General features: G+C 63.4%; 54 protein-coding genes (2 of these 54 cut by a window edge). 29 read left to right on the top strand and 25 right to left on the bottom strand.

Annotated features, from left to right (window positions below):
- From NKH36_RS02440 to NKH36_RS02395, 10 genes are all read left to right on the top strand, one after another.
- Positions 1 to 687 carry the 3' portion of an SDR family NAD(P)-dependent oxidoreductase gene (locus tag NKH36_RS02440; RefSeq protein ID WP_352958544.1) on the top strand. 87 nt of this gene lie to the left of the window's left edge, so 687 of the gene's 774 nt are visible here — the last part of the coding sequence; the start codon falls outside the window, past its left edge; its stop codon occupies positions 685 to 687.
- Positions 681 to 1,151, top strand: coding sequence for a MarR family winged helix-turn-helix transcriptional regulator (locus NKH36_RS02435; RefSeq protein ID WP_352958546.1), 471 nt, complete (start codon positions 681 to 683; stop codon positions 1,149 to 1,151). The genes NKH36_RS02440 and NKH36_RS02435 overlap by 7 nt, the downstream gene beginning before the upstream one ends.
- Positions 1,148 to 1,960 carry an enoyl-CoA hydratase family protein gene (locus tag NKH36_RS02430; RefSeq protein WP_352958548.1) on the top strand — a complete coding sequence of 271 codons (813 nt, stop codon included), beginning with the start codon at positions 1,148 to 1,150 and terminating at the stop codon, positions 1,958 to 1,960. Before NKH36_RS02435 ends, NKH36_RS02430 begins: the two co-directional genes overlap by 4 nt.
- A 239-nt stretch (positions 1,961 to 2,199) precedes the next feature.
- Positions 2,200 to 3,348 (top strand): acyl-CoA dehydrogenase family protein, encoded by a 1,149-nt coding sequence (locus NKH36_RS02425; RefSeq protein ID WP_352959824.1) that lies wholly within the window; start codon positions 2,200 to 2,202, stop codon positions 3,346 to 3,348.
- An 85-nt stretch (positions 3,349 to 3,433) separates the two neighbouring features.
- The gene (locus tag NKH36_RS02420) at positions 3,434 to 3,829 is read left to right on the top strand and encodes a RidA family protein (RefSeq protein WP_352958551.1); all 396 of its coding nucleotides are present in this window, start codon (positions 3,434 to 3,436) and stop codon (positions 3,827 to 3,829) included.
- 229 nt (positions 3,830 to 4,058) lie between these two features.
- Complete coding sequence (locus tag NKH36_RS02415; protein ID WP_352958552.1) at positions 4,059 to 4,787, top strand: GntR family transcriptional regulator; 729 nt, start codon at positions 4,059 to 4,061, stop codon at positions 4,785 to 4,787.
- A 604-nt stretch (positions 4,788 to 5,391) separates the two neighbouring features.
- Positions 5,392 to 6,099 carry an aminotransferase class V-fold PLP-dependent enzyme gene (locus NKH36_RS02410; protein ID WP_352958554.1) on the top strand — a complete coding sequence of 236 codons (708 nt, stop codon included), beginning with the start codon at positions 5,392 to 5,394 and terminating at the stop codon, positions 6,097 to 6,099.
- Between the two features lie 99 nt (positions 6,100 to 6,198).
- The gene (locus tag NKH36_RS02405; RefSeq protein ID WP_352958555.1) at positions 6,199 to 6,996 is read left to right on the top strand and encodes an ABC transporter substrate-binding protein; all 798 of its coding nucleotides are present in this window, start codon (positions 6,199 to 6,201) and stop codon (positions 6,994 to 6,996) included.
- A gap of 192 nt (positions 6,997 to 7,188) precedes the next feature.
- On the top strand, positions 7,189 to 7,863 hold the full coding sequence (locus NKH36_RS02400; RefSeq protein ID WP_352958556.1) for an amino acid ABC transporter permease: 675 nt from the start codon (positions 7,189 to 7,191) through the stop codon (positions 7,861 to 7,863).
- Positions 7,864 to 7,929: 66 nt separating this feature from the next.
- Complete coding sequence (locus tag NKH36_RS02395; RefSeq protein ID WP_352958557.1) at positions 7,930 to 9,210, top strand: cysteine desulfurase-like protein; 1,281 nt, start codon at positions 7,930 to 7,932, stop codon at positions 9,208 to 9,210.
- Between the two features lie 42 nt (positions 9,211 to 9,252).
- Here NKH36_RS02395 and NKH36_RS02390 read toward each other — a convergent pair whose 3' ends face one another.
- The 5 genes from NKH36_RS02390 to NKH36_RS02370 are packed head-to-tail and all read right to left on the bottom strand — an operon-like array spanning position 9,253 to position 14,523.
- Positions 9,253 to 10,083, bottom strand: a complete 831-nt coding sequence (locus tag NKH36_RS02390; protein ID WP_352958558.1) for a dipeptide ABC transporter ATP-binding protein — start codon at positions 10,081 to 10,083, stop codon at positions 9,253 to 9,255.
- Positions 10,080 to 10,943, bottom strand: coding sequence for an ABC transporter ATP-binding protein (locus NKH36_RS02385; RefSeq protein WP_352958616.1), 864 nt, complete (start codon positions 10,941 to 10,943; stop codon positions 10,080 to 10,082). The genes NKH36_RS02390 and NKH36_RS02385 overlap by 4 nt, the downstream gene beginning before the upstream one ends.
- A 2-nt stretch (positions 10,944 to 10,945) precedes the next feature.
- On the bottom strand, positions 10,946 to 11,863 hold the full coding sequence (locus tag NKH36_RS02380; RefSeq protein ID WP_123146464.1) for an ABC transporter permease subunit: 918 nt from the start codon (positions 11,861 to 11,863) through the stop codon (positions 10,946 to 10,948).
- A gap of 1 nt (position 11,864) precedes the next feature.
- Positions 11,865 to 12,872, bottom strand: a complete 1,008-nt coding sequence (locus NKH36_RS02375; protein ID WP_352958559.1) for an ABC transporter permease subunit — start codon at positions 12,870 to 12,872, stop codon at positions 11,865 to 11,867.
- Between the two features lie 58 nt (positions 12,873 to 12,930).
- Positions 12,931 to 14,523: an ABC transporter substrate-binding protein gene (locus NKH36_RS02370; protein ID WP_352958560.1), complete on the bottom strand. Its 1,593-nt coding sequence runs from the start codon at positions 14,521 to 14,523 to the stop codon at positions 12,931 to 12,933.
- A 125-nt stretch (positions 14,524 to 14,648) separates the two neighbouring features.
- On the opposite strand from NKH36_RS02370, the gene NKH36_RS02365 reads away from it, so the two are divergent.
- From NKH36_RS02365 to NKH36_RS02355, 3 genes are all read left to right on the top strand, one after another.
- On the top strand, positions 14,649 to 14,843 hold the full coding sequence (locus tag NKH36_RS02365; protein WP_352958561.1) for a hypothetical protein: 195 nt from the start codon (positions 14,649 to 14,651) through the stop codon (positions 14,841 to 14,843).
- 108 nt (positions 14,844 to 14,951) lie between these two features.
- Complete coding sequence (locus NKH36_RS02360) at positions 14,952 to 16,814, top strand: long-chain fatty acid--CoA ligase (RefSeq protein ID WP_352958562.1); 1,863 nt, start codon at positions 14,952 to 14,954, stop codon at positions 16,812 to 16,814.
- Positions 16,815 to 16,822: 8 nt separating this feature from the next.
- A complete protein-coding gene (locus NKH36_RS02355) occupies positions 16,823 to 17,590 on the top strand; it encodes a class I SAM-dependent methyltransferase (RefSeq protein ID WP_502911943.1) in 768 nt (255 codons plus the stop codon).
- Here the strand turns inward: NKH36_RS02355 and NKH36_RS02350 are convergent.
- Positions 17,574 to 18,296, bottom strand: a complete 723-nt coding sequence (locus tag NKH36_RS02350) for an HAD family hydrolase (RefSeq protein ID WP_352958563.1) — start codon at positions 18,294 to 18,296, stop codon at positions 17,574 to 17,576. The two genes, NKH36_RS02355 and NKH36_RS02350, sit on opposite strands and share 17 nt — an antisense overlap.
- Before the next feature lie 5 nt (positions 18,297 to 18,301).
- Positions 18,302 to 19,945: a glucose-6-phosphate isomerase gene (gene pgi, locus NKH36_RS02345; RefSeq protein ID WP_352958565.1), complete on the bottom strand. Its 1,644-nt coding sequence runs from the start codon at positions 19,943 to 19,945 to the stop codon at positions 18,302 to 18,304.
- A gap of 314 nt (positions 19,946 to 20,259) precedes the next feature.
- Here pgi and pdxR point away from each other — a divergent pair, with 314 nt between their 5' ends.
- Positions 20,260 to 21,753 (top strand): MocR-like pyridoxine biosynthesis transcription factor PdxR, encoded by a 1,494-nt coding sequence (pdxR, locus tag NKH36_RS02340; protein ID WP_352958566.1) that lies wholly within the window; start codon positions 20,260 to 20,262, stop codon positions 21,751 to 21,753.
- 180 nt (positions 21,754 to 21,933) lie between these two features.
- Complete coding sequence (locus NKH36_RS02335) at positions 21,934 to 23,523, top strand: trimethylamine methyltransferase family protein (RefSeq protein WP_352958567.1); 1,590 nt, start codon at positions 21,934 to 21,936, stop codon at positions 23,521 to 23,523.
- A 21-nt stretch (positions 23,524 to 23,544) separates the two neighbouring features.
- Here NKH36_RS02335 and NKH36_RS02330 read toward each other — a convergent pair whose 3' ends face one another.
- From NKH36_RS02330 to NKH36_RS02320, 3 genes are read right to left on the bottom strand one after another with little or no spacing between them, the layout of a single operon-like run.
- Positions 23,545 to 23,943 (bottom strand): hypothetical protein, encoded by a 399-nt coding sequence (locus NKH36_RS02330; RefSeq protein ID WP_352959823.1) that lies wholly within the window; start codon positions 23,941 to 23,943, stop codon positions 23,545 to 23,547.
- A gap of 55 nt (positions 23,944 to 23,998) precedes the next feature.
- The gene (chrA, locus tag NKH36_RS02325) at positions 23,999 to 25,393 is read right to left on the bottom strand and encodes a chromate efflux transporter (RefSeq protein ID WP_352958569.1); all 1,395 of its coding nucleotides are present in this window, start codon (positions 25,391 to 25,393) and stop codon (positions 23,999 to 24,001) included.
- Positions 25,390 to 26,208 (bottom strand): chromate resistance protein ChrB domain-containing protein, encoded by an 819-nt coding sequence (locus NKH36_RS02320; RefSeq protein ID WP_352958618.1) that lies wholly within the window; start codon positions 26,206 to 26,208, stop codon positions 25,390 to 25,392. Before NKH36_RS02320 ends, chrA begins: the two co-directional genes overlap by 4 nt.
- A 187-nt stretch (positions 26,209 to 26,395) precedes the next feature.
- On the opposite strand from NKH36_RS02320, the gene NKH36_RS02315 reads away from it, so the two are divergent.
- A complete protein-coding gene (locus NKH36_RS02315; RefSeq protein WP_352958570.1) occupies positions 26,396 to 26,815 on the top strand; it encodes a GFA family protein in 420 nt (139 codons plus the stop codon).
- 184 nt (positions 26,816 to 26,999) lie between these two features.
- On the opposite strand, the gene NKH36_RS02310 is transcribed toward NKH36_RS02315, so the two are convergent.
- Positions 27,000 to 28,805: an IlvD/Edd family dehydratase gene (locus tag NKH36_RS02310; protein WP_027151628.1), complete on the bottom strand. Its 1,806-nt coding sequence runs from the start codon at positions 28,803 to 28,805 to the stop codon at positions 27,000 to 27,002.
- Positions 28,806 to 28,962: 157 nt separating this feature from the next.
- Here NKH36_RS02310 and NKH36_RS02305 point away from each other — a divergent pair, with 157 nt between their 5' ends.
- Entirely contained in the window at positions 28,963 to 29,424 is a 462-nt protein-coding gene (locus tag NKH36_RS02305) for an SRPBCC family protein (RefSeq protein ID WP_091592917.1), read from the top strand.
- Positions 29,425 to 29,565: 141 nt separating this feature from the next.
- Here NKH36_RS02305 and NKH36_RS02300 read toward each other — a convergent pair whose 3' ends face one another.
- Complete coding sequence (locus NKH36_RS02300) at positions 29,566 to 30,759, bottom strand: Mrp/NBP35 family ATP-binding protein (RefSeq protein WP_352959822.1); 1,194 nt, start codon at positions 30,757 to 30,759, stop codon at positions 29,566 to 29,568.
- 239 nt (positions 30,760 to 30,998) lie between these two features.
- On the opposite strand from NKH36_RS02300, the gene NKH36_RS02295 reads away from it, so the two are divergent.
- Entirely contained in the window at positions 30,999 to 31,376 is a 378-nt protein-coding gene (locus NKH36_RS02295; protein WP_352958572.1) for a VOC family protein, read from the top strand.
- Positions 31,377 to 31,417: 41 nt separating this feature from the next.
- Here NKH36_RS02295 and NKH36_RS02290 read toward each other — a convergent pair whose 3' ends face one another.
- Positions 31,418 to 32,422, bottom strand: a complete 1,005-nt coding sequence (locus NKH36_RS02290) for an inorganic phosphate transporter (protein ID WP_352958573.1) — start codon at positions 32,420 to 32,422, stop codon at positions 31,418 to 31,420.
- A 3-nt stretch (positions 32,423 to 32,425) separates the two neighbouring features.
- The gene (locus NKH36_RS02285) at positions 32,426 to 33,067 is read right to left on the bottom strand and encodes a DUF47 family protein (RefSeq protein ID WP_352955901.1); all 642 of its coding nucleotides are present in this window, start codon (positions 33,065 to 33,067) and stop codon (positions 32,426 to 32,428) included.
- 165 nt (positions 33,068 to 33,232) lie between these two features.
- Between NKH36_RS02285 and NKH36_RS02280 the strand changes: the two genes are divergently transcribed.
- The 8 genes from NKH36_RS02280 to NKH36_RS02245 all read left to right on the top strand — a co-directional run bounded on the left by NKH36_RS02280 (position 33,233) and on the right by NKH36_RS02245 (position 41,026).
- The gene (locus NKH36_RS02280; RefSeq protein WP_352958575.1) at positions 33,233 to 34,132 is read left to right on the top strand and encodes a LysR family transcriptional regulator; all 900 of its coding nucleotides are present in this window, start codon (positions 33,233 to 33,235) and stop codon (positions 34,130 to 34,132) included.
- A gap of 134 nt (positions 34,133 to 34,266) precedes the next feature.
- A complete protein-coding gene (locus NKH36_RS02275) occupies positions 34,267 to 34,746 on the top strand; it encodes a formate dehydrogenase subunit gamma (protein WP_352958576.1) in 480 nt (159 codons plus the stop codon).
- Positions 34,743 to 36,302: a formate dehydrogenase beta subunit gene (locus tag NKH36_RS02270; RefSeq protein WP_352959821.1), complete on the top strand. Its 1,560-nt coding sequence runs from the start codon at positions 34,743 to 34,745 to the stop codon at positions 36,300 to 36,302. Before NKH36_RS02275 ends, NKH36_RS02270 begins: the two co-directional genes overlap by 4 nt.
- Before the next feature lie 10 nt (positions 36,303 to 36,312).
- A complete protein-coding gene (gene fdhF / locus NKH36_RS02265) occupies positions 36,313 to 39,189 on the top strand; it encodes a formate dehydrogenase subunit alpha (RefSeq protein WP_352958579.1) in 2,877 nt (958 codons plus the stop codon).
- Between the two features lie 3 nt (positions 39,190 to 39,192).
- Positions 39,193 to 40,023: a formate dehydrogenase accessory sulfurtransferase FdhD gene (gene fdhD, locus NKH36_RS02260; protein WP_352958580.1), complete on the top strand. Its 831-nt coding sequence runs from the start codon at positions 39,193 to 39,195 to the stop codon at positions 40,021 to 40,023.
- A complete protein-coding gene (locus tag NKH36_RS02255) occupies positions 40,013 to 40,360 on the top strand; it encodes a formate dehydrogenase subunit delta (RefSeq protein ID WP_352958581.1) in 348 nt (115 codons plus the stop codon). Before fdhD ends, NKH36_RS02255 begins: the two co-directional genes overlap by 11 nt.
- A gap of 105 nt (positions 40,361 to 40,465) precedes the next feature.
- Positions 40,466 to 40,606 carry a hypothetical protein gene (locus tag NKH36_RS02250; protein WP_352958582.1) on the top strand — a complete coding sequence of 47 codons (141 nt, stop codon included), beginning with the start codon at positions 40,466 to 40,468 and terminating at the stop codon, positions 40,604 to 40,606.
- 258 nt (positions 40,607 to 40,864) lie between these two features.
- The gene (locus NKH36_RS02245) at positions 40,865 to 41,026 is read left to right on the top strand and encodes a hypothetical protein (protein ID WP_352958583.1); all 162 of its coding nucleotides are present in this window, start codon (positions 40,865 to 40,867) and stop codon (positions 41,024 to 41,026) included.
- Positions 41,027 to 41,179: 153 nt separating this feature from the next.
- On the opposite strand, the gene NKH36_RS02240 is transcribed toward NKH36_RS02245, so the two are convergent.
- The 7 genes from NKH36_RS02240 to NKH36_RS02210 all read right to left on the bottom strand — a co-directional run bounded on the left by NKH36_RS02240 (position 41,180) and on the right by NKH36_RS02210 (position 48,890).
- On the bottom strand, positions 41,180 to 42,607 hold the full coding sequence (locus NKH36_RS02240) for a gamma-aminobutyraldehyde dehydrogenase (protein WP_352959820.1): 1,428 nt from the start codon (positions 42,605 to 42,607) through the stop codon (positions 41,180 to 41,182).
- A gap of 29 nt (positions 42,608 to 42,636) precedes the next feature.
- Complete coding sequence (locus tag NKH36_RS02235) at positions 42,637 to 43,452, bottom strand: ABC transporter permease (RefSeq protein ID WP_352958585.1); 816 nt, start codon at positions 43,450 to 43,452, stop codon at positions 42,637 to 42,639.
- Positions 43,442 to 44,398, bottom strand: coding sequence for an ABC transporter permease (locus NKH36_RS02230; protein WP_352958587.1), 957 nt, complete (start codon positions 44,396 to 44,398; stop codon positions 43,442 to 43,444). The genes NKH36_RS02235 and NKH36_RS02230 overlap by 11 nt, the downstream gene beginning before the upstream one ends.
- Positions 44,399 to 44,645: 247 nt before the next feature.
- A complete protein-coding gene (locus NKH36_RS02225; RefSeq protein WP_352958589.1) occupies positions 44,646 to 45,644 on the bottom strand; it encodes an ABC transporter ATP-binding protein in 999 nt (332 codons plus the stop codon).
- A 148-nt stretch (positions 45,645 to 45,792) separates the two neighbouring features.
- Entirely contained in the window at positions 45,793 to 46,944 is a 1,152-nt protein-coding gene (locus tag NKH36_RS02220) for an ABC transporter substrate-binding protein (protein WP_352958590.1), read from the bottom strand.
- Positions 46,945 to 47,120: 176 nt separating this feature from the next.
- On the bottom strand, positions 47,121 to 48,047 hold the full coding sequence (locus tag NKH36_RS02215; RefSeq protein ID WP_352959819.1) for a LysR family transcriptional regulator: 927 nt from the start codon (positions 48,045 to 48,047) through the stop codon (positions 47,121 to 47,123).
- Between the two features lie 66 nt (positions 48,048 to 48,113).
- Positions 48,114 to 48,890, bottom strand: a complete 777-nt coding sequence (locus NKH36_RS02210; RefSeq protein ID WP_352958593.1) for a DeoR/GlpR family DNA-binding transcription regulator — start codon at positions 48,888 to 48,890, stop codon at positions 48,114 to 48,116.
- 436 nt (positions 48,891 to 49,326) lie between these two features.
- Here NKH36_RS02210 and NKH36_RS02205 point away from each other — a divergent pair, with 436 nt between their 5' ends.
- Complete coding sequence (locus tag NKH36_RS02205; protein ID WP_352958595.1) at positions 49,327 to 50,211, top strand: phosphotransferase; 885 nt, start codon at positions 49,327 to 49,329, stop codon at positions 50,209 to 50,211.
- Complete coding sequence (locus NKH36_RS02200) at positions 50,208 to 52,661, top strand: GcvT family protein (RefSeq protein WP_352958596.1); 2,454 nt, start codon at positions 50,208 to 50,210, stop codon at positions 52,659 to 52,661. Before NKH36_RS02205 ends, NKH36_RS02200 begins: the two co-directional genes overlap by 4 nt.
- 1 nt (position 52,662) lies before the next feature.
- Here the strand turns inward: NKH36_RS02200 and NKH36_RS02195 are convergent, their stop codons facing one another.
- Complete coding sequence (locus NKH36_RS02195; protein ID WP_352958598.1) at positions 52,663 to 53,295, bottom strand: class I SAM-dependent DNA methyltransferase; 633 nt, start codon at positions 53,293 to 53,295, stop codon at positions 52,663 to 52,665.
- A gap of 158 nt (positions 53,296 to 53,453) precedes the next feature.
- Here NKH36_RS02195 and NKH36_RS02190 point away from each other — a divergent pair, with 158 nt between their 5' ends.
- On the top strand, positions 53,454 to 54,350 hold the full coding sequence (locus tag NKH36_RS02190; RefSeq protein ID WP_352958599.1) for a phosphotransferase: 897 nt from the start codon (positions 53,454 to 53,456) through the stop codon (positions 54,348 to 54,350).
- A gap of 42 nt (positions 54,351 to 54,392) precedes the next feature.
- Here NKH36_RS02190 and NKH36_RS02185 read toward each other — a convergent pair whose 3' ends face one another.
- The 3 genes from NKH36_RS02185 to NKH36_RS02175 all read right to left on the bottom strand — a co-directional run.
- The gene (locus tag NKH36_RS02185) at positions 54,393 to 55,313 is read right to left on the bottom strand and encodes a DMT family transporter (RefSeq protein ID WP_352958600.1); all 921 of its coding nucleotides are present in this window, start codon (positions 55,311 to 55,313) and stop codon (positions 54,393 to 54,395) included.
- Positions 55,314 to 55,486: 173 nt separating this feature from the next.
- Positions 55,487 to 55,741 carry a hypothetical protein gene (locus NKH36_RS02180; protein ID WP_352958601.1) on the bottom strand — a complete coding sequence of 85 codons (255 nt, stop codon included), beginning with the start codon at positions 55,739 to 55,741 and terminating at the stop codon, positions 55,487 to 55,489.
- A 119-nt stretch (positions 55,742 to 55,860) separates the two neighbouring features.
- Positions 55,861 to 56,942: the 3' portion of an amidohydrolase family protein gene (locus NKH36_RS02175; protein WP_352958603.1), read on the bottom strand. 205 nt of this gene lie beyond the right edge of the window; 1,082 of the gene's 1,287 nt are visible here — the last part of the coding sequence; its start codon lies beyond the right edge, outside the window; its stop codon occupies positions 55,861 to 55,863.

Raw genomic sequence — 56,942 nt, 5'->3', positions numbered from 1 at the left:
GCCGGCGCCGGCCTCGATGTGACCATCTGCGGCCGGCGCGAGGCGGCGCTTGCCGGGGTCGCCAGCGAAAGCGACCGCATTTTCGGCATCGCCGCCGACGTCAGCGACGAGGCGGCGATGGCGTCGCTGTACAGACAAACCGAGGCGGCGCGCGGACCGATCGATATCGTGGTTGCCAATGCCGGCATGTCCAGCAGCGCCCCGGCACAGCGGACCTCGCTCGCGGACTGGCAGCGCACGCTCGACGTCAACCTGACCGGCGCGTTCCTGACGGTGAAACCGGCGCTGGCCGGCATGATCACCCGAAAGACAGGCCGTATCATATTCGTCGCTTCGACCGCAGGCCTGAAGGGCTATCCTTATGTCGCCGCTTACGTGGCGGCCAAGCATGGCGTCGTCGGCCTGATGCGAGCGCTGGCGGTCGAGACCGCCAAATCCGGCGTGACGGTCAACGCCGTCTGCCCTGGCTTCGTCGAAACCGACATGCTCGAGGAATCCATCCAGCGTATCGTCGAAAAGACCGGTCGCACGGTTGAAGAAGCAAGGACGAGTCTTGCCTCGACCAACCCGCAAGGTCGCTTCATCCAGCCGGAAGAAGTCGCAGCCGCGGTGCTGTGGCTGTGCGGCGATGCTGCCCAATCGATCACCGGGCAGACAATCTCGATCTCGGGAGGCGAGACATGGTAGCCGGTCCCCTGCCCGCGCCGTCCGGACCCGGCAAGGACCGCCTGCGCCTATGGGTGCGGCTGCTGCGCGCCTCGCGCAGCATCGAGGCCGAATTGCGCGAGCGCCTGCGGCGGGAGTTCAACACGACGCTGCCGCGCTTCGACGTGATGGCGGCACTCTACCGCGCGCCGGAAGGCATGCTGATGAGCGACCTGTCGCGCTTCCTGCTGGTGTCCAATGGCAATGTGACCGGGATCGTCGACCGGCTGGTTTCGGAAGGGCTGGTTACCCGCGCCCGGCGCAATGGCGACCGCCGGACCTCGATGGTGCGGCTGACGGAGGAAGGTTCGAAGGCTTTCGCCGTGATCGCCGCCGCACATGAGAGCTGGATCGGCGAGCTGCTGGGCAATGTGAGCGAGGACGAGGCGCGCCGGCTGACCGGCATGCTGGACTCCTTCCGCAGCAACTGGGAGGGACGGGAATGACAAAAATGGCCGGCCGCAAGCCGAAGCATTTCCTCTGGCAGGTCGAAGGCAAGATCGCAACAATCCGGCTCGACCGGCCGGAGCGCAAGAACCCGCTGACCTTCGAAAGCTACGCCGAGCTGCGCGATACTTTTCGCGACCTCGTCTATGCCGAAGATGTCGATGCGGTGGTGTTCCTGCCCAATGGCGGCAATCTCTGCTCCGGCGGCGATGTTCACGACATTATCGGCCCGCTGGTGAAGATGGACATGAAGGAGTTGCTCGCCTTCACCCGCATGACCGGCGATCTCGTCAAAGCGATGCTGAACTGCGGCAAGCCGATCATTGCGGCGGTCGACGGCGTGGCGGTGGGTGCCGGCGCCATTATCGCCATGGCCTCCGACATCCGTATCGCGACGCCTGAAGCCAAAACGGCATTCCTGTTCACCCGCGTTGGCCTTGCCGGCTGCGACATGGGTGCCTGCGCGATCCTGCCGCGCGTCGTCGGCCAGGGCCGCGCCGCAGAACTGCTTTACACCGGCCGCACGATGAGCGCTGCGGAAGGCGAGCGCTGGGGGTTCTACAACCGGCTGGTCGATGCCGCAGACCTTGAGGTCGACGCGCTCGACCTGGCCGCGCGCATCGTCTCCGGCCCGACCTTCGCCCACGGCATCACCAAGACGCAGTTGAACCAGGAGTGGTCGATGGGCCTCGACCAGGCGATCGAGGCGGAAGCGCAGGCGCAGGCGATCTGCATGCAGACCGGCGATTTCAAGCGGGCGTACGAGGCTTTTGTGGCCAAGCAGAAGCCGGTGTTCGAGGGCAATTGAGATGGAAGGTTCGGCTGAGTTCATAAGAACGGACACGTTGGCGGGACAGCGGCCCCCTCTGTCCTGCCGGACATCTCCCCCACTTGGGGGGAGATTGGCAGTTCCATTGCCTCGCCTCTTTTTGCAACGCTGGAAATTGGCGAAAGCGCCCGTGACAGCCAATCTCCCCCCCTGTGGGGGAGATGTCCGGCAGGACAGAGGGGGGCGCCGTGGAGCGCAGTTCGAGACGAGGCATTCCCATGCCTGACCGGTCCTTCCTCAACTGGCCGTTCTTCGAGGACCGACACCGCGCACTCGCCGAACAACTGGACGCATGGTGCGCGAAGAACCTGCCGGTCGCTCACCACGAGGTCGACGCCGCATGCCGCGAGTTGGTTGCGAAGCTCGGCCAAGACGGCTGGCTGAAATCAACGGCGCTCGACACGGACAACCCCGAACCGCTCGACGTGCGCACGCTATGCCTGACGCGCGAGACGCTGGCCCGGCATGACGGGCTGGCTGATTTCGCCTTCGCCATGCAAGGGCTCGGCACCGGCGCGCTCAGCCTGTTCGGCAGGCCCGACCAGCAGCGCTGGCTGGCGAAGACACGCGCCGGCGAAGCGATTTCCGCCTTTGCGCTATCGGAGCCGCGCTCCGGATCGGACGTTGCCAATATGGAGATGACGGCGACGCGTGACGGCGATGACTACGTGCTGGCAGGTGAAAAGACCTGGATCTCCAATGGCGGCATCGCCGATGTCTACGTCGTTTTCGCCCGCACCGGCGGGGCGCCCGGCGCCAAGGGGCTTTCCGCGTTCATAGTGCCTGCAGACACCAAGGGCCTGACGATCGCCGAACGGCTGGAGGTGATCGCGCCGCATCCGCTGGCACGCCTGTCCTTCGACGATGCCCGTGTTCCGGCCTCGGCATTGATCGGCAAGCCAGGCGACGGTTTCCGCATCGCCATGTCGGTGCTCGACGTGTTCCGCTCGACCGTCGGTGCGGCGGCGCTCGGCTTTGCCCGGCGTGCTCTAGACGAAAGCATCAAAAGAGTGGCCGAACGCCAACTGTTCGGCGCGCCGATGGCCGAGCTGCAGATGGTGCAGGGTCACATCTCCGACATGGCGCTGGATGTCGATGCCGCCGCTCTGCTGGTTTACCGCGCCGCCTGGACCAAGGACATGGGCGCGGCCCGTGTCACCCGCGAAGCGGCGATGGCCAAGCTGTTCGCCACCGACAAGGCGCAGGAGGTCATCGACAAGGCCGTGCAGCTGCATGGCGGCGACGGCGTCCGCAAGGGCCATATCGTCGAAAGCCTGTATCGCGAGATCCGCGCGTTGCGCATCTACGAGGGCGCGTCCGACGTGCAGAAAGTGGTCATCGCCAGGCAAGTGATGGGAACAGCCTGAGGCCGAGCTGGCGACGAAAATTGCAGATTGGACCAGTTTCGAATTTTGAACATTGCGACCGGATTTGAGTATCGGGAGGCTTGATATGCACACCATCCTTCAGCCGGAAGGCTGGGCGAAACCTGTTGGGTACGCCAATGGCGTCGCCGCGCGCGGGCAACTGATCTTCATCGGCGGCCAGGTCGGCTGGACCGGGCAAGGCCAATTCGAAACCGATGATTTTGTCGGCCAGGTGCGGCAGACGCTTGCCAACATCATCGCCGTGCTCGCCGAGGCCGGCGCCAAGCCTGAGCATATCACCTCGATGACCTGGTACTTTACCGACAAGGCCGAGTATCTGGCGAACCTCAGGGGTATTGGGGAGGCCTATCGCGAGGTCATTGGACGACATTTTCCGGCCATGGCCGCTGTGCAGGTGATGGCGCTGGTCGAGGATCGCGCCAAAGTGGAAATCCAGGCGACAGCGGTGATCCCGGACTGAGGCTCGGCTCTTCTCCGGCCTCGCCCAAGTCACGCAAGCCTGTCGCAATCGGCGCCGTTCCTCACCCTCTCCCGTAAACGACGCAATGGCGTCTGACTTCGATCAGACGTCATTGCCTCGGCGTTGTCGGCCGAGTGACTTGGCTCCCCGCAGCTTTTGTGATCAGATGATCACGCCTGCTTCGGTTGGCGATGACCGCATATAGCTTCTGTCGGAGGGAAACGAAACCGTGGCTCTGGGATTTGAACCTGTATTGGGACGTGTAACCGTCCAGGATGGTGTCTACCAGCAGCTTCGGCATGCCCTGATGGTCGGCAGCTTCGATCCGGCACAGGTGCTGACCATTGCCTCGCTGGCCGAAGCTTTCGGTACCTCGAACATGCCGGTGCGCGAGGCCTTGCGGCGCCTCGCCGCCGAGAACGCGCTGGAGATATCGCAGAACGGCTCGGCCTGCGTGCCGGTCGTCACCCGCGCGCGGCTCGACGACCTCTGCCGGGCGCGTGTCGCCGTCGAAGGGCTGGCGGCAGAACTAGGGGTGCCGCGCCTGACCGCTCCCGACATAGCCACTTTGCAACAGATCACCGCCGACCAGCAGGCGATCGGGCGCAACGGCAGCATCTACGAGCTGATCGCCAAGAACCAGCAGTTCCATTTCACAATCTACCGCGCCTCCGGCTCCGACGTGCTGTTCCAGCTGATCGAGACGCTGTGGCTGCGCTTCGGCCCCTATATGCGGCTGTTGTCAAACCATGTCGCGCCTTTGATGCGCGCCGGCACGATGGAGCCGTCCGGGCGGCACACCGCGATCATCGCAGCGCTGAGGGACCGCGATTTCCCCCGCGCCCGCGAAGAGGTGGTTGCCGACATCAGGACGACGCAGGAGACCCTGCGCGTGATCTGCCCCGACGTGCCGGAGCCCAGGCCGGTCGAGTTCGCTGGATTCGGCAAAGCCTCCTGAAGCTCCGTTGCGGCTCGAACGCCAAATCGACGGCGGAATGTGCCGATCCGCGCCCGCTCGGGGCCGGAAAAAATCGTCCCGATTTTTGCTATTGAACCGCATTTCTTCGCGGGCAGCGATTGATCCAGATTTCGTTCTGTGATCACGTGATCACAGGGAGCAAAAGCGCTAGTGTCTGGTTATTTTCTCTACCATTCGATCGGAACGTTTCCCGGCAAGGCGGGGCGCATGGCTGCCGCCCTGTCGGAATTCTCGGGCATGTGGTCGGCAGAAGACGATGGCCAGTGGCCGGCCGCCCTTGCCGCGCGGCAGCGCTTCATCGATGCCTGGGACACCCTGATCGATGCCCCACAAGGCACACTGACCACCGCCGAGAACGTCACGTCAGCGCTTTACAGTTTGATCGGCGCCCTGCCGTCCGAGCGTCTGGTGGGAAAGCGCCTGCTGCTCGCGGGCGATTGTTTTCCGAGCCTGCACTTTCTGCTTGCCGGTCTAGCCGAGCGCTTCGACTTCGTGCTCGATACGGTGCCGCTGCGGCCGGACGAGAGCTGGGTGCGCGACGAGGATTTCAATCGCCCGCTGGCAGGACGATGTCGGCCTGGCTTTGCTGACCTTCGTCACCTCGACGGCCTCGCACCGTTGCGACGTGGCGCGGCTTGCCGCGCATGGCCGGGAGATGGGCAGCATCGTCGGTGTCGACATCACGCAAGGGGTCGGCGTGACGCCCTTCTCGATTGCGAAGACGCCGGTCGATTTCGTCGTCTCGACCTCGCTGAAATGGCTCTGCGGTACTTCGGGCGCCGGCATCCTGCAGGTGGCTCCCGATCTCCTGGCAACATGCCGGCCCGAGCTTCGCGGCTGGTTCAGCCAGCCGAACCCGTTCTCCTGGGATCTGGATAGCTTCGCCTATGCAAGTGACGCCCGACGTTTCGACCATGGCACGCCGGCCATCCTGGCCAGCGTCGCATCGCTGCCCGGCCTCGAATGGGTCGCCGACACAAGCGTCGGGTCTATCCGCGCACAAAACGCCGGCATGACCGAGCGCATCGTAGGCTGCGCGCTGGACAATGGCTGGGCCGTCCGTACGCCGCTCGATCCAGACCAGCGCGGCGGCAGCGTCATGCTGACCTTGCCGCAAGGCGTCGACCCGGTGAAAACAGTGTCGACGCTGCGCAATGAGCGACTTTACTGCGACGCGCGCGGCGCGACGCTCAGGCTGTCTCCCGGCATGGTCACCACGGACGACGCGGTCGACGCACTGCTGGAGCGTCTGCAACAGTTGATCGGCTCGCGGCAACGCCGCGCGTCCTGACTTCAGGCGCCGCCTCGCCTGCAGTGCCCGAAATACGGCGCTGAAAAGGGACGGAAGTGAAAAGCGCCACAGGGAGTGGCCGAACCAGAGGGAACGAAAATGAGCTTCACTCGCCGTAATCTGCTTCTTCTCGCTGCCGCCATCGGCATCGCCGCCGGCCCAGTCACCGCCTATGCCCAGGAGACGCTGAATGTCGGCGCCTATCCGACCAATCCGCCTTTCGAATACAAGAACGAAAGCGGCACCTTCGAAGGTTTTGAAGTCGACATCGTCAACGAGGCTGCCAAGCGTCTCGGCATGACCACGGAAATCGCCGACCTCGGATTTCAGGCCCTGTTCGCCGCCACGACGTCGAAGCGCATCGACGTTGCCATCTCGTCGATCACGATCACCCCTGAGCGCTTGAAGTCGCAGTCGTTCACGCAGCCCTACTACGATTCCGACATGGGCATCGCCGCCAAGGCTGACAGCCCGATCAAGTCCGAGGCCGACCTCAATGGCAAGATCATCGGCGTGCTGTCCGGCTCGACCGGGGAGGCCTGGACCAAGCAGCACCAGGAGGCCGGCGGGTTCAGCGAGGTGAAGGGCTACGACACGCAGCAGAACCTGCTGCTCGATCTCAGCGCCGGTCGCGTCGACGCCGCGGTCAGCGACATTCCCGGCCTGGAATACTCTTTCACCAGGATGAAAGATCTCGCCGTAAAAGAGCGTATCAAGACCGGCGAGCAGTACGGCCTGATGATGGCCAAGGACCACCCGCTGCTCGGCAAACTGAACGACGCGCTGACGGCGATGAAGAAGGACGGCACGCTGGCCGCGATCCACAAGAAGTGGTTCGGCAGCGACGCACCCGCCGATTCTTCGACCGTCAAGGAAATGCCGATGCCGAAGGCCTGAGCGGCAGCTGCCGAAATCGTGCCGGCTTTCCACGCCGGCACAATTTCACGGGCAGCGCTGCGCGCCTCTTGAACGCGCTGGACGCGGTGGCCCCTTTGCCTTTCACGCATGATCCGCTCCGACGACCGATTTCGGGGTTTCGGCAGCATGCTTTAGCGTCGCGGGACGCCAAACCTTTCGGGAACGCTCCCCATGTCGCTGATCGAGACCTTCTTCAACGCCGATGTCATGATCTCCAGCCTGCCGGCGTTGCTGCGCGGCTTTCTCAACACGCTGCTGCTCGGGCTCTTGAGCATCGGCATCGGTATTCCCGTCGGCCTGGCGATCAGCCTGATACGGCTCTACGCGCCGAAGCCGCTGCGGCTGCTGGCGGTCGGCTATATCGATATTTTCCGGGCGATGCCGGTGCTGGTCGTGCTGATCCTGATCTACTACGCGCTGCCGTTCCTCGGCATACGCCTGTCGTCCTGGACCTCCGCGGTGACGGCATTCGCCATCATCATGGCGGCTTATTCGGCCGAGGTGTTCCGCTCCGGCATAGAAAGCATTCCGCGCGGCCAGTTCGAGGCGGCGCAGACACTCGGCCTGCCGTTTTTACTGACCTTGCGCAAGGTGGTGCTGCCGCAGGCGATCCGCGTGGTCATTCCGCCGATGACCAGCAACTGCGTTTCGATGTTCAAGGATACTTCGCTCGCCTCCACCGTGGCGCTGCCCGAATTGCTGAAGGAAGCGACCAACGCGCAGTCGCTCTACGCCAACCCCTCGCCGCTGATCGGCGCGGCGCTGGTCTATCTCCTCTTTCTCTGGCCGATGGTCCGCCTCGTCAGCCTGCTCGAACGTCGGTTCAAAACCGAAAAGACCCGTTGACGTCGCCAGTTTCTCCATCTGTCAATTTCGCTTTTCCATCTGTCAGGCACTTCGCAGGAGACCATCTTGAACAAGCATCAGACCCCTAGTGCGAGCGACGTATCCGCAGCCTTCCCGGTCGACACGATCCGCACCATGTTTCCGGCCTTGCAGCAGGCCGGCGACTTCATCTTCATGGACAATGCCGCCGGCGCGCAGATCCCGCAAAGCGTGCTCGACGCGGTAACCAACCATCTGGTCGCGCATAATGTGCAGCGCGGCGGCCGCTATAGCCGCAGCGTCGCCGTCGACCAGGCGATCGCCGATGCGCGCGAAAGCGTGGCGCTGCTGATCAATGCCTATAGTCCTGCGGAAATCTGCTTCGGCATGAACGCCACCTCGTTCATCCGCCTCGTCAGCCTCGGCATCGGCCAGATGCTTGGAGAACGCGACGAGATCGTCATCACCGACATGGACCATGACGCCAACATCGCCACCTGGCTGGCACTTGCGCCCGCCGGTGCGAAATTCAAATGGTGGCGGATGCGCGACGACGGCAATCTCCATGTCGACGACCTTCGCCCGCTGGTCTCCGACCGCACCCGCCTCGTCGCGTGCACGGTGACCGCGCATTCGATCGGCTCGATCGTCGATGTCGCCGCAGTGGCTGACATCGCGCATGCGGCCGGCGCCGAAGTGTTCCTCGACTGCGTGCATTACGGGCCGCACGGGCTGATCGACGTGCAGGCCTGGGATTGCGACTATCTGGTCTGCTCCGGCTACAAGAATTTTTCGCCGCATATGGGCTTCCTATGGGGCCGCTTCGAGACGCTGAAGCGGCTGCCGACCTTCCGCGAGGACTTCATTCCCGACGAGCCGCCCTACAAGGTCGAGGCCGGCACCTTCATCTACGAGAACGTCTCCGGCATGGATGCCGCGGTGCGCTATCTCGAATCGATCGGCCGCAACTTCTTGGCCGAGAACAACCGGTCGCGGCGCGACAACCTCGTCGCCGGCATGAACGCAATCCGCGACTATGAGATGGTGCTGGCGCGCGAGATGCTCGCCGTGCTCAAGGCGTGCGGCGCGACGATCTATGGCGTCGCAGACGAGGCCCGCCTCGACGAGCGCGTGCCCACCTTCTGCTTCAACATCGGCACGCTGTCGCCGCAAATGATCGTCGAGGCGATGGCCGAGATGCAGATCGGCATCCGCGACGGCCATATGTACGCGCCGCGGCTGATGAAGCGCCTCAACCTCAGCATGGACAGCGGCGCCATTCGCGCCTCGCTGGTGCACTACAACACCATCGACGAAGTCCGGCGCTTCGGTGAAGCACTGCGTGCCATCATCGCCCGGCTGCATTGATCGGCGTCGAAATACGCTTGCCTGGGTGCTGCGGTCGCGGCCTCAGGCGGCCTTCTTCTTCGCCAGCCTCGCCTTGATGCTGGCGACGTCGGCGCGCGGCGTCGCCGCAAACAGTGTCTTGGTATAGCTATGCTTGGGATCGGCAAAGACCTCGTCGCGCGAGCCGTATTCGACGGCCTCACCGTAATACATGACCATCACGTCGTCGGCGATGTAGCGCACCACCGAAAGGTCGTGGCTGATGAAGACATAGGTCAGCTTGAACTCGTCCTGGAGGTCGGCGAGCAGATTGAGCACCTGCGCCTGCACCGACAGATCAAGGGCCGAGACCGGTTCGTCAAGCACCAAAAGGCTCGGATTGAGCATCAGCGCGCGGGCAATGGCGATGCGCTGGCGCTGGCCGCCCGAGAACATGTGCGGGTAACGGTTGTAATGCTCCGGTCCGAGGCCGACCTTCTTCAGCATCTTCATGGCGAGATCGCGCCGTTCGTCGGCCGGCGTGTCGGTGTTGATGAGCAGCGGCTCGCCGAGCACGTCGCCGATCTTCTGGCGCGGATTGAGCGAACCGTAGGGGTTCTGGAAGACGATCTGCACCTTGCGGCGCATCTCCTTCGTCAGCGCATCCTTGGCGATGTCGACCTTGTTGCCGTCGATGAAGAGCTCGCCTGCCGTCGCGGGATCGATCAGGGTGATGATGCGGGCGAGCGTTGACTTGCCGCAGCCGCTTTCGCCGACGATGGCCAGCGTCTTGCCTTTGTCGACACTGAACGAGACGCCCTTGACCGCGTGCACCGTGCGCGAGGGACGAAACAGGCCGCCGCCGACATGATAGTCGCGTACGATGTTCTTGCCTTCGAGAACCGTCACACTCATGGCGCGGCTCCCGTTGCCGCGGCGGACGGCGCCGGTTCGAACAGCATGTCGGAAATGGTCGGCAGCCGGTCGCCGACGGCGTTTTCCGGCAGCGCCGACAGCAGCGCGCGCGTGTAGTTGCTCTTCGGCTGCTCGAACAGCGACAGAACGTCGGCCTCTTCCATCTTGCGGCCCTTGTACTGGACGATGACGCGGTCCGCTGTCTCGGCCACGACGCCCATATTGTGGGTGATCATGATCAGGCCCATGCCGTACTTGGCCTGGAGGCCAACCAAAAGGTCAAGGATCTGCTTCTGGATGGTGACGTCGAGCGCGGTGGTCGGCTCATCGGCGATCAGCAGCTTCGGATTGCAGGCGATGGCGATGGCGATCATGACGCGCTGGCACTGGCCGCCCGACATCTGGTGCGGGAACGAGTTCAGCCGCTCTTCCGGTTCGGCAATGCCGACGAGCTTCATCAGTTCGATGGCGCGGGCCCGGCGCTGGGCGCGATCCATGCCCATGTGGAAGCGCAGCACCTCCTCGATCTGGAAGCCGGCGGTGAAGCATGGATTGAGACTGGCGATCGGCTCCTGGAAGATCATCGAGATGTCTTTGCCGACGATCTTGCGGCGCTCAGTCGGGCTGAGTTCAAGCAGGTCGATGCCGTCGAAGGCCATACGGTCGGCCTTCACCGTCGCCGTGTTCGGCAACAGCCCCATCACCGCCAGCATCGCCACCGATTTACCGGAGCCGGATTCGCCGACGATCGCCAGCACCTCGCGGGGCTCGATCGACAGGTCGATGCCTTGCACGGCCATGAACGGTCCGGCGGCGGTATCGAAGGACACGGTGAGGTTCTTGATCTCGAGAAGAGGCATGGTCACGACCTCTTCAGCTTGGGGTCGAAGGCATCGCGCAGGCCATCGCCGATCAGGTTGATGGCAAGCACAGTGATCAGGATGGCAAGGCCGGGGAAGGTCACCACCCATGGCGCGCGCAGGATGAATTCGCGCGCCGTGGCCAGCATCGTGCCCCATTCCGGCGTTGGCGGCTGCGCGCCGACGCCAAGGAAGCCGAGGGCTGCGGCCTCGAGAATGGCGTTGGAGAAGGACAGCGTCGCCTGCACGATCAGCGGCGCCATGCAGTTCGGCAAGATCGTCTTCACCATCAGCCTGAGATGACTGGCACCGGCCACCTTGGCGGAGATCACATATTCGCGGTTCTTTTCGGCCATCACAGCCGCGCGGGTGAGCCGCGCGAAATGCGGCTGCAGCACCAGCGCAATCGCCAGCATGGCGTTGAACAGTCCGGGTCCGAGGATCGCCACCAGAACCAGGGCAAGGAGCAGCGACGGGAAGGCCAGGATGACGTCCATGATGCGCATGATCAGCGTATCGACCCAGCCGCGGAAATAGCCGGCGAGCACGCCGAGGATGATGCCGCTGGTCAGCGAGAAAACGACGACGACCAGACCGATGAACAGAGAGAACCGCGCGCCGAAAATCAGCCGCGAAAGCATGTCGCGGCCGACGGCGTCGGTGCCGAGCAGGAACATCGATCTGCCGCCCTCCTGCCAGGCCGGCGGCGTCAGCAGCGCATCGCGAAACTGTTCGTCAGGCGAATGCGGCGCGACCAGCGGCGCGAAAATCGCCACCAGCACCAGGGCCGAGAACACGACCAGGCCGATGACAGCGCCGGTGTTCATCGAGTAGTAATGCCAGAACTCGGTGAAGGCGCGTTGCCGGCCGCCGGGCGGAATGGAGGCGGCGGTGGCTTCTGCCGTGGTTTGGTCGGTCATCTCACTGCACCCGGATACGTGGGTTGATGACGGCGTAGAGCACGTCGACGATCAGGTTCACCGCCATGACGATTAGTGCGATTATCAGCAAGCCGCTCTGGACGACCACATAGTCGCGCTTGGCGATCGCGTCGATCATCCACTTGCCGATACCGGGCCAGGAAAAGATCGTTTCGGTTAGAATGGCGCCCGCCATCAGCGTGCCGACTTGGAGGCCGATGGTGGTAACGACCGGGATTAGCGCATTGCGAAAAGCGTGGAGCCCAATGACACGGCGGGGCGCCAGGCCCTTGGCGCGGGCGGTGCGGACATAGTCCTCGCCCAGCACCTCCAGCATCGCCGACCGCGTCTGGCGCGCTATGACGGCGAGTGGAATCGTCGCCAGCACGATCGCCGGCAGGACCAGATGACTGGCGGCGGACCTGAAAGCGCCGCTCTTGCCGGAGATCAGGCTGTCGATCAGCATGAACCCCGTCGTCGGCTTGAAGAAATACTGAAGGCCGATGCGGCCGGAAACCGGCGTCCAGCCGAGATAGCCGGAGAAGAAGATGATGAGCAGCAGCCCCCACCAGAAGATCGGCATCGAATAGCCGGTCAGCGCCACACCCATCGTGGCCTGGTCGAACCATGATCCGCGCTTGACCGCGGCGAAAATGCCGGCGGGAATGCCGATGAGTACGGCGATGAGCAGCGCGATCGTCGCCAGTTCCAGCGTCGCTGGAAACAGCGCCTGGAATTCACCGAGCACAGGCCGCTTGGTGGCGATCGATATGCCGAAGTCGCCGGTCAGGACCCTGCCGATATACTCCAGATATTGGACGACATAAGGCCTGTTATAGCCAAACCGCTCGACAAGCTCGGCGTAACGTTCCGGGCTGACGCCGCGCTCGCCGGCCAAGGCCATGATCGGGTCGCCCGGCAGAAGCCGTACGAAAGCGAACGCCGCCAGCGATATGCCGAACACGGTCGGGATGATCAAGGCGAGCTTGTGGAGGAGGTAGCGGAGCATCTTACTTCATAGAACGGCGGCGCCGGAAGTCCAGCGCCGCCGTTCTATTTCTCAGGAGTTATTCGGTGACGTCGACGCCGTCAAACCGATGAATGCCGAGCGGATCCATGACGAAGCCCGAAACCTTCTTGTTCATCGGCATGAAGACCTTGGAATGGGCGATGGTCAGCCACGGGGCCTCACGCTTGAACACGACCTGAGCTTCCTCGTAGATCTTGGTGCGCTCGGCGACGTCGGTGGTTGCCTTGCCCTTCTGCAGCAGAGCCTCGAACTCCTGGTTGCACCAGATCGCATAGTTGGACTGGCCGATGGCATCGCAGCCGAGCAGGAACAGGAAGTTGTCCGGATCGCCATTGTCGCCGGTCCAGCCGAGCTGGAAGGCGCCGTCACGATCCTTCTGCTTGCCGCGTTCGCGATACTCGGTCCATTCGTAGCTGACGATCTCGGCCTTCACGCCGATCTTGGCATAGTCGGCCTGGATCAGTTCCGCGACTCTTTTGGCGTTCGGATTGTACGGGCGGCTGACCGGCATTGCCCAGATCTTCATCGAGAGATCCGTGACGCCGGCATCAGTTAGCATCTTTTTGGCCGCGTCGGGATCGTACGGATCGTCCTTGATGTCCTTGTTATAGGACCACATCGTCGGCGGGATCGGATTTATGGCCGCCTGGCCAGCGCCTTGATAGACCGCATCGAGAATGGCCTGCTTGTTGACGGCCATGTTGAGGGCCTTGCGGACCTCGACTTTGTCGAACGGCGGCTGCGTCGTGTTGTAGGCCATGTAGCCGATGTTCAGGCCTTCCTGCTCGTCAACCTTGAGGTTTGGGTCAGCCTGCAGGCCGGCGATGTCGGCTGGCGCCGGGTACGACATGATATCGCACTCGCCTGCCTTCAGCTTCTGCGCGCGCACGGCCGGATCGGTCGTGATGGCGAAGATCAGATCGTCGATCTTCTGGCGGCCGCCATAGTAGCCGTCCCATGCCGCATAGCGGATGACCGCATCGACCTGGTAGTCGACGAATTGGAACGGTCCCGTGCCGATCGGCTTTTGGGTGAATTGCTGCCTGGTGCCAGCCTTGTCGAGCTGATCGGCATATTCCTTGGAGACGATCGAGGCGAAATCCATGCCGAGGTCCGGCAGGAAAGCGACTTCAGGCTTGTTCAGCACGAATTTCACCGTCAGGTCGTCGACCTTGACGATTTCCTTGAGAAGATCCGGGAAGCCCATGCCGGCAAAATATTCCCAGCCGGTGCCTGCCAGATAGTCGAACCACGGGTTTTCCTTCTTCCACTGGCGTTCGAAGGAGAAGATCACGTCGTCGGCGTTGAGATCGCGGGTCGGCGTGAAATAGTCGGTGGTCTGGAACTTCACGCCCGGCCGAAGCTTGAACGTGTATTCGAGACCATCGTCGGAAACCGTCCAGTTCTCTGCGAGGCCGGGGGTGATGGTGGTCTTGCCGTGTTCGAACTCGACCAGGCGCGAATAGATGGTGCGCGACGACGCGTCGAAATCGTTGCCACCGCTCCACGGCGACGGGTCGAAGCCGGCCGGCGACGCCTCCGAGCAGTAGACCAGCTGTTTCGCATTGGCCATGCCGCCGAGGACGCTTGCGGCCAGCAACGCGGCCGCAAAAGTCAGTTTCTTTTTCATGGAGGACTCCCTGATGTTCTTCCAAGCCCCTCTATCAGGCTCGCGAAGCGCGCATATAAGCACCGTTTTTCCGGCTTTGGAACACCCCGTTTGCCTACCCCACGGGAAGCAGAATTTAATTCTGCATGACTGCCAAAAAAGGGAAGGAAATGTCAATTTCTGCCGATCACGGTATTATTGCCGACTGCATTTTTTTATTGATCTTCAACCCGACGTTGGTGAGGAACCGCGACCATCGGCTTGTCATTGGCGCGGAAGATTTCTTTCCCGTCTTGCCGCAGGGGCAGACTTGCACGGCTGCCGATAGTCGCAATACATAGATGGCAGGCTGGATTTCCTGAATGCCGCAGCAGCGGAGGACGTCTCTTATCATTCGGAGGCAACGCGGCAGGCAAGCAGAGACAAAAGAACAACCGAGGGAGGGACAGGTGGCAAAAGCACCAAGGACAACGGCCCCAGCGAAAGCGAAGGCCAAAACTGCCGCAAAACCGGCCAGCTCCGACAAGCCAAAGGCGCCGACGGCCAAAGCCGTTGCTAAGCCGAAAGCGGCACCGACATCGGCTACATCGGCGTCGAAGCCGGGTCCGGCCAGGAGATTGCCGAAAGCGGTTGGCGCCGGATCGCCTGAAAAGCCTTGGCTCAAGAGCTACCCGAAGGTCGTTCCTGCCGAGATCGGCGCCCTGCCCTTCGGCTCCATCGGGGATTTGCTCGCCGACGTCTGCAACCAGTATGCCAGCCGGCCCGCCTTCACCTGCATGGGCAAGACCATCACCTATGCGGAAGTCGAGCGGCAATCGGCCGCCTTCGGCGCTTATCTGCAGTCCACGGGACTGCCGAAAGGCGCACGCGTCGCGCTGATGATGCCGAACGTGCTGCAATATCCGGTGGCGATGATGGCAGTGCTGCGTGCCGGCTATGTCGTGGTCAACATCAACCCGCTCTACACGCCGCGCGAGCTGGAACATCAGCTCAAGGATTCCGGTGCGCAAGCCATCGTCATTCTCGAGAACTTCGCCAACACCTTGCAAGCGGTGATCGCCAGGACGGCGGTCAAGCATGTCGTGGTCGCGGCGATGGGCGACATGCTTGGCGGCCTGAAAGGAACGATCGTCAATCTCGTCGTGCGCCGCGTGAAGAAGATGGTGCCGGCCTGGTCGCTGCCGGGCCATGTCAAGTTCAACGCCGCGTTGAAAACAGGCACCGGCATGAATTTCAAGCCGGTGAAGGTCGCTGCCGACGATGTCGCCTTCCTGCAATATACCGGCGGCACCACCGGCATCTCGAAGGGCGCGGTGCTGCTGCACAGCAATGTGCTGGCCAACGTGGCGCAGAACGCGCTGTGGATCGAGGATGCCTTCACGGTCAAGCCGAAGCCGGCGCATCTCAACTTCATCTGCGCGCTGCCGCTCTATCATATCTTCGCGCTGACGGTGAACGCACTGATGGGCATGCAGTTGGGCGGCCAGAACATACTCATTCCCAATCCGCGCGACATTCCCGGCTTCGTCAAACAACTCGGCAAATACCCGATCCACATCTTTCCCGGCCTCAACACGCTGTTCAACGCGCTGCTCAACAATGAGGATTTCCGCAAGCTGGACTTCAAGCCGCTGATCCTGACGCTGGGTGGCGGCATGGCGGTGCAGAAGGGTGTCGCCGAACGCTGGAAGGCGTTGACCGGCTGCCCGGTCACCGAGGGTTACGGGCTTTCGGAAACCTCGCCGGTGGCCACCGCCAACACATTCAGCAATGGCACCTTCACCGGCACGATCGGCCTGCCGCTGCCCTCGACCGAGATTGCCATCCGCGACGACGACGGCAACGATTTGCCGCTCGGCGAAGTCGGCGAGATCTGCATACGAGGACCGCAAGTGATGGCCGGCTACTGGAACCGGCCGGACGAGACCGCCAAGGTGATGACCAAGGACGGTTTCTTCAAGTCGGGCGACATGGGCTTCATGGACGAGCGCGGCTACACCAAGATCGTCGATCGCAAGAAGGACATGATCCTTGTGTCCGGCTTCAACGTCTATCCGAACGAACTTGAGGAAGTCGTGGCCCTGCATCCGGGCGTGCTCGAAGTGGCGGCGATCGGTGTGCCGGACGAGCATTCAGGCGAAGTGCCGAAGCTATTCGTCGTCAAGAAGGACCCATTGCTGACCGCTGAGGTGCTGACTGTTTATTGCCGCGAGAACCTGACCGGCTACAAGCGGCCAAAATACATCGAGTTTCGGACCGAACTGCCGAAGACGCCGGTGGGCAAGATCCTGCGGCGGGCGTTACGGGGATAGGTATAATTTTGGGCGATTGCCTTACTGTCGATGACACGGCGGACACGCTTTCCCGTCCCGATCCGCTGATATTCATCAAGGCGAACATGCGTATCGCCCCTGTTCCCACGCTTCCCGAAATCCGGCTTTATGCTGCCCATCCAGCGAGCGGTCTGTGGCGGCTCACCCATCCACAAGGACGAGCAGCCGAGCCGGAAGAAGGAGAAACCGAAGCTGACGGGGACGGGCCCGAGCCGCAGCCACCTTACTGGGCCTATGCCTGGGCCGGCGGCGCGGTGCTTGCCCGCTATATTCTCGATCGGCCGGCGACCGTGGCCGGGCTTCGCGTGCTCGACCTCGGCGCCGGCTCGGGCCTCGTCGGCATCGCCGCGGCAAAGGCCGGAGCCAGCGCAGTGATCGCGTCCGAGATCGACCGCAACGGCGTCGCCGCGCTCGGTCTCAATGCGGCGGCGAACGGCGTCGCAATCACGGTCGTCGGCAAGGACATCACCGCTGGTTCGCCGCCGCCGGTGGATGTCGTGGTGGCCGGCGACTTGTTTTACGGGCAAGATCTCGCCGACCGGGTCATCCCCTTCCTCGATCGCTGCCTGGCCGCCGGCATCAATGTGCTGATCGGCGACCCAGGCCGGGCCTACCTGCCCCGCTCGCGGCTTCGCCTGCTGGCCGAATACCAGGTGCCGGATGTCGGGGAAGCAAAAGACGCGGCGACGACGCCGAGCGGCGTCTTCTCGTTCGAGCCGGAGCAGGCTGAGGGCGAGTTCAGATCGTCTCCTTGACCCTTGCCGAAAGAAAGTCGGGCAGATCGGCAACCGAATCCAGAATGACATCGGCGATCTGCGACAGCGATTCCCGCGTGCCGGTGCCGGAGAGCACGCCGATCGCCAGACCGCAGCCGCCGGCCCGCGCCATCTCCAGATCGTGGCGATTGTCGCCGACCACGGCGATCGCGGCCGGCCTCAGGCCGGTCAGGTCCGAGAAGGCAAGGATCGTATCCGGCGCCGGTTTCGGATTGGCCACCGCGTCGTAACCATAGGCGGCGTCGAACAGTTGCGCGACGCCCAGCGTTAGCAATGTCTTTTCCGCGCCAGTGGTCGAATCGTTGGTGGCAACGCCGAGCCGGTAGGATTTCCTGTGAAGAACGCCAAGCGTCTCGACGATGCCCGGCAGCGCCACCGCCATCGCCGAACCCTGTACCGACGTGATCTCGTTGAAGCGAGCGACGGCAAGCATCTGGTCTTCATCCGACAAGCGCGGAAACCAAAGCTCGACGACATCCATGTTGGTACCGGAGGCAAAGATGGAATCGGGCTTGAAGCGTTTGGCGGCGGAATCGTAGCCCGCCGCGGCAAGCAGCCTGTCGGCCTTCCAGCGGTCGCCCTCCGATGCATCCATCGCCATGAAATCGGCAACGCCGAGCCAGGTGGCGTTGAAGTCGACAAGCGTGCCGTCCTTGTCGAACAATATTCCTTTGATCTCGGCCAAGCCGCTTACTCCGATCCGCGCAATCGGTGGATGTGTCCCACCAGTCCGGCGGTCGAAGCGTCCTGCTTTGCGGCATTCTCCTTGCCCTCCACGACAGGCAGCAGGCCGGTCGCCAGTTCCTTGCCGAGCTCGACGCCCCACTGGTCAAAGGAATTGATGTTGAAGAGAGTACCTTCGACGAAGACGCGGTGCTCATAAAGCGCGATCAGCCGTCCGAACGTATGCGGATCGAGTTGTCTGTAGAGGATCGTCACCGAGGGCCGGTTGCCGGAGAAGACGCGGTGCGGGGCGATCCTGTCGATTTCGGCGGGCGCCATGCCCTTTGCCAGCATCTGCGCGCGCGCTTCCTCCAGCGTGCGGCCCTTCATGAAGGCCTCCGACTGGGCCAGGCAGTTGGCGAGCAACAGATCGTGGTGATGCTTGAGATCCGGCTCATGGCCGATGGCCGCTGCGAGGAATTCGACCGGGATGAAATCGGTGCCCTGGTGCAGCAGCTGGAAGAAGGCATGCTGGCCGTTGGTGCCGGGCTCGCCCCAGACCAGCGGGCCCGTCGGCGTCGTCACAGCGCAGCCGTCGAGGGTGACACTCTTGCCGTTCGATTCCATGTCGAGCTGCTGCAGATAGGCCGGCAGCCTGGACAGGCGTTGGTCGTAGGGAATGACGGCGCGGGCGGGGTATTGGCAGATCACCCGATGCCACCAGCCGATCAGCCCCATCAGCGCCGGCAGGTTCCTGGCCAGCGGCGCCGTCTGGAAATGTTCGTCCATCGCATGCGCGCCATCGAGAAAGGCGCGAAAATTCTTCGGGCCGACGGCAATCATCACCGGCAGGCCGATCGCGCCCCAGACGGAGTAGCGTCCGCCGACCCAGTCCCAGAAGCCGAAAACGCGATCGGACGCGATGCCAAACTTGGCCACCAGGTCGAGCGCCGTTGAGACGGCGGCGAAATGCTTGCCGACCGCTTCCTTGCCGAGCGCCTTTTGCACCCATTCGCGCGCCGTCTCGGCGTTGGTCATCGTCTCGATCGTGGTGAAGGTCTTGGAGGCGACGATGAACAGGGTGGTTTCGGCGGAAAGGCCCTTGAGCGTGTCGTGGATATGAGCGCCGTCGATGTTGGACACGTAGTGCGTGCGCGGCCCGTCGTGATAGGGCGCCAGCGCCAGCGTCGCCATGGCCGGGCCAAGGTCGGACCCGCCGATGCCGATGTTGACGACGTCGGTGATCTTCTTGCCGGTGGCGCCGGCCGCCTTGCCGGAGCGCACGGCATCGGCAAAGGCGCCCATCGCGTCGAGCACGGCGACAACCTCCGCCTTCACATCCTGACCGTCGAGCACGATGCCCTTGCCGTTCAGGTTGCGCAGCGCGGTGTGCAGCACGGCGCGGCCTTCGGTGACGTTGATCTTCTTGCCTGAGAACATCGCGGCGCGCCGGCCTTCGAGATCGGCGGCTCCCGCCAGCTTCTCCAGCAGATCTATCGTCTGGGCATCGACCTCGCATTTCGACCAGTCGAGCAGCAGGTCGCCGTCGGTGGCGGAGAATTTTTCGAAGCGCTGCGGATCGGCGGCGAAAGCCTCGCGCATGCTGCCCGATTTGGCCGCACGGTGATCGCGCAGGGCGTCGAGCTGTTTTTGAAAGAACGATTGATCCACTGCCTCACTCCGAGCCTTGAGATGCCAACATAACAGACCGGATGTTTCCGGCGCGTGTCGTCGCGGCAAACTATCTAGCCGAAGTCGACCGGTTTCAATGCGCAGCGATGACGCACTGCGTCACGCCCCGGGATAACGCACTGCGTTACCGGGGATGACGCGTTGCGTCACGACTGGGGATGCCGCAGTGCAGCGAACGATCACTGGCGTAAATCCCAGCGATCAGAAAAATTGATTGGCGCAACGCCTTGTACCACCGGTACGTTCAACTGGTCCAGTCAAGTGAAAAAGGCTGGCCATCGAGGAACATTCCCATGCCACAGCGAAACGACACGGCCATATGGTCCGGCCTGTTCCGGATTTCGGCAGAATCCGGCCAGACCCTGCAGGCGCAGATCCGTCAAGCGATCGTCGCCGCCATCCTCGACCGGCAGATCGCCGCCTCGATGCCTCTCCCGTCCTGCCGGATCCTGGCCGAGAAACTCGGCGTGGCGCGCGGCACCGTGGTGCTGGCCTTCCAGCAGCTCGTCGACCAGGGTTTCCTAGTGGCGCGCGAACGGCGCGGCCATTTCGTCAATCCCGACGTGCTGGCGACCCCCGCGAAGCCGCATCAGAAGGCACCCGACCAGGCCAATGAGATCGACTGGAAAGCGCGCCGGCAGATCGCGGCCAGTGACATGCCGCCGCCGGCCAAGCACGACAACTGGATCAAGTCGTCCTACCCGTTCGTCTATGGCCAGTTCGATCCGGCACTGTTCCCGACCGCCGAGTGGCGCGAGTGCAACCGCATGGCCCTCGCCGTGCTCGAGATCCGCAACTGGGCATCCGACATGGTCGATCGCGACGATCCGCTCTTGATCGAGCAGATCCAGGCGCGGCTGTTGCCGCGGCGCGGCATCTTCGCCAATCCCGACGAGATCATCGTCACGCTCGGCGCGCAGAACGCGCTCTACATGCTGGCGACGCTGCTGATGACCAAGGGCTCCAAGGTGGCCATGGAAGACCCCGGCTATCCCGACGCACGCTCGATCTTCCGGCTGGCGGGCGCCGACGTCACGCCGGTCCCGGTCGACCATTCCGGCATCGTAACCGCTTCTATTCCCAACGATTCCGGCTTTGTCTTCGTGACGCCCAGCCACCATTGCCCGACCATGGTGCCGCTGTCGGCGGAGCGCCGGCAGGACCTGCTGGCGCGAGCCAATCGCCACAACCAGATCATCATCGAGGACGGCTATGACAGCCAGCTTCTCGACGAGGCGCCGCAGCAGGCGCTGAAGAGCCTCGACCGCTCGGGCCGCGTCATCTACGTCGGCTCGATGTCGAAGACGCTGGCTCCGGGTCTGCGGCTCGGCTACATCGTCGCCTCGGCCGGGCTAATCTCCGAGCTTCGCGCGCTGCGCCGCTTCATGCTGCGTCATCCGCCGGCCAACAACCAGCGCGCGGTCGCGCTGTTCCTGTCGCTTGGCCATCACGAGGCGCTGGTGCGGCGACTCTCGAGCGCCTTCGACGAGCGGCGCAAGCGTCTGATCCATGCGATTTCCGCCTTCCTGCCGGAGTGGCGCTCGACCGATTCCGCCGGCGGCGCGTCGCTCTGGCTCGAAGGGCCGCGCGGCACCGATTCGCGCGGGCTGGCCGAGGCCGCCGCATCGCGCAGCGTCATCATCGAACCCGGCGACCGCTTCTTCGACCGCACCGAAAAGCCGTCGCGCTTCATGAGGCTGGGCATCTCCTCGATTGCGCTGCAGCACATCGAGCCCGGTATCCGCGAATTGGCGACGGCAGCCGGGCGCAGGCCGGCGGCGGCTTGATGCCTCGTCCGGGCCGGGACCGGCCACCGTTCTTTAGCGCCCTGGCATATGCGACGGGGCCGTCTGGCTCATAGGCTGTGCCAATGCCGGCGGCATAGTTCGAGGCATAAGGGGACGAAGCAGGCCGATGGTGGACCAACCACCGCCGCCCGCTTCGCAGCTAAAGGTGGAGTGCCTCCCATGTCAGTGGCTGTTGAGAAGCCGGATACGTCCTCGGACCAACGTTCGCGGCGTTCCGGCGGGCGCGAAGCGCGCCGCGCCATGCGGGCAGCACCCCTTGCCGACGATATCAAGCCGGTGCGCGCCGGCCTCGAGGGCGGAAGCTACGGGCCGCTCAGCGAAAACGACCGCGAGCGCATCCACGAAGCGGTGCTGACGCTGCTTGAAACGGTCGGCTTCGCCAATGCCATCCCATCCTGCATCGAGGCGCTGATCAAGGCCGGCGCGACGCTCGGCGAGGACGGCCGCATTCGTTTTCCGCGCGCGCTCGTCCTCGACACCATCAAGAAGGCCGCACGCCACTTCACCCTGCATGGCCAGGATCCCAAGCACGACATGCTGATCCAGGGCAAGCGCGTGCATTACGGCACGGCGGGCGCCGCGGTGCATCTGGTCGACGTCGAGAAGCGCTGTTATCGCGAGTCGCTGCTGCAGGACATCTATGACGCCGCCCGCATCGTCGAAGGGCTCGACAACATCCATTTCTTCCAGCGGCCGATGGTGCCGCGCGACATTCCCGATCCGCTCGATATGGATTTCAACACGCTTTACGCCTGCGTGATGGGCACGTCGAAGCATGTCGGCACTTCCTTCACGGTGCGCGAGAACGTCAAGCCGGCGCTCGACATGCTCTATGCGATTGCCGGCGGCGAAGAGAATTTTCGCGCGCGGCCTTTCGTCTCCAATTCGAACTGTTTTGTCGTGCCGCCGATGAAATTCGCCGAGGACGCCTGCGGCGTGCTTGAGGCCTGCGTCGAAGGCGGCATTCCGATCTTACTATTGTCGGCCGGCCAGGCGGGCGCCACGGCGCCGGCGGCGATTGCCGGAGCGGTGGTGCAAGCCGTGGCCGAGGTGCTCGCCGGCCTCGTGTATGTCAATGCCATCAAGCCCGGGCATCCGGCGATCTTCGGCACCTGGCCGTTCGTTTCGGATCTCAGGACCGGCGCCATGTCCGGCGGCTCGGCCGAGCAAGCGGTGCTGACCGCTGCCTGCGCCCAGATGGCGCAGTTCTATGATCTGCCGGGCGGTTCGGCCGCCGGCATGACGGACTCGAAATTGCCCGACATTCAGTCTGGTTACGAAAAGGGCATCACTGACGTAATGGCCGGCCTTGCCGGTCTCAACCTTGTCTACGAATCGGCCGGCATGCACGCCTCGCTGCTCGGTTTCTGCCTGGAGAGCCTGATCATCGACAACGACATGCTCGGCCATTGCCTGCGCTGCGTGCGCGGCATCGAGGTGACCGATGAGTCGCTGTCGATAGACACCATCGCCGAGGTCTGCCTGCAGGGGCCGGGTCACTATCTTGGCAATGAGCAGACGCTGCGGCTGATGCAGACGGAATATTTCTATCCGGCCGTCGGCGACCGCTTTTCGCCGAAGGAGTGGAACGAGAAAGGCAGGCCCGACATCCTGCAGCGGGCGATCATCGAGAAGAAACGCATCCTCGCCGAGCGCTTCCCGCGCCATATCCCGAAACTGGTCGACGACAAGCTGCGCGCCCGCTTCGGCAATCTTATCCATCTGCCGCGCAGCGGCATGGGCGGCTGAGGACGCTATTCCTTGGAACGGTCAGTCGATGCTCAACCCGTAGCGCTCGACGACCTCGCCACTGATCAGCTTGGCATGCAGCGTCATCAGTATGATTTGCGCATCGAAGCTGTCGCTGGCCTCAAGTGCCGCCTCGATCCGGCGCTCCGCATCCAGCCTATGTCGAAGACCGTTGGATTGCTCGAATGCTTCCGGTCCGGCAACACAATAGCCAAATAGCTGCGCCACCGGTGGATAGGCTTGTGGTGGCGGCTCGTCGGGCCAGTGATCCTTCATCAGATTGACGATGGTGAGCTTTGCTCCTTCCGGCACAAGGGCGGGATGAAGGTCGACGCCGCGTAACGCGGCGTCGAGTTGCCTGAGGTCGCCTGAACGGCCGAACATTCCGAGGAAGCCTAGGGAGGAGCGCCGTTTCGCCATGATGTTTCTATCCGAATGCCCGAAACCGCAGCGAAGCGCCGGCCGCACTCAGCCGCTATCCGTTCGCTGCCAGCAACACAACACCGGCGAGGGCCGACCCCGCAAGCGTCGGCAGCATGCCTATCTTCAGCTTCAGAATGGCGATCATGGCAGCACACGACAACAGCGCCGCACCCCAGTCGATCGATGAAAACACCGGCACGTCCATTCCAAGCCCGATGTTGCGCACCTCGCCGAAAATGACGTGCAAGCCGAACCACAGGGCGAGATTCATGATGACGCCGACGACGGCGGCGGTGATCGCGGTCAGCGCCGCCGACAGCGCCTTGTTGCCGCGCAGGGCTTCGATGTAGGGCGCACCGAGGAATATCCAGAAGAAGCAAGGCGTGAACGTGGCCCACAGGGTGAGCATCGCCCCTAGCGATCCGGCAAGCAGTGGGTTCAAGGCTCCGGGCTGGCGGAACGCGGCAAGGAAACCGACGAACTGCAGGACCAGAATGAGCGGACCCGGCGTGGTTTCGGCAAGACCGAGGCCATCGACCATTTCACCGGGCGCGAGCCAGCCGAAGGACTCGACCGCTGCCTGCGCGACATAGGCAAGGACCGCATAGGCGCCGCCGAAGGTAACGACCGCCATGACGCTGAAGAAGCCACCGATGTCAGTCCACACACTGGCGGATCCGGTGAACGCCCAGATCAGAAGCACAGGCCCGAGCCAGATCGGCAGCCAGATCGCAATGGTGCGCGGCGCATGCCATCGCGTCGGCCTGGTGTGGGCCAGTTCGCCGCGCTCGAACATCAGGTCGACCGCCCCCTTGATGTCGGGAGCATCACCCTTGCCGTGCGACGCGCCGGAAAAGAGGCCCGGCGCAACACGGTTGCCAATCCAGCCTGCCAGGCCGGCAAGCAGGATGATGAGCGGAAACGGCACGTTCAATGCATAGATAGCGATGAAGGCGGCGAGCGCGATCGACACCATGACTCGATTCTTGAGGGCACGTCGTCCGATCCGGATCATCGCCTCGATCACGATGGCGAGCACGGCCGCCTTCACCCCGAAAAACAGCGCCTCGACGAGGGGAGCGTCGCCATACAGCGCATAGAGGATGCTCAAGGTGAGCATCACAAGCGCGCCCGGCGCGACGAAGAGGATGCCTGCGACCAGGCCGCCGATCGTCCGGTGCAGCAGCCAGCCGACATAGATGGCGAGTTGCTGGGCTTCAGGGCCGGGCAGCAGCATGCAGTAGTTCAACGCATGCAGGAAACGTTGCTCGCCGATCCAACGCCGTTCCTCGACCAATTCCTTGTGCATGAGCGCGATCTGGCCGGCCGGCCCGCCGAAGCTGAGCAGGCCGATTTTCGCCCAGAGCTTTACGCCTTCGCGGAAAGTTGGCGCAGCCGGCGCTTCGACGGTCTCGCCCGTTTTGTCCGAAGTCCCCGTTTCGCTCATGATGGCTTGCTCGCGCTTGGCCAGTTGTGCGTCTCCTCGGTGGCGTCGCGGCACCATCGGAAAAACGCGTCGTAGAGCAGCATTCCTGCCTCCAGCTGTTCCAGGTCGTCGCGAAACATCCGCGACAGGCCAAGCGAGGCGGCCAGGAATCCGGCTGCCTGGGGAACCAGATCGAGGCGTGCGGTATCGGCTGCGCGCACGATCATGGCCAGGCGGTCGAGCGCCTCGGATTCGAGCCCGAACTCTTCGATCATCGTATCAAAGGTGCAGCACTCGCCCCGGTGAGTCCAGAACACATTGTCGATGTCGAAAGGCACGGCCTGAAAGCGGTCCGCAGTGGCCGACACTTCGGCCGCCTCGACAAAGAGGAAGACCGCGCTCGGATCGATGAAACGCCTGATCAGCCAGGGGCAGGCGATGCGATCGACCTTCGGGCGGGCCCGCGTCACCCACACGGTGCGGCCTTTTTCATCGCGGGGCGGTATCTTGCCGGCATTGATCAAAGGCCCCTTGCCATCGCGCCAGGCTTCGAACCCGCCTTCGAGGGATTCGGCACTGACGCCCTCATGCCGCAGCCATGCGGCCACGCCTTGCGAGAGCTTTTGCCCTTTTTGGCAGACGACCGTCACTCGGCTGCCGGCGAATTCGGATGCCCAGGTCGAGACGGTTTTGAAATCACGCCGGTTTGAGGCCGGCAGCAGGCGCGGATCGGCGCTGTAATCCTCTTCGATGCGAACATCGATGATCGCGGGCGCGCCCGGCAGACCAATCAGACGGGACAGTTGCGATACGGTGATAGCGGTTGTCGACGGCATGGCGTCCACCTCCTTGAGAGAGAAGCTTGGACGCGAACGTTGGGCTGACGCCTCACGGGGTCGTCGCGATGCACCCCTTGCCATGATCGTGGATTTGTCGCGCCCGCTTGTCAAGCGCCATGCCTGGAGCAAAGGATGCTCCGGCTCCGGCGGGCGGCGGAGCCAGGACATGTTTGGGAGGAAACCCATGAAAAAGACCTATCACGGCAGTTGCCATTGCGGTGCGGTGCGTTTCGAAGCCGAAATTGACCTCACTGAGAGCATCCGCAAATGCAATTGCAGCTTCTGCTGGAAACTCGGCTACCGGAAATCCTTCGCCGCCTATGAGGCCGTGCGGGTGACGGATGGCCGCGACCGGATGCGGGAGTACAAGGCGACGCCGTCGAACTGGCCGGAAGGCGACATCAACCACTATATGTGCCCGAACTGCGGCGCGAATTTTCTCTCGCGCGGCTATCTGGATTTCATGGGCGGGAATTTCTGGGCGGTGAACGTCGCCTGCCTCGACGACGTCACCGAAGAGGAACTCGCCGCAGCCCCGATCGTCTACGAGGACGGCAAGCGCGACAGGCAGGACCAGACGCCGGAGATCACCGGCTATCTATAGGCGCTGCTTGGGCGTGGCTCCCCCTTCTCCCCTTGTGGGAGAAGGTGGCCGAGCGAAGCTCGGTCGGATGAGGGGTGTTCCAGCTTGGCACCGCCGGCACTCCGTCCAACACCCCTCTTCCGTCTCGGCGCTGCGCGCCGATCCACCTTCTCCCACAAGGGGGAGAAGGCAAGAAAAGAGGCGTTCAGTGATTGTCCCGCGGCACGCCGCTGGTGTGCGCCACGTCCTGGTATTTCACCGCCGGCTTCAGCACCATTCCTTCGGAAAACTGGTCGACCATGCCGCGCTGGATCTCCTGCCATGGCGTCTGGTGCTTGGGGTAGCGATAGCCGCCATTGTCCCGCAGCTCGGCGCGACGGCGCGTAATCTCGTCGTCGGTGACGAGAATGTCGGCGGTGCCCTTGCGCAGGTCGATGCGGACGCGGTCGCCGGTCTTCAATAGCGCCAGCCCGCCGCCTATGGCGGCTTCGGGCGAGGCGTTGAGGATCGACGGCGAGCCCGAGGTGCCCGACTGGCGGCCGTCGCCGATGCAGGCCAGCGCATGGATGCCCTTCTTGATGAGATGGGCCGGCGGCTGCATGTTGACGACTTCGGCGCCGCCGGGATAACCGATCGGGCCGGCGCCGCGCATGAACAGGATGGTGTGCTCGTCGATGCCTTGCGCCGGATCGTCGATGCGGGCGTGGTAGTCCTCTGGCCCGTCGAAGACCATGGCATTGCCCTCGAAGGCCTCGGGGTCGTTCGGGTTCGACAGATAGCGCTCGCGGAATTCGGGCGAGATGCCGCTGGTCTTCATGATCGCCGAATCGAACAGATTACCCCTAAGATTGATGAAACCGGCATTGTCCTTCAGCGGCTCGGCGACGGTGCGGATAACATCGAGATTCTCGTTGACGGCCGCGCTGCAATTGGCGCCGATCGTCTTGCCGTTGACCGTCATGGCGTCGGGATGAGGCAACAGCCCGGCCTTCATCAGTTCGGCCACCACCGCCGGCACACCGCCGGCATGGTGATAATCCTCGCCGAGATACTCGCCCGACGGCTGCAGGTTGACAATGAGCGGTATCTTGAGGCCGACCGTCTGCCAATCGTCATTGTCGAGCGGCACGCCGAGATGGCGGGCGATGGCGTTGAGGTGGATCGGCGCGTTGGTCGAGCCGCCGATAGCCGAGTTGACGACGATGGCGTTCTCGAAGGCCTGGCGGGTCATGACGTCGGAGGGTTTCAAATCCTCATGCACCATGTCGACAATGCGTTTCCCCGTCTCATAGGCGATCTGGCCGCGCTCGCGGTAGGGCGCCGGAATGGCGGCCGAGCCCGGCAGCTGCATGCCAAGCGCCTCGGCCAACGAATTCATGGTGGTTGCGGTGCCCATGGTGTTGCAATAGCCGGTTGACGGCGCCGAGGAGGCGACGATGTCCATGAACTCGTCATAGCCGATCTCGCCGGCCGACAGACGCTGGCGCGATTCCCAGACGATGGTGCCGGAGCCGGTGCGCTTGCCCTTGTGCCAGCCGTTGAGCATCGGGCCGACAGACAGCGCGATAGCCGGAATGTTGACGGTGGCAGCGGCCATCAGCAGGGCCGGCGTCGTCTTGTCGCAGCCGATGGTGAGCACGACGCCGTCGAGCGGATAGCCGTAGAGCACCTCGACCAGGCCGAGATAGGCGAGGTTGCGGTCGAGTGCGGCGGTCGGGCGTTTGCCCGTCTCCTGGATCGGGTGGCACGGGAACTCGAAAGGGATGCCGCCCATCGAGACGATGCCCTCGCGCACGCGCTTGGCCAGTTCGAGATGATGGCGGTTGCAGGGCGAAAGATCCGAGCCGGTCTGGGCGATGCCGATCAGCGGCTTGCCCGACATCAGTTCGGCACGCGTCAGCCCGTAGTTCAGGTAGCGCTCGAGGTAAAGCGCCGTCATCCCCGGATTGTCGGGATTGTCGAACCACTCCTGCGAGCGAAATTTCTTTTTCTGCGTGGGGGCGCCGGCCATCATGGTCTCCGTATTTGTATGACAAATCGATATGACAACGCGCGAGAGCAGGCAAGAGGCACGCGCCATCCGATTCCGGACTTTGGTGCGATAGACATGCGTTTACCCCCACGCTAGACCGCATCGGGGCTTGTCAATTCGTATCCGGGAGATTTTGATGGCTTTGGTTATCGAAGGCGAGGAACGCATCGCCGCACCCCTGCAAAAGGTGTGGGAGGCGCTGAACGACCCGGACGTTCTGAGGCAGACCATTCCGGGCTGCCAGAGCCTTGAAAAGAAGTCGGACACCGAGATGGCGGCGACCGTGGTGGTCAAGATCGGCCCGATCAAGGCGACGTTCAACGGCGAGGTGACGCTCAGGAATCTCAACCCGCCGCATTCCTACACCATCCAGGGCGAGGGCAAGGGCGGCATCGCCGGCTTCGCCAAGGGCGGCGCCGATGTGACGCTGACCGCCGATGGCCCGGAGGCGACGATCCTCAGATATGCGGCCAAGGCCGATGTCGGCGGCAAGATCGCCCAACTCGGCAGCCGGCTGATCGAATCGACATCGAAGAAACTGGCCGGACAGTTTTTTTCGAGTTTTGGCGAGAAAGTTGGCGGCTCCCCTCCCCCTTGAGGGAAGGGTGCCGCGCGAAGCGCGGCGAGAGGGGTCGCCTCAACCGCCTCGACCTACAACTGGCGTTGACCAAGAAAAGTGGAGTGCGTCGCCACCGACCCCACCCGACCCTGCGGGCCACCCTCCCCTCAAGGGGGAGGATCACTCGAACACGATGCTCGGCACGGCGGCTTCGGCCGCGCCGCGTTCTTCGTTGACCCTGCCCCAGACGTTCGAGGCGATGTCGCGGTAGATCTTCGCCTCGGCGCTATCGGGCTTCGAGACCACGACCGGCGTACCGGCATCGGAGCTTTCGCGGATGCCCATTTCGAGCGGCACTTCGCCGAGGAAGGTCACGCCGAGGCGCTCGGCCTCGCGGCGCGCGCCGCCATGGCCGAAGATGTCGTAGCGCTTGCCGGTGTCGGGGGCGAGGAAATAGCTCATATTCTCGACGATGCCCAACACCGGCACGTCGACCTTCCTGAACATGTTGAGGCCTTTTCGCGCATCGATCAGGGCCAGATCCTGCGGCGTCGAGACGATGACGGCGCCGGCCAGCGGCACCTGCTGGGCCATGGTCAGCTGCGCGTCGCCGGTGCCGGGCGGCATGTCGACGACGAGCACGTCGAGCGGACCCCATTCGACCTCGCGCAACATTTGCGTCAATGCCGACATCACCATCGGCCCGCGCCAGATCATCGGCGTCTCCTCGTCGACGAGGAAGCCCATCGACATGACCTTCAGGCCGTAATTCTCCATCGGCCTCAGGACCTTGCCGTCGACGGTCTGCGGCCGGCCATGGATGTTGAGCAGCCGCGGCATCGACGGGCCGTAGATGTCGGCGTCGAGCACGCCGACCCTCAGGCCGTTGGCGGCGAGGCCAAGCGCGATGTTGACGGCAGTGGTCGACTTGCCGACGCCGCCCTTGCCGGAAGCGACAGCGATGATCGCCTCGATGCCGGGCACGCCGCGCTTGCCCTGACTGTGCGAGGCTGGAGCGTGCGGAGCCGGACGTGGCGCGGCAGCGGGTGCGGCCGGCGGTACGGGCCTGGAGGCAGGCCTTTGCGGCACCGGAGCTTCCATGCCGCCACCCTTCTTTTCCGCCGTCAGCGCGACCACGGCTCCGGCGACACCCGGGATCGCCTTGACGACACGCTCGGCGGCGGCACGCAGCGGCTCCATCTCCTGGGCCCGGGCAGCCGGCACCGTGATCGAAAAGAACACCTTGGCATCGGCAATGAAAATCTCGGAGACCATGCCGAGGTCGACGATGTTGCCGGTGAAGTCCGGTCCGTTGACCGTCTTCAGGCGCTCGATGACGATTTCCTTGGTGACGTTTTCCTGGACGGCGGGCATCAGCTTTTCCTCTGCTTTCCGCCTGAGATAATGCAGTTCCCGAACAGAACCAAGCGGCGGAACGACACGAACGGGCGTGGCTGCAAAAACTTGCGTCCGTTTGTCGGGCTTGCAGAGGACAAAACGTCTTTAGGGAAGAGGCACGCCGTTCGCCCAAGCTGCGGTCGCCGGAAACCGAAGCAGCCCTATCTTGTTGCAGGGCTTCGGACGTGCTCGCCAGCAAGGAAAGGAGACCAATCATGCTCGCAAACAGCAACGCAACGGCCAATCTCGCGGTGAAGGACCTGGCCAAGGCCAAGGCCTTCTATGAAGGCGTTCTGGGTCTGACGGAGGTTCACAACGAGGGTGGCGAACTGATCGTCTACAAAAGCGGCGACACCAGCATCAACGTGTATCGCTCGAAGTTCGCCGGCACCAACAAGGCGACGGCGGTGACCTGGATGGTCGGCGACGAGATCGACACCGTGGTCAAGGCGCTGAAATCGAAAGGTGTTGTTTTCGAACATTACGACATGCCTCACACGACGATCGAGGGCGACATCCACGTCGGTCACGGCATGAAGGTCGCATGGTTCAAGGATCCTGACGGCAACATTCTGAACCTTGTGGACAGGTAGATTCGCGCTGCCGCACAATTAGAGTTCAGGTGCCACTCACGTCACGGCGCCAGGCTGACCGCGAGGTAGGTGAGTGCCGAAATCGCGGCCGTGGCCGGCAGAGTGACAATCCAGGCTATGACGATGTTGCCGGCGATGCCCCAGCGCACAGCCGAGACGCGGCGGGCGGCACCGACGCCGATGATGGCGCCGGTGATCGTATGTGTCGTCGACACCGGTATGCCGAGCCAGGTGGCGGCGAACAGGGTGATCGCGCCGCCGGTCTCGGCGCAGAACCCTTGCATCGGGTTCAGCCGGGTGATCTTCGAGCCCATGGTGTGGACGATGCGCCAGCCGCCGAACAGCGTGCCCAGCGCCAGTGCCGCCTGGCAAGTGATGACGACCCATAGCGGCACGTAGAAATTCTCTCCGAGCATGCCTTGCGAATAGAGCAGCACGGCGATGATGCCCATGGTTTTCTGTGCGTCGTTGCCGCCATGGCCGAGCGAATAGAGCGAAGCGGAAACGAACTGCATGACGCGGAACGTGCTATCCACGGCGAACGGCGTCTGGCGCACGAACGCCCAGGAAACAGTAAGGATCAGGACAAGCGCCAGCAGAAATCCGGTCGCCGGCGACAGGACGATGGCCGCAATGGTCTTGCCGAGCCCGGCCCAGACGATGGCGCCGCCGCCTGCCTTTGCAACGCCGGCTCCGACCAGTCCGCCGATCAGCGCATGCGAGCTGCTGGAGGGAATGCCGACGAGCCAGGTGACGATGTTCCAGACAATGGCACCGACTAGGGCGGCGAAGATCACCCCCGGGGTGACGATGCTGGCGTCGATGATGCCCGTTCCCAGCGTCTCGGCAACATGAAGGCCGAAGAACAAGAAGGCGATGAAATTGAAGAAGGCCGCCCATAGCACCGCATAGTGCGGCCTCAGCACACGCGTGGAGACGATGGTGGCAATGGAGTTGGCGGCATCGTGCAGGCCGTTGAGAAAATCGAAGAACAGCGCAACGGCGATGAGCCCGACCAGCACGGGAAAGGCGATGGCGGCATCCATTGGCTAAACGTTCTCGATGACGATGCCGCTGATCTCGTTGGCGACGTCCTCGAAGCGGTCGACCACTTTTTCCAGCTCGCCATAGATCTCGCTGCCGATCAGGTAGGCCATCGGATCGCTGCGGCCGTGCCTCTTGAACAGGTCCTTCAGGCCCTGCTCGTGCAGATCGTCGGCCCGGCCTTCCGCGCGCATGACCTCTTCGGCGATCGCGTTGAGGCGCACGCTGTGGGCACCGATATTGCTGAGCAATGGGATGGCCTCGGCGACCAGCTTGGCTGCAACAACGATGACGCCGCCCATTTCCTGCATCAGCGGGTCGAATTCCTTCTTCTCGAACAGCTTCACCGTCTTGACGGTCTTGTGCATCGTGTCGATGGCGTCATCCATCGACTGGATCAGGTCCTTGATGTCACCGCGATCGAAAGGCGTGATGAACGAGCGCCGCACGGAAAGCAGGACTTCCGCGGTGATGTGATCGGCCTGGTCTTCAAGATCGATGATCTTCTGGCACCAGCGATCGATGTCCTTGCCCTGGAGGAGCTGCTCGAGCGCCTCGGCGCCATCGACCACCGTACGGGAGTGCTGCTCGAAGAGATCGAAGAAGCGATCTTCGCGCGGCAGCAGCTTGCGGAACCAGCCCAGCATGTTCGATCTCCCGTGCCCCACGGCCTCGCCTCATCTACATAGCGCCGCATGCCGCTGCGGGAAATAGTAAGCCGGCTGAAAGATGTGGATGCTGCCGATGCACATGCAGCTTGCGGCGGAACGCAATTTCCCCGACCTTGGCACTAGACGCACCGGACAGATGGCATGATCGACAAGCTGGAATTCTTCATCGCGCTGGCCAGGGAAGAGCATTTCGGCCGGGCGGCGGAGGTGTGCGGCGTCACCCAGCCGACGCTTTCGGCCGGCATCAAGCAGTTGGAAGGCCAGCTCGGCGTGATGCTGGTATTGCGTGGGTCGCGCTTTCAGGGGCTGACGCCGGAGGGAGAACAGGTGCTGGTGTGGGCGCGCCGCATCGTCGGCGATACCCGCACCATGCGCGAGGAGATGCGGGCGGCGCGTCACGGCCTTTCGGGGCGCATCCGCATCGCCGCGATCCCGACGGCGCTGGCCATGGTGGCGCGGCTGACGACACCCTTTCGGGCAAAACATCCCGGCGTCACCTTCTCGGTGCTGTCGCGCACCTCGATCGAGGTGTTGTCGCTGCTCGGCAATTTCGACATCGACGCCGGCATCACCTACCTCGACAACGAGCCGCTGGGGCGGGTGACCAGCGTACCGCTCTATGACGAGCGCTATCAGCTGATCACCGCGGTCGGAAACCCCTATTCCGACCGCGACAAAGTGACATGGGCGGAGCTCAGCCAGTTGCCGCTCTGCCTGCTGACGCCGGACATGCAGAACCGTCGCATCATCGACCTGCATTTGGCCGAGGCCGGCACGCAGGTGCGGCCGACACTCGAATCCAATTCGATGATCGTGCTGTTCTCCCATATCCGTACCGGCAAATGGTCGTCGATCATGCCGCTCAACCTCTCGGAAACATTCGGCTTTTCCGAGCCGATCCGGGCCATTCCGATCGTCGAGCCGGATGCCAGCCACACCGTCGGGCTGGTGGCGACGCCGCGCGAGCCGCACACCCCGCTGGTCTCGGCGCTGCTGGACGAGGCGATGGCGCTGGCAGACGATTTCCGCGCCCGCCACTGAGCTAGAGGTTGCCGGATGGCCGGCATCGATAGAAGACTTCTATCGAGCAACGGATCAGCTTTATTGATTTGGTGGGTTTCTTCTGATTTCCTAAGCACTTAGCGGAAGATTGCCACGACCAGGGAGGGCGCTGCATGACAATGCAGCCTGCAGGTACCGAGATCGCGTCGCGCACGGCGATGATCGTCCAGGAGCTGAAGGGCCTCGAAGGCCCGCTGTTGCCGATCCTCCACGGCATCCAGGAAGAGTTCGGTCATGTGCCGCAGGACGCGCTGCCGGTGATCGCCGAAGCGCTAAACATCTCCAAGGCGGAGGTGCACGGTGTCGTCACCTTCTACCACGACTACCGCAGCCACCCGGCCGGGCGGCATGTGCTGAAGCTCTGCCAGGCGGAAGCCTGCCAGTCGATGGGCTCTGATGTCATTGCCGCCAAGCTCAAGCAATTGCTGGGCATCGGCTTCCACGAGACGGCCCGCGACGGTTCGGTGACGCTGGAGCCGGTCTATTGCCTCGGCCTTTGCGCCTGCGCGCCATCGGCAATGCTGGACGGCGAGGTGATCGGCCGGCTCGATGACGAAAAGCTCGACGAGATCGTTGCCGAGGTGCGCTCATGATCCCGCGTATCTACATTCCCGGCGATTCCGGCGCGCTGGCGCTCGGTGCGGAAAAGGTCGCCAAGGCGATTGAGAAGGAATTGGCCGATCGCGGCATCGAGGCCAAGATCGTGCGCAACGGTTCGCGCGGCGCCTATTTCCTCGAGCCGATGGTCGAGGTGGCGACAGCAGACAAGGGCCGGGTCGCCTATGGGCCGGTGAAGCCTTCCGATGTCAAGAGCCTGTTCGACAGCGGCTTTCTCACCGGCGGCTATCACAAGCGCTGGCTGGGCGCACCCGACAAGATCCCGTTCCTGGCCAGGCAGACGCGCCTGACCTTCGCGCGCTGCGGCGTCATCAATCCGCTGTCGCTCGATCACTACAAGGCGCATGGCGGGCTGAAGGGCCTGCAGAACGCGTTAGCGATGGCGCCGGCCGACATCGTCAAGCAGGTGACCGAGTCCGGCCTGCGCGGACGTGGCGGCGCCGGTTTCCCGACCGGCATCAAATGGAAGACGGTGCTCGATACGACGGCCGACCGCAAATATATCGTCTGCAATGCCGACGAGGGCGATAGCGCCACCTTCGCCGACCGCATGATCATGGAGGGCGACCCCTTTGTGCTGATCGAAGGCATGGCGATCGCCGGTGTCGCGACGGGCGCGACCAAGGGCTTTGTCTATATCCGCTCGGAATACCCCCATGCGGTGGCGATGATGCAAAAGGCTGTCGAGGTCGCCCGCAAAGCCGGCCTGCTCGGTATCAGCGTGCTGGGCTCGCCCAATGCTTTCGACATGGAAATCCGCGTCGGCGCCGGCGCCTATGTCTGCGGCGAGGAGACTTCGCTGCTCAACAGCCTCGAAGGCAAGCGCGGCGTCGTTCGCGCAAAACCGCCGCTGCCGGCCATCCAGGGCCTGTTCGGCAAGCCGACGGTGATCAACAACGTCATCTCGCTGGCCTCGGTGCCTGTCATCATGGACAAAGGTGCTGCCTTCTACAAGGACTTCGGCATGGGCCGCTCGCGCGGCACCATCCCGATCCAGATCGCGGGCAATGTCAGATATGGCGGCCTGTTCGAGGCGGCGTTCGGCATGACGCTGGGCGAAATCGTCGACGACATCGGCGGCGGCACGGCGACTGGACGGCCGGTCAAGGCAGTGCAGGTCGGCGGGCCGCTCGGCGCTTATTTTCCGCGCAGCCTGTTCGACACGCCGTTCGACTACGAAGCCTTCGCCGCCAAGGACGGGCTGATCGGCCATGCCGGCATCACCGTGTTCGACGACACTGCCGACATGCTGAAGCAGGCGCGCTTCGCCATGGAGTTCTGCGCCATCGAGAGCTGCGGCAAGTGCACGCCATGCCGCATCGGCTCGACGCGCGGCGTCGAGACGATCGACAAGATCGCCAGGGGTATCGAGCCGGAAAAGCAGATCGAGCTGGTCACCGACCTCTGCAACACGATGAAGTATGGTTCGCTCTGCGCGCTGGGTGGCTTCACGCCCTACCCGGTGATGAGCGCAATCAACCACTTCCGCGAAGATTTCAAGCCGGCGCCGGTCGCCGAAGCAGCAGAATAGGAGTCTCGCCATGGGTCTCGTTCAGGAAATCGACTACGGCACACCGGCCTCGACCTCCGAGAAGCAAGTGACGCTGACGGTGGACGGCTTCACCGTCACCGTGCCGGAAGGCACCTCGATCATGCGCGCCTCGATGGAGGCGGGCATCGCCATTCCAAAACTCTGCGCCACCGACATGGTCGACGCCTTCGGCTCCTGCCGGCTCTGCCTGGTCGAGATCGACGGCCGCAACGGCACGCCGTCCTCCTGCACGACGCCGGTTGCGCCTGGCATGGTCGTGCACACCCAGACCGGAAGGCTGAAGGACATCCGCCGCGGCGTGATGGAACTCTACATTTCCGACCATCCGCTCGACTGCCTGACCTGTGCAGCCAACGGCGACTGCGAGTTGCAGACGCAGGCCGGCGTCGTCGGCCTGCGCGACGTGCGCTACGGTTATGAGGGCGACAACCACGTTTTCAGGAAGAACGACGGTGCAGAAAACTTCAAATGGATGGCGAAGGACGAGTCCAACCCGTACTTCACCTATGATCCGTCGAAATGCATCGTCTGCTCGCGCTGCGTGCGCGCCTGCGAGGAGGTGCAAGGCACTTTCGCGCTGACCATCGAGGGCCGCGGCTTCGAAAGCCGCGTGTCGCCCGGCATGCATCAGCTCTTCATCGACAGCGAATGCGTGTCCTGTGGCGCCTGCGTGCAAGCTTGCCCGACGGCGACGCTCTCCGAGAAGTCGGTGATCAAGATCGGCCAGCCGGAGCATTCGGTCGTCACCACCTGCGCCTATTGCGGCGTCGGCTGCTCATTCAAGGCCGAAATGCGCGGCAACGAGCTGGTGCGCATGGTGCCCTACAAGAACGGCAAGGCCAACCGTGGTCATAGTTGCGTCAAGGGCCGTTTTGCCTACGGCTATTCGACCCACAAGGAGCGTATCCTCAATCCGATGATCCGCGAAAAGATCACCGATCCATGGCGCGAAGTGTCGTGGGAGGAGGCGCTGACCCATACCGCCAACGAGTTCCGCCGCATCCAGTACCAGTATGGCCGAACCGCGATCGGCGGCATCACCTCGTCGCGCTGCACGAACGAGGAAACCTATCTGGTGCAGAAGCTGATCCGCCAGGGTTTCCGCAACAACAATGTCGATACCTGCGCCCGCGTCTGCCATTCGCCGACCGGCTATGGCCTTGGCCAGACATTCGGCACTTCGGCCGGCACCCAGGATTTCGATTCGATCGAGCAGACCGACGTGGTGATGATCATCGGTGCCAATCCGACCGACGCACATCCGGTATTTGCGTCGCGCATGAAGAAGCGGTTGCGCAAGGGCGCCAAGCTGATCGTGCTCGACCCGCGCCGCACCGACATCGTGCGCTCGGCGCATATCGAGGCGCAGCACCATCTGCCGCTGAAGCCCGGCACCAATGTCGCCGTGGTCACCGCGCTTGCGCATGTCATCGTCACCGAAGGCCTGTTCGACGAAGCTTTCATCCGCGAGCGCTGCGACTGGGACGAGTTCCAGGACTGGGCATCGTTCGTGGCGCTGCCGGAAAACAGCCCGGAAGTGGTCGGCCAGCTTGCCAATGTCGATCCCGAAGAAATCCGCGGCGCCGCACGGCTGTTTGCCACCGGCGGCAATGGCGCGATCTATTATGGCCTCGGCGTGACCGAGCACAGCCAGGGCTCGACGACCGTCATCGCCATCGCCAACCTCGCCATGGCGACCGGCAATATCGGCCGGCCGGGCGTCGGCGTGAATCCGCTGCGCGGCCAGAACAATGTCCAGGGCTCCTGCGACATGGGTTCGTTCCCGCATGAGCTGCCCGGCTATCGCCACGTCTCCGGCGACGCGGTGCGCGACATCTATGAGAGCCTTTGGGGCGTCAAGCTCGACGACGAGCCCGGCCTGCGCATTCCCAACATGCTGGACGCCGCCGTCGACGGCTCATTCAAGGGCCTCTATGTGCAAGGCGAGGATATCCTGCAGTCCGATCCCGACACCAAGCATGTCGCCGCAGGCCTTGCCGCGATGGAATGTGTCGTCGTCCACGACCTCTTCCTCAACGAGACCGCCAACTACGCGCATGTCTTCCTGCCCGGCTCGACCTTCCTCGAGAAGGACGGCACCTTCACCAATGCCGAGCGCCGCATCAACCGCGTGCGCAAGGTGATGGCGCCGAAGAACGGGCTGGCCGACTGGGAAGTGACGCAGAAGCTCGCACAGACGATGGGGCTTGACTGGAATTACCAGCATCCGTCGGAAATCATGGACGAGATCGCCAAGACGACTCCGAGCTTCGCCAAGGTCTCCTTTGACTATCTGGACAAGATGGGCTCGGTGCAGTGGCCGTGCAACGAACAGGCGCCGGAAGGCACGCCGATCATGCATATCAGCGGCTTCGTGCGCGGCAAGGGCAAGTTCATCCGCACCGAATATGTCGCGACCGACGAGAGGACGGGACCGCGCTTCCCGCTGCTGCTGACCACGGGTCGCATCCTGTCGCAGTACAATGTCGGCGCGCAGACCAGGCGTACCGATAATATCATGTGGCACAGCGAGGACCGGCTCGAGATCCACCCGCATGACGCCGAAAACCGCGGCCTGCGCGACGGCGACTGGGTCCGCCTGACCAGCCGCTCCGGCGAGACGACGCTGCGCGCGCTGATCACCGACAAGGTGTCGCCTGGCGTGGTCTATACGACGTTCCACCATCCCGACACGCAGGCCAACGTCATCACCACCGACTTCTCCGACTGGGCGACCAACTGTCCGGAATACAAGGTGACGGCGGTACAGGTCGGCGCGTCCAACGGACCGTCGGAATGGCAGCTGGACTATGACGAGCAGGCCCGCAACAGCCGTCGCATCGCGACCTTGGAAGCAGCGGAGTAATCTTTGAGCGCGCGCCGCAAAGCCACGACGCAGATCTCGCGGCTGGCACACCGCGCCGGCGGCACTGCGGCCGCCAACCGGATGGTGCCGGAAGAGACGCCGGTGGCGTTCTCCTTTGCCGGCACCACCCATGCGGTGATGATGGCAAGTCCGGCCGATTTCGAGGATTTCGCGCTCGGCTTCTCGCTGACCGAAGGCATCATTGCCGACCGCCAAGAAATCGAGGCGATCGAAGTCGAAGATCACGGCGCCGGCATCGACATCCAGATCAGGCTGAAGGACCAAGCCAATACGCGCTTCGAGGCGCGGCGCCGGCGGCTGGCCGGACCGGTCGGCTGCGGGCTGTGCGGCATCGAGTCGATCGAGGAGGCGATGCGCTCGGTCGAGACGGTCGGTTCGTCAAAACTTACGCTTGCGGACGACGATATCATCCGCTCGGTCAAGCTTTTGTCGAAGGTGCAGCCGCTGCACGCCGAAACCGGTGCGGTCCATGCCGCGGGTTTCTACGTCCACGGCAAGGGCATCGTCATGGCGCGCGAGGATGTCGGCCGCCATAATGCGCTCGACAAGCTGGCCGGTGCACTCGCCAAAGCCGGCATCGACGGCGCCTCGGGTGCCGTCGTCGTGACGTCGCGCGTTTCGGTGGAGATGGTGCAGAAGACGGCGGCGATCGGTGCTGCGTTCATCATCGCCGTCTCGGCGCCGACCGCGCTTGCCATCCGCACGGCCGAGGACGCCGGCATGACGCTGGTGGCTCTGGTGCGCGGCGATGATTTCGATATCTTCACCCGCCCCGAACGGGTGGTTTCCGGAGTTGCCAAGCATGTCGCATGACGAAGGCCACATCATGAGCACCAGCGAGAAGCTGGTCCGCATGGCCAACCAGATCGCCGCCTTTTTTCACTCCAAGCCGCGCGAGGAAGGCATTGCCGGCGTCGCCGAGCACATCAACAAGTTCTGGGAACCAAGGATGCGGCGGCAGCTGTTCGAAATACTGGACAATGGTGGCGAAGGCTTCAACGAGCTTGTCGTGGCCGCCTCGGCAAGGATCAAGCGGCCGGCTGCACCGGAAGCAGTGGGCTTCGGCGCCGATGCCGGGGGCATCGTTCCAGGCGGCGAAGGCCCTGGGGGCAGTGAGTCGAATGCCGGGAACGCCGCTTCGCAGAAGTAGGCCCGCACGTTTATATTCCAATCCACTAAAGTTTGATCTGCCGCAAGCGACGCGCCTCTGCTATGTTGGGCGATCAGAAATCGGCGGGCCGGGCGGACAAATCTCGTGAGGCCGATCGAAACTCGATATGCCCGAAGTGGCGACGTGCGGATCGCCTATCAGGTGGTCAGCCAGGGATCGTTCGATCTCGTTTTCGTGCCGAGCTTTATTTCCAACCTCGACCTGCACGGGGAAGACGAAGGCTGACCCACAAGGTCGACACCACCATTGCCGACGGCAACAATCTCGCTTTCACCCAGGCCTGCGCGCATCCGGACGGCACGAAAGTATTCTGCACGGCGATCTGGAGCTGAAGGACGGCCAGATTGCGCGGCAGACCGTCGTGCAGGCATGGGACGATTGAGGAGGTGGCCGTGTTCAGCGCCAGATGGCAGATCGACGCCAAGTTCGGGCACAAACAGACAGTGCTCGACTTGTTGAATCGCCGACCTGGAGTTCCAGATCATGACCGGCTCGATCGGTGCACGGGAGGCAACGGTCGAGTCACGTCACCAGATCGAAAGCCTTGCCCAGCTGGAAGAGTTCTTCGCCAAATCGGCAAGATCGACGCGCACGCCAAATGGGGCAAGGAGATGGCCCTATGTCGTGTCGGGCACCAGCCTGTAGAACATTTATCGCATCGTGGAGTAGCGTTCATCTCCCCGTTACGGGGAGATGAACCGGCAGGCAGATGAGGGGGGCCAGCTGAGCAAGACTTGTGCTGCCCTCATCCGGCCCTTCGGGCCACCTTCTCGCCGTCAACGGGGGGAAGGAAAGGCGCTACCCGTGCGCCACCATCACATGGCGGACAGCGGTATAATCCTCCAGTGCATAAAGCGACATGTCCTTGCCGTAGCCGGACTGTTTCAGCCCGCCATGCGGCATCTCGTTGGTCAGCATGAAGTGGGTGTTGATCCAGGTGCAGCCATATTGCAGCCGGGCTGCTGTCGCCATGGCGCGCGAAATGTCTTTCGTCCATACCGACGACGCCAAGCCGTAGTCGCTGTCGTTGGCCCAGTTCACCGCCTCGTCGACCTCGGAAAAACGAGTGACGGAGACGACCGGGCCGAACACTTCGCGGCGTACGATCTCGTCTTCCTGCAGAGCACCGGCGACGACGGTCGGCTGGTAGAAGAAGCCGGAGCCCTCGCCCGGCTTGCCGCCGGTGGTGATCTCGATGTGCTTCAGCTCCGAGGCGCGTTCGACGAAGCTCGAGACGCGGTCGCGCTGGCGGCGTGAGATCAACGGCCCGATCTCGTTCTCGGTGTCGTCGGGGCGGTTGTATTTGATGGTCGAGACGGCGGAGGAAAGATCGGCGACGAGCTTGTCGTAGATCTTCTTGCCGGCATAGATTCGGCAGGCGGCGGTGCAGTCCTGGCCGGCGTTGTAATAGCCGAAGGCGCGCAGGCCATTGATCACCGCACCGAGGTCGGCATTGTCGAAGACGATGACCGGGGCCTTGCCGCCGAGTTCGAGATGCGTGCGCTTGACCGATTTGGCGGCGGCTTGCAGCACCTTCTTGCCGGTGGCGACGTCGCCGGTGATCGAGATCATGTTGACTTTCGGGTGGTTGATCAGCGTGTTGCCGACGCTGTCGCCGCGGCCGAGCACGACATTGACGACGCCTTCCGGCAGGATTTCGGCGAGAATCTTGGCCAGCTTTAGCGCGGTCAGCGGCGTCTGCTCCGACGGCTTGAAGACGACGGTGTTGCCGCCGGCAATCGCCGGCGCCAGCTTCCAGGCCATCATCATCAGCGGATAATTCCACGGCGCAATCGAGGCGACGACGCCGATGGCGTCGCGGCGGACCATCGAAGTGTGGCCGGGAATGTATTCACCGGCGACCTGGCCGGGCATCGAGCGGACAGCGCCGGCAAAGAAGCGGTAGCAGTCGACGATCGCCGGGATTTCGTCGTTGAGCACGGCATTGATCGGCTTGCCGCAATTGAGCGCCTCGAGGGCGGCGAAATCTTGTGCCGCGGCCTCGATGCGATCGGCGATTTTCAGGAGATAACCGGAGCGCTGCGCCGGCGTGGTGCGCGACCAGGTGACGAAGGCCTTTTCGGCCGCCAGCACCGCTGCCTCGATCTGCGCCTGGCTGGCTTCAGGCAGGTTGAGGATGGTCGCCCCGGTCTTCGGATTGAGGATTGGCTCCTCGGTTTCGGTGCCCTTCTCGAATTTCGAGCCGATCAGCATCTTTGTGTCCATGGAAGTTTCTCCCTTATGGATTCTTGACGTCATTTGCCCGAACCGGCGATTTGGTCGCCGTCGCGGGTCAGGTAGTAGGCAAGAAGGATGGGCAGCAGCGTCACCAGCACGACGACCATGGCCACAACATTGGTGACCGGGCGCTGACGCGGACGGATCAGTTCCTCCAGCATCCAGATCGGCAGCGTCTGCTGCTGGCCGGCGGTGAAGGTGGTGACGATGACCTCGTCGAACGACAGGGCAAAGGCGAGCATGCCGCCGGCGAGCAGAGCGGTGGCGATGTTGGGCAGCACGACATAGCGAAACGTCTGGAAGCCGTCGGCACCGAGATCCATCGATGCCTCGATCATCGAGCCGGAAGTGCGGCGAAAGCGGGCGACGGCGTTGTTGTAAACGACGACGACGCAGAAGGTGGCGTGGCCAAGCACGATCGTCCAGAACGAGAACGGAATCTCGGCCAGCGAAAACGCCGAACGCAGCGCGATGCCGGTGATGATGCCGGGCAGCGCTATCGGCAGGATGACCAGCAGCGAGATGGTTTCGCGGCCAAAGAACCGTGTTCGCGACACAGCTGCCGCGCAGAGCGTGCCGAGGACCAGGGCGACGACGGTCGAGATCGCAGCGACCCTGACCGACAGCGACAGCGCTTCCCACACGTCCGGGCGGCTCCAGGTGACGGCGAACCACTGCGTCGTCAGCCCCGGCGGCGGCCAGACGAAGCTCCTTTCCTCGGTCGTGAAGGCATAGATGAAGATCAGCAAGATCGGCAAATGCAGGAACAGCAGGCCGGCGGTGGCGGTGATCTTCAGACCGAGAGGGGCGGATGGTGAGCCATCAGAGCGCATCGAAGGCCCCCATGCGCTTGGCGCCCCAGAGATAGAAGCCCATGATGACGACGGGAACCACCGTAAAAGCGGCGGCGAGCGGAATGTTGCCGGCGGTGCCTTGCTGCGAATAGACGGCCTGGCCGATGAACAGCCGCGAGGTGCCGATGATCTGCGGGATGATGTAATCGCCGAGCGTCAGCGAGAAGGTAAAGATCGAGCCGGCGACGATGCCCGGCAGCGCCAGCGGGAACAGCACATTGCGGAAGGTCTGGCCGGGCGAGGCGCCAAGGTCCGACGAGGCCTCCACCAGATTGCCGGGCACGCGCTCGAGTGCCGCCTGCACCGGCAGGATCATGAAAGGCAGCCAGACATAGACGAAGACGATGAAGGTGCCGGTTGGTGACACCGACAGAGAATTGCCGCCGACGATCGGCAGCGACAGCCAGCCATCGAGCAGCCATAGAAGCTGCAGCTTGGCGAGCAGCCAGGTCAGGATGCCTTCCTTGGCGAGGATGAGCTTCCAGGCGTAGATCTTGACCAGATAGCTCGACCACAGCGGCAGCATGATGCCGAGATAGAACAGCGCCTTCCAGCGGCCGCGCGCATAGCGCGCCGCGTAATAGGCGATGGGGAAGGCGATGATCGCCGAGGCGAGCGTGACCAGGGCTGCCATCGTCACCGTGCGCAGGATGATGTCGAGATTGGCGGCCTGCAGCAGGTCGCCATAGGTCTTCAGCGTAAACTGCCGGTTGATGAGGCCGGAGAATTCGTCGATGGAGAAAAAGCTCTGAAGCAGCAGCGCGAACAGCGAGCCGATATAGACAATGCCGAGCCACAGCACCGGCGGCAGCAGCATCAGCAGCAGTAGGAGCTTGGGCTTGCGCCAGAAGAGATCGGACAGAGCGCCCTGCAGGCCGCCGGCGCGGGGAAGGAGGGCTCGGGCGATCTGTGTTGCCGCAGTCATGGCACGGTCCGATCGTCGCCGAAACGGGGGAAATCGAGTTCCGTCCCACCCCCCTCTGTCCTGCCGGACATCTCCCCCGCAAGGGGGGAGATTGGCTGTTGCGAAGGCTTTCGCCTATCGCCAACATCGAACAGTAAGCGGGACGCCGGAACTGCCGATCTCCCCCCTTGCGGGGGAGATGTCCGGCAGGACAGAGGGGGGTGCGAAGGATCGCCGACGCCCGATACGCTGGATGTCATGGTCACTGTCATCCCAGCTCGTCCATCAGATGCAAATGTTCGCGGTTGAAGGTGAGAACGACCGTCTCACCCTCCTTCGGCAAGGTGGCACCGGCCGGCACGGTAGCGTGCAGCCTCAGCCCGTCGGCGTCGAGCGCCAGTCTTGTCGTGGCGCCGAGATAATTGGCCGAGACAAGGCGAGCGGCAACGCCGTCGCCCTTGGCCGCCCGGCCGATGCGGATGGATTCAGGGCGCAGGCTGCCCCATCGATGCTGGCCGGAATAACGCTGGACGAATTCAGGCGGCAGCACATTGGACGAGCCGACGAAATCGGCGACGAAGCGGGTCTTCGGCCGCTGGTAAATATCCTCCGGCGTGCCGATCTGCATGATCTTGCCGTCGTTGAAGACGGCAACGCGGTCGGCCATCGACAGCGCCTCGCCCTGGTCGTGGGTGACGAAGACAAAAGTGATGCCGAGCGCCTTCTGCAGCGACTTCAGCTCTTCCTGCATGTTTTCGCGTAGCTTCAGGTCGAGCGCGCCAAGCGGCTCGTCGAGCAGAAGCACCTTGGGCTGGTTGACCAGCGCACGGGCGAGCGCGACGCGCTGGCGCTGGCCGCCGGAAAGCTGGCTCGGGCGGCGAGCGCCGTAGCCGGGAAGCCGCACCAGCGACAGTGCCTCCTCCGCCGCCTTTTGCCGCTCGGGCTTGCCGACGCCCCTGACCATGAGCCCATAGGCGACATTGTCGAGCACGTTCAGATGCGGGAACAGCGCGTAGTCCTGAAAGACGGTGTTGACGTTGCGGCGATAGGGCGGGACGCCTTCGGCGCGTTCGCCGAAGATGGAGATCGAGCCCGATGTCGGCTGCTCGAAGCCGGCGATCAGGCGCAGGCAGGTCGTCTTGCCGGAACCTGAAGGTCCGAGCATGGCGAAGAACTCGCCCGGCACGATGTCGAGATCGACCATATCGACAGCGCGCACGCTGCCGAAATGGCGCGAGACTCTGGCGAACGAAACGGCTGATGTCATGGGCTGTCCCAGGCTGATCAAATTCAGGCGACAGCGCTGCCCCTCTTGGGGCTAGCCGCAACGCTCGCGATCCCCCTCTCCCCGTTTTTCACCGAGAGAGGGTAAGGGCGAGGGGCAGCGCCAACTTGCCAACAAATGCGAGACGAACTCACCGTCCGCCGATGACGCCGATATAGTCCGACACCCAGCGATAGTAAGGCACGCACTGGTCCTGGGTGGCGCACTTCGACACCGGCGTCTTCCAGAACTTGATCTTTTCGAAATTCTCGTAGCCGTTGGTCTTGCAGCCTTCGTCGCCGAGCAGTTCGTTGCCCTTGCAGGCAGCGGGCACCACCGGCAGCGAGCCGAACCAGGCGGAGACATCGCCCTGCACCTTCGGCGATAGCGAGTGCTCCATCCACATATAGGCGCAGTTCGGGTGGGCTGCGTCGGCCGCCAGCATGGTCGTGTCGGCCCAGCCGGTGACGCCTTCCTGGGGAATGGTCGAAGCGACCGGCTTCTTGGCAGCAATCAGCGTGTTGACCTGATAGGGCCATGAACCGGAGGCAACGACGCCTTCGTTCTGGAAGTCATCGACCTGGATGGCAGCGTCATGCCAGTAGCGTCCGACCAGCGTGCGCTGGACGCGCAGCAGATCAAGGGCGGCCTTGTACTGGTCTTCGGTCAGCTCGTAGGGATCCTTGATGCCGAGCTCAGGCTTGTGGAACATCAGATAGTTGGCGGCGTCGGCGATGTGAATCGGCCCGTCATAGGCCTGGACGCGGCCCTTATTCGACTTGCCGTCAGGCAAGGTCATCTCCTCGAAGACGACGTTCCAGCTCTTCGGCGCTTCCTTGAACACCTCGGTGTTGTACATCAGCACATTCGGCCCCCACTGGTAGGGGACGCCGTAGTGGACGCCGCCAACCGTGAACCACGGCGCATCCTTGAGCCGGTCGTCGACGGTGTTCCAGCTCGGGATGAGATCGGTGTTGATCGGCTGGACCCGCTTGCCGGCGACGAGGCGCAGCGAAGCGTCGCCCGAGGCGGTAACGAGGTCGAAGCCGCCCTCGTTCATCAGCGCGACCATCTCGTCGGAAGTGTTGGCGGTCTTGATGTTGACCTTGCAGCCTGTGTCCTTCTCGAAGGACGTGACCCAGTCATAGCTCTTGTCGGTTTCGCCGCGCTCGAAGTAGCCGGGCCAGGCGACAATGTTGACCTCGCCTTCGCCCTTGCCGAGCTCCGTAACCTGGGCGATGGCCTGGCCGGAGAAGGCCAGCGCAACCGTCAATGCAGTGCATGACTTCAGGAATGAGTTCATCGTCGATCTCCCATTTTTGCGCATGACCCCGAAACCGTTTCGGTTTTCGGAAAGGATCATGCGCGACTCTAAGGGGCCGCACTCTCGCGGCGGCTTTGGTCCCCTGCAAGGTGCTGTGAAATTTCCGGTTTCGCAAATTCATTTGTCAGAAAGGCGATATCGGTTTTTCCGATAGATTAACGGCCAATCTTCTCCGGCCGCTGACGGACCATGCGCTGCGACTGGGCAAGCCCGATAAAGTCGCGCGCGGCCTGCGGCAGGCCGGAGCCGCGCCGCCAGACCGTGCCGACCTGGACAACCGGCAAGGAGCCCGAAATATCGCGCGATTCGATGCGGTCGCCTTCCAGCGACCATGGCCGGTAGACGAGGTCGGGCAGCAGCGCCACGCCGGCGCCGGTAGCGACGAGGCTGCGGACCGCTTCGACCGAGCGGGTACGGAAGGCGACATGCGGCTTGGCGCCGATCGCCGCCAGCAGTTTTCCGGTATTCTCCTCGATCTCGTCGACGGTCAGCATGATCAGCGGCTCCGAGGCGATGTCGCCAATGCCGATGACGTCGGCGCCGGACAGCGGATGGCCAAGCGGCAACCACAGCCGGTAGGCCGAGACTTCGAGGATTTCGGACTGCAGGGCGGTGCGGTCGCGCAGGTTCGAGGTGACCATGACGGCGATGTCGAGCTTGCCGCCGATCAGCAGATGCTCGAGGTAATCGCCATTGTCCTCGATGGCCGAGATCTCGACGCCCGGATAGGCGCGGCGATAGCGGGCAAGAAGGTCGGACAGCACATAGCCGGCGACCAGCGAAGTGACGCCGAGTTGCAGCCGGCCGCCAGCCGCCGCTTGCTCGCCGAAGAAGGCGCGGCGCGCATCGGAAACGTCGGCAAGGATCTTTGTCGCGTGGCGCAGGAACTGATGGCCTTTGTGGGTGATGTTGAGGCCGCGCGGATGGCGCTCGAACAGTTCGACGCCGAGATCGCCTTCGAGCTCCTTGATCGCCTCGGTGACCGACGATTGCGAGATGGACAGATTCTGCGCAGCACCCGACACCGTGCCTTGCTCGGCGACGGCGATGAAGAATTGCAATTGGCGAATGGTGAAGGCCATCGCCGGACTAAACACCGGTACGATAAGGAAGAAAAGCCATCTCTCCGGCTCACCGCTCTGGTCAGGTCAGATCCCGCTTTCGTCACCGGCAATGCTGAGCCGCGCGCCCGCTTGCCCAAGCGCCGCGGCGATGGCGCGCGGCGGCGGCCGATCGGTGACGAGTTCGGAAAAACCGTCGAGGCCGCAGACCTGGACCAGGCCCTGGCGGCCGAACTTGGTGTGGTCGGTGATGACGAGCGAGCGCTGGCCGCGCGACAGCACCATGCGGGCGAATTCCGCCTCTTCCAGATCATAGTCCATGACGCCGGTGACGGCGTCGACCGCGCCGGTGGAGATCACCGCATGGTTGACGGAAAAGCGCCTGACGAATTCGATCGCCGAGACGCCGAAGGCAGCGCCCGAATCGCTGCGCAATTCGCCGCCGGCCATGTAGACCTTATTGCCGTTGACGGTGGCCAGCGTGCGGGCGATGTCGGAGGAGTTGGTGACCACCGTCAACCGCCGATGGCCGAGCAGCTCGCGGGCCAGGAAAGAGGTGGTGGTGCCGGTGTCGAGCATGATCGATTCGCCGTCGCGGATGGTCGCGGCGACCATGCGGGCAATGGTGCGCTTGGCATCGGCATTCTCGCGCATGCGCCGCTCGAACGGCGCCTCGCCGGCCATTGACGGCAGGCCGACGGCGCCATGCATCTTCAGGATCGAACCGTCACTGGTCAGCGGCTTGACGTCACGGCGCACGGTTTCCAGCGAAACACCCAGCCGGTCGGCCAGGCTTGCGATGGTGACGGTGCCCTCCTCCTGCAAGAGACGCAGGATCTCGCCGTGCCGCTTCGAGTGGATCATCGGATTCGCCCAATCGGATTGTTGCGCTGCTGACCGGTTCTAAGGCAAATCGGCCACAGTTCACAAGGAATCCTAAAGGTTTCGGGCAAGAAGACAGAAAAAGCCCCAAGTTTTCGTTGACAAGCCGGATCACATGGCGTGACACTGGCTCGTGACAGGCTTCGGAACTGCCACGGGAGAACGATGGCAGAGCCGCACCGAAATTCGCTTGCCCGAACGTCTGGGAAAACGTCCGGCGCAAGGGAAAAAGATTTTTTCGAATCCGCGGGGGCGGATGCCGGCGTCGAAGAACCCGGCACAGGGGCTCGTCGGTGCGGTGCGGGATACCGATCCTGGCATCCCGCACCGACGAGATCTTCGCATTGCTCCCTCCTGCCGGCCGCCATCTTTGTCTCGCCCGCGGCGTCTTGAACCCCGCCCAACGAGGGATGAACCTGTGACCGCCGAGGACCGCATCCGCGCCCTGCCCTGCTGGACCGGCAGCATCGAGATCGCGCCGCTGCCGGGCGGCCTGAGCAACGCCAACTATCTGGTCAAGGACGCGGCCGGTCGGCATGTCGTGCGCTTCGGCCAGGACTTTCCGTTCCATCACGTCTTTCGCGAGCGCGAGGTGATGACCACCCGTGCGGCACACGCCGCCGGCTTCGCGCCGGCGGTTCTTTATTCCGAGCCCGGCATCTTGGTGACGGAATTTCTCGGCGCCAAGACCTATGTCGCGGAAGACGTACGCGCCAATATTGGCCGCGTCGCCGCCCTGATGCGCGGCTTCCATCGGGAGATGCCCAATCATGTCTCCGGCGCCGGCTTCATGTTCTGGGTGTTCCATGTCATCCGCGACTATGCGCGCACGCTTGAGGAAGGCGGCAGCCGCATGCGAAGCGAGTTGCCGCGGCTGCTGACGCTTGCGGACGAGCTCGAACGGGCGCAGAAACTCCTGCCGATCGTCTTTGGCCATAACGATCTTTTGCCGGCCAATATTCTCGACGACGGCCACAGGCTGTGGCTGATCGATTTCGAATATGCCGGTTTCAACACAGCGATGTTCGACCTTGCCGGCGTCGCCTCGAACGCCGGCATGAGCGACGAGGAGTCGTTTGCCTTCCTGACCGCCTATTTCATGAAGGAGCCGGACGAGGCGATCCGCCGCTCGCATGCGGCCATGCAATGCGCATCGCTGCTGCGCGAGGCGATGTGGAGCATGGTTTCCGAACTTTATCTCGACGCGCCCGGCATCGACTACGTTGCCTATACCGACGAAAACCTGACACGGCTCGATGCCGCGCTGGAAAACTACAGAACGAAATACGGACAGAGATCATGACATTGCCCGCCCACGCCGAGATCGTCGTCATTGGTGGCGGCATCATCGGCTGTTCGACGGCCTATCATCTGGCGCGTGATCACAAGGCCGATGTCGTACTTTTGGAACAGGGCAAGCTGACGTCGGGCTCCACCTGGCATGCGGCGGGGCTGGTCGGGCAGTTGCGCTCGTCGGCCTCTATCACTCGCGTGCTCAAATATTCGGTCGATCTCTACAAGGGGCTGGAAGCCGAAACCGGGCTGGCCACCGGCTGGAAGATGACCGGGTGCCTCAGGCTCGCCACCAATGCCGACCGCTGGATCGAGTACAAGAGGCTGGCGACGACGGCGAAAAGCTTCGGCATGGATATGCAGTTGCTATCACCGGCCGAGGTCAAGACAATGTGGCCGCTGCTGGAAACCGGCGATCTCGTCGGCGCCAGCTGGCTGCCGACCGACGGCCAGGCAAGCCCTTCCGATATCACGCAGTCGCTGGCCAAAGGCGCGCGCATGCATGGCGCCAGACTGTTCGAGGATGTGCGCGTCACCGGCTTCGACATGCAGGATGGCCGCATCATCGGGGTAAAGACCAACAAGGGCGATATCGCCTGCGACAAGGTGGTGAACTGTGCCGGACAATGGGCACGGCAGGTGGGTGCGCTAGCCGGCATCAGCGTGCCGCTGCAGCCGGTCAAGCACCAGTACATTATCACCGAAAGAATAGACGGGTTGGCGACCGATGCGCCGACGATCCGCGACCCCGACCGCCGCATCTATTTCAAGGAGGAGGTCGGCGGGCTGGTGATGGGCGGCTATGAGCCGAACCCGCAAGCCTGGACGACCGATCTTCCCGGCGGCGACGTCCCTGATGACTGGGAGTTCCGGCTGTTCGACGACGATTACGATCATTTCGAGCAGCATATGAACCAGGCGATCGCGCGGGTTCCGGCGCTCGAAACCGTCGGCGTCAAGCAGATGATCAACGGGCCGGAGAGTTTCACGCCGGACGGCAATTTCATTCTCGGCGTGGCGCCCGAATGCACCAACATGTTCGTCGGCGCCGGCTTCAACGCCTTCGGCATCGCGGCGGGCGGCGGTGCCGGCTGGGTTCTGGCGCAATGGGTGATCGACGGCGAGGCGCCGCTCGATCTGTGGGTGGTCGATATCAGACGCTTTTCCGACCTGCACCGCGACCGGCTATGGGTCCGCGACCGCACGCTGGAAGCCTATGGCAAGCACTACACGATCGGCTTCCCGCATGAGGAGTATGTCACGGGCCGGCCACGGATCGTGTCGCCGCTCTATGAACGGCTGCAAAAGCACCGCGCCGTGTTCGGCTCCAAACTCGGTTGGGAGCGGCCGAATTGGTTTGCGCCCGAAGGCGTCGAGCCGAAGGACATCTATTCGATGGGCCGGCAGAACTGGTTTTCGCCGGTCGGCGACGAGCACCGGCACGTGCGCGAGTACGTCGGCATCTTCGACCAGTCATCCTTCGCCAAATACGAAATGACCGGTGCGGATGCGCTGAAGGCGCTCGACTGGATCTGCGCCAACGATGTCGCCAAGCCGGTGGGCCGGCTGACCTACACGCAGCTTCTCAACACGCGCGGTGGTATCGAGGCCGACTTGACCGTGGCGCGGCTCGGCGAAGAACGATTCTACGTCGTCACCGGCACCAGTTTTAGGACGCATGATTTCTCGTGGATCGGCGACCATGTCGGCAAGGAGCTCGACGTGACGCTCACCGATGTCACCGAGGATTTCGGCACGCTGTCGCTGATGGGGCCGCGCGCCCGCGACGTGCTGGCTGCGGTGACCGATGCGGACGTGTCGAACACCGCTTTCCCGTTCGGACATGTGCGTGAAATCTCCATCGCCGGCCACACAGTTCGGGCGCTGCGTGTCACCTATGTCGGCGAGCTCGGTTGGGAGCTGCATGTGCCGATCGCGGCGACGGGCGAAATCTTCGACGCGCTGATGGCGGCGGGCGAGGAGCACAGCATCCGCCCGGTCGGCTACCGGGCGCTGGAATCGCTGCGGCTGGAAAAAGGCTACCGCGCCTGGGGCTCCGACATCACGCCCAACGACACGCCGCAGGAGGCTGGTCTCGGCTGGGCGGTGAAACTCAGAAAGAACACGGATTTCCTCGGCAGGCGGGCTCTGGAAAGCATCAGCGGCGCCGCGCTGAAAAAACGCTTTGCCGGCTTCACGGTCGACGATTGCGAGATCGTCCTGCTCGGGCGCGAGACGATCCTGCGCAACAGCGAGCCGGTCGGCTACCTGACCAGCGGCGGCTATGGCTACACGGTCGGCAAGAATATCGGCTATGGTTACGTGCGCAACGCCGATGGCGTAAGCGACGATTTCCTCGCCTCCGGCGACTACGAGCTGGTGGTGGCGATGGAGCGGACGCCGGCAAAAATCCATCTCGAGCCGCTTTACGATCCGGCGGGAGAAAAGACCAGGGTTTAGATCAGTTCACGCGCAGAACGAGGCCGCGGCTGGGCACGGTGTCCGCCTCGCCCGGCATGGAGACATAGGGCGACGTCTCTTCGGCACGCGTGACCACGCCCTTCGCCTCGAGGTCGGCGATCCGCGCGGCAAAACCCGCATCCCACAGCGTGTTCTTGACTGTCAGCACGATTATCCCGCCCGGCCGGCAGATGCGGATCAGTTCGTCCAGCCCCTCTGCGCCGACATGGCCCGAGGTGAAGACGCCGGCAGATATGACGCCGGCATAGGCATTATCGGCGAAAGGCAGCGGGCCGCCGAGCGCCAGGCAGTGAAGCGCCGAATAGACGCCCTTGCGCTCCGCCTTGACCAGCATGCCCGCCGAGATGTCGAGTGCCTCGACCTGCGGATAGCCTGTGATGGCAAGCCATTCGCCAATCAGCCCGGTGCCGGCACCGGCATCGAGGAGCGGTGCCGCGCCGCGCGGCAAGTGGCGGGCAAGCAGGGCGAGGCAGATGGTCGGATGGCGATAACCGGCCGCCGACATGTCGGCGTCGTAGGTGTCGGACCAGCGGTCGTAGAGCGCCGCCACTTCTTCAGGTCGCTTCGCTGCATAGGCCGCGGCGAGCGCGCCTTCATTTTTCCTGTCCGCCATCGCAGTCCTGTCCGCAAAATCAAAGTGCAGCAGCGTCCTTGCGCGTCCAACAGGAACGCACGGCGCTAGAGTGAATCGCATGCCGCCAATGATAGCCAAACGGCGAAATTTGTGGAACCGTCGTCGCCACAAATAAAGACGCAAAGAGGGCGGAAGCGATGGTGGACGAGGAAGCACGCGCGGCGCTTGCAGCCATTCCGGGGCTGGCCGGCTACGAGGGACCCTTGGAGCGGCTTGGCGGCCTCACCAATCTCGTCTTCAGGGCTGGAGAGGTCTGCCTGCGGATTCCCGGCAAAGGCACAGAGGAGTATATCAACCGCGCCAACGAGGCGGTGGCGGCGCGGGAAGCCGCCAAGGCCGGCGTCAGCCCCGAGCTGCTGCATGTCGACGAGACAGGCGTGATGGTGACGCGTTTCGTCGTCGGAGCCGAGACGATGTCGCCGGAAAAATTCAAGACCCGGCCGGGCAGTCCGGCGCGTGCCGGCAAAGCCTTCCGCAGATTGCATACATCCGGCGCGGTGTTTCCCTTCCGCTTCGAGCTTTTCGCGATGATCGACGACTATCTGAAGGTGTTGTCGACCAAGGACGTTGCCCTGCCTGCCGGTTACCACGATGTCGTGCGCGAGGCGGAAACCGTGCGCTCGGCTCTTGCCGCGCATCCCCTGCCTCTTGTCGCCTGCCACTGCGACCCGCTGTGCGAAAACTTCCTCGATACGGGCGACAGGATGTGGATCGTCGACTGGGAATATTCCGGCATGAATGATCCGCTCTGGGATCTCGGCGACCTCAGCGTCGAAGGACAATTCGACATCGCGCAGGAAGAAGAGATGATGCTCGCCTATTTCGGTGGCGAGCCAACGCCGGCGGAGCGCGGCCGCGTCGCCATCTACAAGGCGATGTGCGATCTCTTGTGGACCCTGTGGGGGCTGATTCAGCTCGCCAACAGCAATCCGGTCGACGATTTCCGCGCCTATGCCGACGGTCGCTTCGCGCGCTGCAAGGCGCTGATGGAGACGACCGACTTCTCAAGGCATCTGGCGGCAGTGCGCGGGTAAGGCGCCAAAAACCTGGACGTTAGGGTACCAGAAATCTGGACCCTAGTTGACGCCTTTCGGCACGTTTTCGGGCGGCACAGTGTCGACCACCTTCTGGCGATGGAAGATGAACAGGCCGGCCAGCACGATGATGCCTGAGCCGATCAGGATGCGCGGACCGGGCATGTCGCCGAAGAAGGCCAGCCCGAAGATGACGGCCCACAGCAACAGGCTATAATGCAGCGGCGCCAGCGTCGAAGCCGGCGCCAGCTTCAGCGCCCTGGTGATCATCAGATGCGCGCCGCAGGAGACGATGCCAAGAAGCAGCATGGCGCCGAAATCGAGCGAGGACGGTGTCTGCCAGTTGCCGATGGTCAGAAACCCGCCGACCAGCAGCGTGCCGATGGTTTGCCAGGTAACGAGCGAGGTGTCGCTGGTGCCACGCAGCCGCCGGTTGAGGATGATGGCGAAGGCGAATGAAATGCTTCCGGCCAGCGCGAAGGTCGACGACAGCGAGAACGCGGCCGAGGACGGTTTGAGCATGATCAGCACGCCGCAGAAGCCGACCAGGATCGCCATCCAGCGGCGCCAGCCGACCTTTTCACCGAGCAACAGGTGGGACAGCGCCGCCACGTAGATCGGCCCCGCCATATAGAAGCTCATGACGTCGGCGAGTGGCAGATAGACGACGGCGGCGTAGAACAGCGCCGTATCGAGCGTCGTCATGACGACGCGCAAGACCTGCAGTTCCAGGCGCTCCATGCGGAACAGCTTGGCCGTGCCTTGACGCGCGATCATCGGACCGAGCACGAAAAAGGCGCCAATGGAACGGATCAGGATGACTTGGCCGACGGAAAAGCTGGCGACCAGCCATTTGCCCATCGCATCGTTCAACGCAAACAGGAAATCGCCGGCCAGCATCAGCAGAATGCCAGCCAAAAGCACGTTCCTGATCGTCGAATTCTGGGCTGTTGGCTCTGCCATGCCGATGTCGCTTCCTCCCGCATGAAAGCTCGGTGAGCAGCGTCGTAGACGCAAGCAGCCGCTTTGACGAGCGGAAATCGGGAACCCGGCCAGACCAGAGCCGGAAATCGGCTGGGCCTATGGCGCAGATCGCAGCTTGAATGGCCGCTCTGCGGCTAAGCTAGGGGTTGCCCCTACTTTGGCCGTGGCCGAATGATGACCGGACGGTAGATCACCGGCCGGTCCCAAGGATCGAAAGCCGACGCACTTCTGAGCTCCGCGCGCCGCGCGAGATCGATGCGCTGCAGACATTCGGCAAAGGCATCATTCTTCCTGACAAAGCCGTAGGAACGGCATTTCGCCTCGTCCGCGGCACGACGATCTTCGGCCGTCATGCAGCCTGCACAGGTTGCCGCCAACGCGACCACCACCGCCGTCTTGTGCCACATCGTGTCCTCCTCGACCTAAAAGTGGAGACTGACTGTAAACTTAAGATCAGGACCTATCAATCTGATCGACGCGCGGCCTGATGCAGGCCCAAGGTCTTATTGGGCCTGCCAATTATTGGTCATGAAGTGGACGGACGATGTCTGCGGTTCACTGTTCCCGGCCGTCCCGCGATCGAAAGCCGGGTTTCCTGCCTGGCCCGCTCGGCCACCACCTTGCCCCTGGCGATGACGCAGAGGCGCTCGGGACGCAGACGCAAAGCTTCGACCGGATCGCCGGCATCGAGGACGACGAGGCTGGCGCGCTTGCCGACCGCCAGGCCGAGATGGTCGAGGCCCATGATGGCGGCGTTGACGTTGGTGACCATGTCAAAACAGCGCGCCATGTCGGCCGGGCTCGACATCTGGGCGACGTGAAGGCCCATGAAGGCGACGTCGAGCATGTCGGCGGTGCCCAGCGAATACCAGGGGTCGAGCACGCAATCCTGGCCCCAGCCGACGCGGATGCCGTGGGCAAGCATTTCCTTGACCCGCGTCAGGCCGCGGCGTTTGGGGAATGTGTCGTGGCGGCCCTGCAACATGATGTTGATCAGCGGATTGGGGATCGCCGAGACGCCAGCCTCGGCGATCAGCGGCAACAGCTTCGAGACATAGTAATTGTCCATCGAGTGCATCGAAGTAAGATGTGAGCCGGCGACCCTGCCCTGCAGGCCGAGGCGCTGCGTCTCATAGGCCAGTTGTTCGATATGGCGCGACAGCGGATCATCTGTCTCGTCGCAATGCAGGTCGACCATGAGGCCGCGCTTTGCCGCGATTTCGCACAATTCCGTCACCGAACGCGTGCCGTCGGCCATGGTGCGCTCAAAATGCGGAATGCCGCCGACGATGTCGACACCCATGTCGAGCGCGCGGATGGTGTTATCGCGCGCCGTCGGCGAGCGATAAAATCCATCCTGCGGGAAGGCGACCAGTTGCAGGTCGATATAGGGCGCGACCGTCTTCTTCACATCGAGCAGGGCTTCGACCGCCAGCAGCCTGGTATCGCAGACATCGACATGGGTGCGGATGGCGAGCAAGCCCATCGATACCGCCCAATCGCAATAGGCAAGGGCGCGGTCGCGCACCGCTTCATGCGTCAGCAGCGGCTTCAACTCGCCCCACAGCGAAATGCCTTCCAGCAGCGTGCCCGACGCGTTGATGCGCG

This window comes from Mesorhizobium sp. M1312, from assembly GCF_040318115.1.
Taxonomy (GTDB): Bacteria; Pseudomonadota; Alphaproteobacteria; order Rhizobiales; family Rhizobiaceae; genus Mesorhizobium.
This window is presented reverse-complemented; position numbering and strand designations above follow the sequence as displayed.

Coding starts and splice junctions, on each gene's coding strand:
- NKH36_RS02435 (WP_352958546.1), top strand. CDS start 681: ATGGTAGCCGGTCCCCTGCCCGCGCCGTCCGGACCCGGCAAGGACCGC.
- NKH36_RS02430 (WP_352958548.1), top strand. CDS start 1,148: ATGACAAAAATGGCCGGCCGCAAGCCGAAGCATTTCCTCTGGCAGGTC.
- NKH36_RS02425 (WP_352959824.1), top strand. CDS start 2,200: ATGCCTGACCGGTCCTTCCTCAACTGGCCGTTCTTCGAGGACCGACAC.
- NKH36_RS02420 (WP_352958551.1), top strand. CDS start 3,434: ATGCACACCATCCTTCAGCCGGAAGGCTGGGCGAAACCTGTTGGGTAC.
- NKH36_RS02405 (WP_352958555.1), top strand. CDS start 6,199: ATGAGCTTCACTCGCCGTAATCTGCTTCTTCTCGCTGCCGCCATCGGC.
- NKH36_RS02400 (WP_352958556.1), top strand. CDS start 7,189: ATGTCGCTGATCGAGACCTTCTTCAACGCCGATGTCATGATCTCCAGC.
- NKH36_RS02390 (WP_352958558.1), bottom strand. CDS start 10,083: ATGAGTGTGACGGTTCTCGAAGGCAAGAACATCGTACGCGACTATCAT.
- NKH36_RS02385 (WP_352958616.1), bottom strand. CDS start 10,943: ATGCCTCTTCTCGAGATCAAGAACCTCACCGTGTCCTTCGATACCGCC.
- NKH36_RS02380 (WP_123146464.1), bottom strand. CDS start 11,863: ATGACCGACCAAACCACGGCAGAAGCCACCGCCGCCTCCATTCCGCCC.
- NKH36_RS02375 (WP_352958559.1), bottom strand. CDS start 12,872: ATGCTCCGCTACCTCCTCCACAAGCTCGCCTTGATCATCCCGACCGTG.
- NKH36_RS02370 (WP_352958560.1), bottom strand. CDS start 14,523: ATGAAAAAGAAACTGACTTTTGCGGCCGCGTTGCTGGCCGCAAGCGTC.
- NKH36_RS02365 (WP_352958561.1), top strand. CDS start 14,649: ATGACTGCCAAAAAAGGGAAGGAAATGTCAATTTCTGCCGATCACGGT.
- pdxR (WP_352958566.1), top strand. CDS start 20,260: ATGCCACAGCGAAACGACACGGCCATATGGTCCGGCCTGTTCCGGATT.
- NKH36_RS02335 (WP_352958567.1), top strand. CDS start 21,934: ATGTCAGTGGCTGTTGAGAAGCCGGATACGTCCTCGGACCAACGTTCG.
- NKH36_RS02330 (WP_352959823.1), bottom strand. CDS start 23,943: ATGGCGAAACGGCGCTCCTCCCTAGGCTTCCTCGGAATGTTCGGCCGT.
- chrA (WP_352958569.1), bottom strand. CDS start 25,393: ATGAGCGAAACGGGGACTTCGGACAAAACGGGCGAGACCGTCGAAGCG.
- NKH36_RS02320 (WP_352958618.1), bottom strand. CDS start 26,208: ATGCCGTCGACAACCGCTATCACCGTATCGCAACTGTCCCGTCTGATT.
- NKH36_RS02315 (WP_352958570.1), top strand. CDS start 26,396: ATGAAAAAGACCTATCACGGCAGTTGCCATTGCGGTGCGGTGCGTTTC.
- NKH36_RS02310 (WP_027151628.1), bottom strand. CDS start 28,805: ATGGCCGGCGCCCCCACGCAGAAAAAGAAATTTCGCTCGCAGGAGTGG.
- NKH36_RS02305 (WP_091592917.1), top strand. CDS start 28,963: ATGGCTTTGGTTATCGAAGGCGAGGAACGCATCGCCGCACCCCTGCAA.
- NKH36_RS02300 (WP_352959822.1), bottom strand. CDS start 30,759: ATGCCCGCCGTCCAGGAAAACGTCACCAAGGAAATCGTCATCGAGCGC.
- NKH36_RS02295 (WP_352958572.1), top strand. CDS start 30,999: ATGCTCGCAAACAGCAACGCAACGGCCAATCTCGCGGTGAAGGACCTG.
- NKH36_RS02290 (WP_352958573.1), bottom strand. CDS start 32,422: ATGGATGCCGCCATCGCCTTTCCCGTGCTGGTCGGGCTCATCGCCGTT.
- NKH36_RS02285 (WP_352955901.1), bottom strand. CDS start 33,067: ATGCTGGGCTGGTTCCGCAAGCTGCTGCCGCGCGAAGATCGCTTCTTC.
- NKH36_RS02280 (WP_352958575.1), top strand. CDS start 33,233: ATGATCGACAAGCTGGAATTCTTCATCGCGCTGGCCAGGGAAGAGCAT.
- NKH36_RS02275 (WP_352958576.1), top strand. CDS start 34,267: ATGACAATGCAGCCTGCAGGTACCGAGATCGCGTCGCGCACGGCGATG.
- NKH36_RS02270 (WP_352959821.1), top strand. CDS start 34,743: ATGATCCCGCGTATCTACATTCCCGGCGATTCCGGCGCGCTGGCGCTC.
- fdhF (WP_352958579.1), top strand. CDS start 36,313: ATGGGTCTCGTTCAGGAAATCGACTACGGCACACCGGCCTCGACCTCC.
- NKH36_RS02255 (WP_352958581.1), top strand. CDS start 40,013: ATGTCGCATGACGAAGGCCACATCATGAGCACCAGCGAGAAGCTGGTC.
- NKH36_RS02245 (WP_352958583.1), top strand. CDS start 40,865: ATGACCGGCTCGATCGGTGCACGGGAGGCAACGGTCGAGTCACGTCAC.
- NKH36_RS02240 (WP_352959820.1), bottom strand. CDS start 42,607: ATGGACACAAAGATGCTGATCGGCTCGAAATTCGAGAAGGGCACCGAA.
- NKH36_RS02235 (WP_352958585.1), bottom strand. CDS start 43,452: ATGCGCTCTGATGGCTCACCATCCGCCCCTCTCGGTCTGAAGATCACC.
- NKH36_RS02230 (WP_352958587.1), bottom strand. CDS start 44,398: ATGACTGCGGCAACACAGATCGCCCGAGCCCTCCTTCCCCGCGCCGGC.
- NKH36_RS02225 (WP_352958589.1), bottom strand. CDS start 45,644: ATGACATCAGCCGTTTCGTTCGCCAGAGTCTCGCGCCATTTCGGCAGC.
- NKH36_RS02220 (WP_352958590.1), bottom strand. CDS start 46,944: ATGAACTCATTCCTGAAGTCATGCACTGCATTGACGGTTGCGCTGGCC.
- NKH36_RS02215 (WP_352959819.1), bottom strand. CDS start 48,047: ATGGCCTTCACCATTCGCCAATTGCAATTCTTCATCGCCGTCGCCGAG.
- NKH36_RS02210 (WP_352958593.1), bottom strand. CDS start 48,890: ATGATCCACTCGAAGCGGCACGGCGAGATCCTGCGTCTCTTGCAGGAG.
- NKH36_RS02200 (WP_352958596.1), top strand. CDS start 50,208: ATGACATTGCCCGCCCACGCCGAGATCGTCGTCATTGGTGGCGGCATC.
- NKH36_RS02195 (WP_352958598.1), bottom strand. CDS start 53,295: ATGGCGGACAGGAAAAATGAAGGCGCGCTCGCCGCGGCCTATGCAGCG.
- NKH36_RS02190 (WP_352958599.1), top strand. CDS start 53,454: ATGGTGGACGAGGAAGCACGCGCGGCGCTTGCAGCCATTCCGGGGCTG.
- NKH36_RS02185 (WP_352958600.1), bottom strand. CDS start 55,313: ATGGCAGAGCCAACAGCCCAGAATTCGACGATCAGGAACGTGCTTTTG.
- NKH36_RS02180 (WP_352958601.1), bottom strand. CDS start 55,741: ATGTGGCACAAGACGGCGGTGGTGGTCGCGTTGGCGGCAACCTGTGCA.